We start from the raw sequence: 57,671 nt of genomic DNA on the forward strand, positions 1-57,671 counted from the left end.
GTGTTGGGGGCGGTTTTTATTATATACCGTGGGTCCCCTTTTGGCGGTCAATAACTTTTTTGGGGGTCGTTCCGTTTGGAACGACCGCAACTTTGGGGGCATCGCGTCGAACGCCGGGCTAGAGCACCGCCTGGGTCTGGGTCACCTTGGCGACGAGAGCGCCCGCGTCATCACGGATCTCGGTCTCCACGACGATGAAGCTCCGACCGGTGTGCAGCGGCGTCGCGGTGGCGGTCGCGTGACCCGACCGCAGGGCACGCACGAAGTTCGTCTTCGACTCCACGGTGGTCGTACCCTGCTTGCCCGCCGGGAGATTCAGGTACGCGCACACCGCGGCGGTGGCGTCGGCCAGCGCCATCAGCGCGCCGCCGTGCAGGGAACCGCCCAGCGTGCACAGGTTCTCGCGCCAAGGCAGCCGGCTGCGCACGAGTTCCGGGCCGCAGTCGAGAACCTGCACGCCGAGACCCTCGGTGAACGGCATGGTGGCGAACAACTGGGGGCCGATCGGGTCGGCGGAGATGTCGGTCATGGAATCGACTGTGCCCGGCGCGGCGGCCGGAGTCGATTACCTCCGGGGTAAACGGCGGTGCCCCGCCGCGATCGGACACGGGTGCCCGGCCGGTGCGTCTGGAAGACTCGCCGGGTGCAGGTGAGTGTGCTCGGACCGGTTCGGGTCCATGCGGAGGACGGGACCCGGGTCGAGATCCCCGGCGTCCGGGTGCGAATGCTGGCGGCGCGATTGGCGCTGGAGTCGGGGCGCGACGTATCGGTCTCCGCGCTCGTCGACGGACTCTGGGGTGAGGAGCCGCCCGCCGAGGCGTCGGGCGCGCTGCAGGCGCTGGTGTCGCGGCTGCGCAAGGCCCTGCGTGATGTGGGCACCGTCGAATTCGGGCCCGGCGGCTACCGGCTGCCCGGGGTGAGCGTGGACGCCGATCAGTTCGAGGATCTGGTGCGGCGCGGACGGCAGGAACTGGCCGCGGGCCGCGGCGAACCGGCGGCCCGCCTGCTGGGCGAGGCGCTCGAGCTGTGGCGGGGGCCCGCCCTCGGTGACGTTCTGGACGCCCGCTTCGCGCAGGCCGCCGCGACCCGGCTCGACGATCTGCGAGCCGCCGCCCTCGAGGACCGCTTCGAGGCGGACCTGCGGGTGGGCCGCCATGCCGAGGTGCTCACCGACCTCGAGGTCGCGGCCTCCGACAATCCGCTCGGGGAACGGCTCGCCGCCCTGCGCATGCGGGCCCTGGCCGCGGCCGGACGGCAGTCCGACGCGCTGGCGGCCTACGAGGAGACCCGGGCCCGGCTCGACGAGGAACTGGGCATCGACCCGTCGGCGATCCTGCGCGAAACCCACCTGGCCCTGCTGCGCGGTGAACTCGAAAGCCTCTCCCCGCGAAGGGAAGCCGCGACCCGGAACCTCCCGGTCCGCCTCACCGGATTCGTCGGCCGCGAACCGGAGATCGCGGAAGTGGCCGGGCTGCTGGCGGATTCACGGCTGGTCACCATCGTGGGACCCGGCGGCGCGGGCAAGACCCGCCTCGCGCTCGAGGCCATGGACCGCCACGACACCGGCGCGGTGTTCTTCGTCCCGCTGGCCGAACTGGGCGCACCCGACCAGCTCGCCGACGCCGTCGCGGGCGCACTCGACAGTGCTGCCGCCGAACGCCCCGACAAGGCCGGCCGACTGGCCGAACTCCTCGACATCGGGCCCGCGGTACTGGTGCTCGACAACTGCGAGCACGTCATCGCGGCCGCCGCCGGGCTCGCCGAGACACTGCTGGACCGGCTGCCGCAACTGCGGGTGCTCGCCACCAGCCGCGAACCCCTCGCCATCACCGGCGAGACGCTGTGCCACCTGGGTCCGCTCGACGTGCCCGCCGAGACCGCGGATTCCGCTGCGGCCCAACACTCCTCGTCGGTGCGGCTCTTCGTCGAACGCGCCGCCGCCATCCGTCCCGGCTTCGCGCTCGACGACGACACCGTCGCACCGGTGGTGGAGATCTGCCGCCGGCTCGACGGCCTCCCGCTGGCCCTGGAACTGGCCGCCGCGAAACTGCGCGCCATGAGCGTCGACCAGGTGGCCCGGCGGCTCGGCGACCGCTTCCGGCTGCTCACCTCCGGCAGCCGGACCGCCCTGCCCCGCCAGCGCACCCTGCTCGCCCTGGTCGAATGGAGCTGGGATCTTCTCGAAGAACCCGAAAGGATCCTGGCCCGAAGGCTTTCCGCGTTCCCCGGCGGCGCGACCGCGGAAGCCGTCGAGATCATCTGCGGCGACGAGGACCTCCCGGCCGCCGACCTGCTCTACCTCCTGGACGCGCTCGTCGAGAAGTCCCTCGTCACCGTCAGCTCCGACGATCCGCCGCGCTACCGCATGCTGGAGACCATCCGCGCCTACGCCGCCGACCGGCTCGCGTCCTCACCCGACCACCTCACCGAGCCGTTCACCGACTACTACCTGACCCTCGCCGAACAGGCCGAACCCCACCTGCGCGGCACCGAACAGCTCGCCGCCATCGCCCTTTTCGACGCCGAACACGCCAACCTGGCCGCCGCGTTGCGCACCGCGCTGGGCGAACCGGCGTCGCCGGAGATCGCGTCGCGACTGGTGCGCGCCCTGTTCTGGTACTGGGGGATCCGGGGGATGAGCACCCAGTTCGAGAGCTCGCTGACCGGAATCCTGGGCCTCGCGGACCAGTTGCCGGAATCGGCGCGCGCCGCGTTCCGGGTCATCGCCCTGATGGCGGGAGCCCCGCCCGCCGGAAGCTCGCTGTCGACGCTGATCGAGGAGTGCGTGGCAGCCGGTGGGCTGGAATTCCATCCCGCCGTTCCACTGTGGACCGCGTTGCTGGCCGCCCGCGCCGAGGACGAGAAACTCGCCGAACGTCAGCTGAAGCAGGCCATGACCTGGCCGGATCCGTGGGTGCGGGCCAGCGCCCAGTTCGCCCGCGACATCGCCCTGACCGGGAAGGGGCGGCTCTCGGAAGGAGTCGAGGCCCGGCGAGAAGCATTGCGGGGCTTCGAGATCGTCGGTGATCGCTGGGGCCTGGGCATGGCCCTGCTCGCGGACGGACGCGCCCACGCGGTGGCGGGCGAGCACGATCGGGCCCTCGCCGACTACGCCCGCGCGGTCACCCTGGCGTCCGAACTCGGGACCGAGGACGATATCGCCGCCGCCCGCACCGCCCTTGCCGAAGAGCGGATGCGCGGCGGCGAGCTCGCCGAGGCCGCCCGCGATATCGAGGCCGCGCAACGACTCGCCGCCGATCGGGGCCTGGCTCGGCTGAGCGCCGTGATGCTCTTCGCCAGTGCCGAATTGCACCGGCGCACAGGCGATCTCAACCTGTCCGGCCGCGATCTGGAGCGGGTCGAACAGCGGATTCGTCACCTGCCGTACCCGGAATCCATGGCGGCCAACCAGATAGCGGTCGCGCGGCTGCGGAATCACGTCTCGGGAGCGGACGTCGGGTCCGCCCGTGCGCTGCTCCCTCGGGTGATCGACGGCTCGTTCGTTCACGGCGACTCCGCCCTCACCGCGCACGCGCAGGCCCAGGCCGCAGAGCTTCTCGCGAAACTCCTTCTCCTGGAGAATGATCCCGCGGCGGCCGCCACGGCCCTCGGCCTCAGCGAGGTCATCCGCGGCGTCTTCGACCACGGAGAACCCGAGCTGACCACGCTCGTCGCCGCTCTCACCGAGCGTCTCGGTGCGGACGCGTACGACCGCGCGTATCGCCTCGGGGCCGATCTCTCCAGGCCGGAAGCCTTGGGCCGCTTGACGCGGGCGGCGGGCTGACCCGACGACAGCGCCGACCCGGAAAGGGCCGGCGCTGCCGATGCGTGCCGCTCAGGACAGTCTGCCGAACAGTCGCCCGGCCAGATCCACACCGATGATCTCCCCGTCGGCGTCCCGGCTGAAGAACCCGCGTTGACCCTCGAAGGACCCCGCGGTGATCACATAGTCGTCCCCGTCGCCCGGCAGGATGCCGAACGGGAACGGCGGGTGATCCTGCGGGATCTCCGCGCCCCCGGCGGCCCGGATCTCCGGCTTGACCTTGCAGTCCAGGTACAGCTGATCGCCTTCGGCGTAGCAGGTCATGGTCATGGCGTCGATGTCGTACACGCCGGACAGCTCCGGGACGCGGGTGGCGTCGAACGGCACCGGCTCCGGGTCCTGGTCGATCACGCCCAGGTAGTGCTCCAACGCCCAGCGGACGATGGCCTGGTTGGCGGGAATGCCGTCCGGGCTGGCATTGGAGAGCACCACGATCGCGAAATCGCGCTCCGGCACCAGCTGGAAGTCCGCGAACTGGCCGAAGCCGGAACCGCCGTGCCCGGCCATCCGCACCCCGTCCACATCGCGCAGCATCCAGCACAGGCCGAACGCGTCGGCCAGGGTGCTGTTGCGCAGCGTGACGGTCGGCTCCCGCATGGCGCGCAGCAGATCGGTGGGCAGCACGGTCTCGCCGTCCGCGCCGCGGCCGTCGCCGAGGTGGAATCGGCCCCAGCGCAACAGATCCGACACCGTGGTGCCGATGCCGCCGCCGGGATTGTTGGCGCGGGTGCCCTTCCAGACCCGCGCCACCTCGAGTGCCCCGTCCTCCTGGCGTTCGTGTCCGGCCGCGAAACGGCGGGTCATGATGTCGCCCGGGAAGTAGTGGCTCTCGGTCAGCCCGACCGGCGCGAAAACGGTGTCGGCGACGACCTTTTCGAACGGCTCCCCGGTCACGTTCTCGATGACGCGGCCCAGCAGATTGAAACCGGCCTGACTGTAGGACGCGCGCTCACCGGGCGCGCCGAGCAGCGGCAGCTCGGCCAGTGACGCCACGAACGCGGCCAGCCCGTCCACGCCCTCGCCGGTGTCGTTGATCAGGTTCCACTCGAACCCGGCGGTGTGGTTGAGCAGCTGCGCGACGGTGACGGTGGCGGCGGTGTGCTCGTCGAGCAGTTCGAGCTCGGGAACGTAGGTGCGGACCGGGGCGTCCAGGTCGACCCGTCCGTCGGCGACCAGGCGCAGCAGCGCGGTGGCGGTGAAGGTCTTGGACGTCGATCCGATCGCGAACACAGTGTGCTCGGTCACCGGAACCGGGTTCTCGGTGCTGGTCACGCCGACCGTGGCATGGATCTCACGGCCGCCTGTCCAGATACCGACGGCGATGCCCGGCAGGTCGTACCGCGCGGCCGTGGCCTCGACGAAGGCGGTCAGGGCGGCGTCGGAAGTAGTGGTCTGTGTCATGTCCATGACGATGCCGACCGGCGCTGACAGCGCACCGACAGTGCGCTGACAGCCGCTGACCGGGGTTCTCAGCCGCCACTCAGTTTCGAGCCAGCAATTACTTAGAGGGGATCGGCAATGTGATGCGCTGAGTAGTAACAAGCTGGAAAACACTGCCGAAGGAGAAAGCGTGCGTTCAACGAAGATCTGGGGCAGTGGAGTGCTCGCCTTGACCGCAACCGTCTTGCTACCAATGGCCGCGGGTACCGCGTGGGCCGACCCGGTCGCCTCGGTGGACTACGCCGGGGCCTCCGCCGACGGCTCCCGCATCGTCTCCAGCAAGCCCGTCGATGCGCGGAACCTCACGTTGCAGGTCTATTCGGCCGCCATGGACAAGAACATCCAGGTCGACGTGCAACGGGCCGCCGACACCTCGGGGCCCACCCCGGTGCTGTACCTGCTCAATGGCGCGGGCGGCGGCACCGACTCCGCGACCTGGCGGAAGCGGACCGACGTCCTGAACTTCCTGTCCGACAAAGACGTCAATGTGGTGCAGCCGGTCGGCGGCGCGTTCAGCTACTACACCGACTGGCGCGACCCGGATCCCACACTGGGCGTGAACAAGTGGCAGACGTTCCTCACCGAGGAGCTGCCCCCGCTCATCGACGCGGCCTTGAACGCCAACGGGCGCAATGCCATCGCGGGTCTGTCCATGGCGGGCACCTCGGTGTTGCAGCTGCCCATCGCCGCGCCGGGCCTGTACAGATCGGTGGCCGCCTACAGTGGTTGCGCCCAGATCAGCGACCCGCTCGGCTACAACTTCGTCAATATGGTCGTCGCCGCGGGCGGCGGTGACAGCAAGAACATGTACGGCCCCCAGGGCGATCCGGAATGGGCCGCCAATGATCCCTACCTGCACGCCGATCAGCTGCGCGGCCTGGACCTGTTCATCTCCAGCGGATCCGGCCTGCCGGGCGAATGGGACACCCTCGACGGCCCGCACACCCAGCCCGGCGCGGGCGGCCTGATCAACCAGCTCGCCATCGGCGGCGGGCTCGAGGCCGCCACCAACTACTGCACCCACAACCTGAAGGCCAAGCTCGACGGCCTCGGCATTCCGGCCACCTACGACTTCACGCCCACCGGCACCCACTCCTGGGGGTACTGGGAGGACGCGCTGAAGAAGTCGTGGCCGGTCCTGGCATCCGGTCTGGGCCTGCCCGCCTGATCGGAGACGACGAAACCGGCGCGCCGCTAGGGGAAGCGAGCCGGTTTCGTCGTGTCCGGGGGTGGTCGCGGGACGGCCACAGTGCGGTCACCGGGGGCGGAATCCGGCCCTGACCGGCGGCGCGGAATCGTACCCTCAGGCATAGTTCCATCGCCGAAGGAGACACCGTGCGATCGACAAATGCCCTGGTCAGCGCACTATCCGCCGTGGCCGCAACCCTCCTGCTCACGACCGCCGCGGTCACCGCCGCCGCCGAACCCGACACCGGCGACGGGCGCCTCCAGACGCTGTGGGTCCATTCCGACGCCATGGGCCGCGACATCCAGGTCGAAGTGCAGCGCGCCGCCGACACCTCGCAGCCCGTCCCCGTGCTCTACCTGCTCGGCGGCGCGGGCGGCGGCGTCGGCGCGGTGAACTGGCAGACCGCGACCGACGCGATGGACTTCCTCGCCGGCAAGAACGTCACCGTGGTGGCGCCGATCGGCGGCGACTACACCTACTACACCGACTGGCGCGCGCCCGATCCCGTTCTGGGCGTGAACAAATGGCGGACCTTCCTCACCCAGGAACTGCCGCCGGTCGTGGACCGGGAACTGAACGGCAACGGGCGCAACGCGATCGCGGGCCTGTCCATGGCGGGCACCTCGGTGCTGCAACTGGCCATCGCCGCACCCGGTCTGTATCGATCGGTCGCGTCCTACAGCGGCTGCGCCCAGATCAGTGACCCGCTGGGCCATCATTTCGTGCGCACCGTGGTGGAGAAGGGCGGCGGCGACCCGGCCAATATGTACGGGCCCGCGGGTGATCCCGAGTGGGCGGCCAATGATCCCTTCCTGCACGCCGATCAGCTGCGCGGCCTGAACCTGTTCATCTCCAGTGGATCCGGGGTACCGGGACAGTGGGATCTGCCAGGCGGCCCGCACACCCTGCCCGGCCTCGACGGCTGGTTCAACCAGGTGACCGTAGGCGGCAGCATCGAAGCGGCCACCGACTATTGCAGCCACCATCTCGCGGCGCGGCTCGAATGGCTCGGCATCCCCGCCACCTGCTACTTCACGCTCACCGGCACCCACTCGTGGGGCTACTGGCAGGAAGCGGTGAAGCAGTCGTGGCCGGTACTGGCGGCGGGCTTGGGACTGCCCGCCTGAAACCGCGCCCGATACGACGAAACCGGCTTGCTTCCCAGGGAAGCAAGCCGGTCTCCTCAGCCGATTACGCGGTCAGCTCGAAGTTCGGGTAGCCGTTGTCGCGCTCGTCGTCGCAGTAGCGGCGGTAGTTGCCGAAACCGCCGATGTAGGGCATGAACACGCGCTTCTTGCCCTCCACGTTCGCGCCCATGTACCAGGAGTTGGCCTTCACGAACAGCGTGCCCTCGGCGACCTCCAGCAGGTGATCGGTCCACTTGACCGCCGCCTCCGACCGCGCCGCCGCGGTGCGGATGCCGTTGGCGCGGCAGTGCTGCACCAGCGCCAGCACCCAGTCCAGCTGCTGCTCGGAGTGCAGCACCATGTTCGCCATCACCGACGGGGTGCCGACACTGTTGATGCTGAACATATTCGGGAAGCCGGGGATGCCGAAGCCCAGGTAGGTGACCGGGCCGTCGGCCCACAGGTCGCCCAGGCGGGCGTCGCCCGCGCCGTGCAGGTCGATGCGCAGCAGCGCGCCGGTCATGGCGTCGAAACCGGTGGCGTAGACCAGGGTGTCGAGCTCGATGAACTGGTCCGCGGTGCGGATACCGGTCGGGGTGACCTCCTCGATCGCCTCGCGACGCAGGTTCACCAGCGACACATTGGGCCGGTTGAACATCTCGTAGTAGCCCGAATCGGTGCAGATGCGCTTGGTGCCGATCGGGTGGTCGGAGGGGATCAGGTCGTCGGCGACGGCCTGATCGTCGACCTTGGCGCGGATCTTCGCGACCGCGAACTCGCGGACCAGCTCATTGGCGCGGATATCGCTGTTCTGATCCGGGAAGACCTTGTTGAACAGCACGCCGCCGCCGTTCCAACGGTCCTCCATGGCCGTGGCCCGATCCGCGGCGCTCATGTCCAGGGCCTTGGTCTCCAGCGAGGCGTGCGGGGTGGCCGCGCCCGCGTAGTACGACTTCTCGCGGCGCTGCCGGTAGGTGGCGCGGATATCGGTCTGCTCCTGCTCGGTCCAGGGGCGATTCGGGACCGGGACGCTGAAGTTGGCCGAACGCTGGAACACGGTGAGCGCCTGCGCCTCCCGCGCGATGATCGGCGACACCTGGATGCCCGACGAACCGGTGCCGATCACGCCGACCCGCTTGCCCTCGAAGGACACGCCCTGCTCGGGCCACTGCGCGGTGAACAGCTCCTCGCCGGCGAAGGATTCGATGCCGGGGATGTTCGGCTTGATCGGCGCGGACAGGCAGCCGGTCGCGAAAATCACGAACTGCGAACGGAATTCGTCGCCACGCTCGGTGCGCACCGTCCACACGGCGGCGGCGTCGTCGAAGCTCGCGCCGATCACGCGCTGGCCGAAGCGGTAGTGGCGCTTCAGCTCGAAGCGGTCGGCCACGTGATTGATGTAGTCGAGGATCTCCGGCTGCGCGGCGAACCGCTCGGTCCAGGTCCAGCTCTGCTGCAGGTCCTCGTCGAACGAGTACGAGTAGTCGACGCTCTCCACGTCACAGCGCGCGCCCGGATAGCGGTTCCAGAACCAGGTGCCGCCCACGCCCTCGCCGGCCTCCAGGCCGAGCACGTTCAATCCGGCCTTCGCCGCCTGGTGGACGCCGTACAGTCCGGCGAATCCGGCCCCGATGATGATGACATCGAATGGGCTGCCCTGCTCGGGATGCATGCGCGCGACCTCTCACTATTCGTCCGGCGATATTTCGAATAGGCATATCGTCGCGGCGAATGCGGGTACACGGCGATACCACGTCCCACTGACCAGGAGCGCAGGTCCGGGGGATGGTTACTCGTGGGAGGGTTCGCCGGTCACGACGTGATCGGCGTGATTGAGGCCCTCGCGGACCAGACGGGCCAGGTGGCCGTCGCGAATCCGGTAGATGATGCGTCGGCCCTCGCGGCGGGTGTCGACCATGCCCGTGAAGCGCAGCTTCGCCAGATGCTGGCTGACCGCGGTCCGGGACGCGCCGCAGGCCTCGGTGAGCGCGGAGACATCGGCCTCGGCGGCGGCCAGGATCCACAGGATGTGCAGGCGGGTCGGATCGGAGAGCATGCGGAAGGTCTCGGTGGCCACGTCCAGCCGGGCCTCGTCCGGTGCGACCGGATGGGTGAGGCTGGGAGTGGCGGCGGGCGGCGATTCGGCCTTGGTCACCTGATCACCTTCCTGCCGCGGGCACCGCCTCGATGTCGGCGGGGACGGACGCGGGCCAGACCCGCGCCGCGGTCGTCGCTGCCAGTGTAGCGAGCGCGGCCAGCACGATGGCCGTGGTCGGCAGACCCGCCAGCGCGCCCAGCTTGCCCGCGATCGGATAGGTCACCAGGAAGCAGGCGTGCGACAGCGAGAACTGGGCGGTGAAAACGGCTGTGCGATCGGAGAGTTGGGTCTGGGCGCGCAGCAGGCGGGCCGACGGGGTACTGATCATCGAGGTGCCCGCGCCGAGCAACAGCCAGGTCAGAGCCAGCACGACCGCGCCGGCGGTGCGGGGGAGCAGCGGCGGCAGGGACGCGGCGATCAGGCCCAGCGGCAGTAACGCGCTGCCGGTCAGCATGAATCGGCGGTCGGGGAGGATCGTCAGCAGTCGCGGGGTCGACAGGGCCACCGCCATCGATCCGAACCCGAAGCAGGCCAGCGCGAGTGCCACACCGGTATTGGAGCCGTCGAGCTGGTCGCGCACGTACACCACGGTGTTCACGATGACCAGCGACGAGGCCGCCGCCACCACCATGTTCAGGGCCAGCAGGCCGCGCAGCACCGGGCGGTTCATCATGATGCGCGCGCCCGCGGTGATGCGCTCCAGCAGCGGGGCCGAGTGGTCGGCCGGGTCCAGACGGGGGAGCCGGGTGGTCACCACCAGCAGCGCCGACGCCACGAAGCCGGCGGCGGTGCCGACGAACAGCGAGTGGTAGCTGATCACCGTCAACAGGGCGGCGGCCAGCATCGGGCTGAGCAGCGACTCCAGGTCGTAGGCCAGCCGCGACAGGGACAGGCCGTGCGTGTAGTCCTCCTCGTCGACCAGGATCGACGGGATCAGCGACTGGAAGGCCGGGGTGAAGGTCGCCGAGGCCGACTGCAGCAGCGCGATCAGCACGTAGATCTGCCAGGTGTGGGTGACGAACGGCAGCATGAGCGCGATTGCGGCCCGCACCGCGTCCGCCGACACCAGCACCAGGCGGCGCGGCAGCCGCGCGGTGAGCGCCGAGATCACCGGCGCCACAGCGACATACGCCACCATCTTGATGGCCAGCGCGGTCCCCAGCACCGCCCCCGCCTGGCCGCCCGCCACCTCGTAGGCGAGCAGGCCCAGCGCGACGGTCAGCAGGCCGGTACCGACCAGGGCGACGACCTGGGCGGTGAACAGCTTGCGGAACTGGGGGTGGCGCAGCACGACGAGCATGACGCCACTATAAGCCAATAGGTGCGCAGGTGTGCACATGATGTCGTATGGATGTTTCCGTACCCCGTCGCCGTGCGGGTGAGTGGGCGATTCGTCGCTATCCTCACTGTCATGGGGAGGAATCTCGCGGCCGGCGCCCTGGTCGCCGCCGCGACACTGGCACTGGCCGCCTGTGCCCGCCCCGACGCGCCCATGGCGGGCAACCTCGACCCGCAACCCAGTGCTCCCCGCGACATCGCGGCCACCGACCCGCCCGCCCCCGTCTCCGGGCTACAGCCGTGCGGCGATATCGGTTCCGCCGCAACGCCTCCCGACTGCTACCTGCAGTCACACGACAGCGCCGGACTCACCTTCGAGGTCCGCCACCACGGCCACGGGCAGCAGAGCGCGGTCACCGTCACGACGCTGGACCCCGAGGGCGTCACCCTCCAGACCCTGACCGAACCGGCCGTCGGCACTACCGAACCGCGCCTGCGCGACGTCGACAACGACGGGCGTGACGAGCTGATCATCCCGGTCATGGCCGCCACCGCCAATATCCGGTACGTCATCTACCACGCGGCGCCCGACGGCAAGCTTCAGCGCTCCGGCGAACTCGCCGGAATCGGCATCGACACCTCCGCCGCGGGCTACACCGTCATCACCGCGCGCGACTCCTACGAACTGTGGAACATCCAGTTCTGGACCTTCGACGCCGCCGTCCTGCACCCGCTCGTCACCGTCGAGGTCCACTTCCTCGACGACGGCACCGGTCACGTCGGCGGCAGCGAATGCACGGTCGTCGACACCGGCGGGTTGGCCCGCACGGGTCTCAGCCCCGACCAGGCCACGGCCCAATTCTGCGCGGAACCAACGGTTCTGCGGGTCAAGCGCTGACCGGCTTCGCGTACCGGCGGCGCAGCCACTCGGCATAGTCGAAAGACACTGCCTCGCCATCGGGGTCGAGGCACAGCGCGGCGTCGCGCACCCGCCGGATCGCCCGGCCGAGGGGCGGCACCGGGAAGGGCAGTAGGGCCTGGCCGAGGGTTCGGCGGCGGAGTTCGGCGAGCTCGGCCAGGGTCTGCACGACCGGGCCGCCGACATCGCGGACCCGGCCCGACGGCCTGGCCTCCACCGCGTCGGCGAGCCGGCCCGCCACCGCGGTCACGTCGACCGGCTGGAAACGCATGGCGCTGTGCGGCGCGATCCGGAACTTGGCGCCGCCGCCCAGCAGTTCGTCGATGAGCTCGTGGAACTGGGTGGCGCGCAACAGGCTCCACGGGATCGGGCCCTGCGTGACGGCCCGCTCCTGGGCGACCTTCGTCCGGTAGTAGGCGAACGGGACCCGCTCGCAGCCGACGATGGAGATCTCCACGTGATGGCCGACCTTCGCGCGCTGCTCGGCGGCCAGCAGGGCGCGCACGCCCTCGACCATGGTGCGGGCGCTGCGCGGGCCACGATGATTACCGGCGTCGACCACCGCGTAGACGCCCTCGAGCGCCGCGTCCAGGCCCGCTCCGGTCACCAGGTCGACCGCGTGATGCTCGGTCCCCGGCACCGGGTCGGCCGGTGCGGACCGGCTCAGCACCCGCACGGTGTGGCCCCGGGCCGCCAGCTCACGGACCACCGGCGCGCCGAGGGTTCCGGTACCGCCCACCACTGCTACCTGCATGTCGACTCCCCTTTCTCGATCTGCTCGTCTCGGACGCTAGAACCACAAGGGATGGTGCTCAACACGATTACCCACATTCGGTGCGCTGTCGCGGGGTGGTGCGCTTGGGTGCCGGGCTCAGATGTGCGCGCCCTTGGTGCGATTGCAGGCGCGGCACAGGATCTGCAGGTTGGCGGGGCTGGTCGCACCACCGCGGCTGATCGGGATGATGTGGTCGAATTCCAGGTAATGGGTGTCGCCGCACTCGACGCACTTGCCGCCGTCGCGCTGCCACACCACGGCCTTGACATCCGGTGGAACCGAACGGGTGTCGCGGCGACCGGGGGTGAGGGCCAGGCGTTTGGCCACTCGGAGCGCGCCCTCCATGGCGGCGGCCGCGTAGTCCGGATCGGCGAGCTCGAGAATCGCGCCGCCGCGCGCCGAGGTGGCCGAGATCTCGATCCGCCCGGCGGCGGGGGTCACCGAAACCACTCGGGCCCAGGGCATCTCGATGCCGGTGTCGGGGCCGGTGAAACGGAGTTTGCGGTTGCTGACGATCAGGCGGCCCTCGGTGCGTTTGGGGCCGCGGGCCAGCTGGCGGACGTGGACGGCGGGCAGGTTCAGGTGGACGCGCTCGTCGGGGTCCAGGTGCAGGCCGGTGGCGGGCTGGTGCGGGAGTTCCCCGGAGCGCAGCCGGGTGAGCAGGCGGGCGCGGTGCAGGCGGCGGCGCAGATCCTCCACCAGCGGGCCGGACAGGGACAGTTCGGCGGCGGTGTCGTCGAAGTCGTCGAGGGTGGACTGCTCGACCACGCCGTCGGCGAGGGCGAAGGCGACCACGCGTTCCAGATGCTCGGAGGCGGCCGGGCGCAACAGGTCCAGGGCCGCGGCCCGGTCGATGCGCTGGAACCGCAGATCCGACCACATCGACTCCCAGTCGCCGCCGGCGCGCAGGACCCGTTCGGCCCGGGGCCGCCAGTCGCGCAGGTATTCGGCTGTCTCCGTGCCGCATTCACGGCACAGCGGGGTCGCTCCGAACAGTCCCGCGGCCGCGCTCAGCAGGCCCCGGCGGGGTGCGCCGCAGCGTGGGCAGTGGCGGGCGTCCCGCACCGGGACCGGGCGGGTCGAGGCGGTCCAGGTGCCGCCGTCCCACCAGCGCAGGCGGGCCGGATCGCGCGGGTCCGGATGCCAGTCCGCCCGTTCGGGATCCGAGGGCGGCGGGGTGCGCCGCGGTGCGGCCTCGACGCCACGCGCGGGATCGATCCGGATGCCGAACTCGCGCACCAGCCCGGCCAGGCTGACTCCGGGGTCGGCCAGCGCGTGGAACTCCCACGTGCCGTCGGCGCGCGTGAACTCGCCCAGCACCAAAGCCGCCGCCGGCTGCGGCGCGTCCACCTCGTAGGAGACCGCCGGACTGTCGTGGTCGAACACGGTGAGCCGCAGCCCTTCGACCCCGGCGAAACCCCGGCCGGCATCCTCGGCGTCCGCGACCGCGCCGATGATCACGATCCCGGCCACCTCCGGCCCGGTTCGCGGGAGCGACACCGACAGCCGGGCGGTCCCCGCCGCGGGCTCGCGATCCAGTGTCACCGCCTGCGAGACGTGGCGGGGCGCGTCGAACCAGACGAAATCGCGGTCGGACCGGGCCCGGCCGTGCTCCGCCACCAGGACGGCCTGCGCCCGCACCGCATGCGACGACCGCCACGAAAGCACAACCGTCAGAAGCGATGTCGGAACCGTCGTTCGCTCACCCTTGGTCAGTTTCATCGTGGTGGCACTATGCCATGAGTCACCGACAAAAACGGCCACCGGCCACCGGGGAAACCGCACGCCCGCCCTTACGGCCGATCCGGAAATCGTGCGGCACAGTAGAGGGATGACCAACCCCAAGGGGAGCGACCAGCAGAACCCCGCCCCGCGCGGCAAGGGCGCCGGCTCGCGGGTGCCGACGGCCGGCGACATCCTGGCCGCCGCGCAGGCCGCCGTCGAGGCCGCCCAGAACGCCGCCGGGCTGGCCCTGGACTCGGCGCAGGTCACCGCCTCGACCGCGTTCGACACCGCGGTCCGGCTGCCGCCCGCCTCCATCCAGCTCGCGGCGCAGCTGCCCGACCTCATCCAGAGCCTCACCACCGCGGTCGAACGCCTCAACTCGACCATCGACCGGCTCGACCGCACCCTCGCCCTGGCCGAACCGGCCTTCATCGCCTACGACCGCGTCCTGACCCGGCTGGAGTCGGTCACGGCGCTCGGCGAGGACATCATCGAGCGACTCGACAAGCTGCCCGGCGTCTCCCTGTTGGGTCGCCTCACCGGCGGCCGCGACAATCCGGAACCCGAACCGCCGCAGGACAAGTCCCGCCGCCGCAAGTGAGGTGACCGCGGCGGTCAGGACAGGGGGAGCGGAGCGCGCGGCGGGACGCCCAGGCCGGGCAGGGCGCGCAGCGCGGCCGCGGCCTTCCACACCATCTCGTGGTACTCGCCCTCGGGATCGGAATCCAGCACCACCGCGCCGCCCGCGCCGATCCGCCACCGGCCGTCGTAGCGGACCGCGCTGCGGATGACGATGTTCAGATCGGCCGTGCCGCCCAGGCCCAGGAAGCCGATCGTGCCCGAATAGACGCCGCGGGCCTCGGTTTCGAGGGCGTCGATGATCTCCAGGGTGCGCAGCTTCGGCGCGCCGGTCATGGAGCCGCCCGGAAAACAGGCGCGCAGGCAATCGACGACATCCAGCTCGGGGCGCAGCCTGCCGCGGACGGTCGAGACCAGTTGGTGCAGCGTCGTGTACGTCTCGACGGCCATCAGCTCGGGCACGTGCACCGAATCGACTTCGCAGACCCGGCCCAGGTCATTGCGGAGCAGGTCCACGATCATCAGGTTCTCGGCGCGGGTCTTCGGGTCGCGGGCCAGGTCCGCGGCGATCTCCGCGTCCTCGGCGGGTGTGTGGCCGCGCTTCGCGGTGCCCTTGATCGGCTTGCTCTCCACGGTCCGGCACCGGTCCACCTTGAGGAAGCGCTCGGGGGAGGAGCAGGCGACCTCCAGGTCCGCGAAGCGCAGGAAGGCCGCGTACGGGGCCGGATTGCAGCGGCGCAGTGTGCGATACACGGTCAGGCCGTCGGCTTCGCCCGGCGGATACGCGCTGTCGGTGATGCAGATTTCGTACGACTCGCCCGCGTGCAACTGCTCCTGGCAGGCGGCGACATCGGCCAGATAGCGGGCGCGGCCCCGGGTCAGCAGCGGCGCGACCGTCGCCTCCTCGGCGCGCAGCTCCAGCAGCGGCGGATTCTCCCATGTCGGAAGGGTTTCCACGACGGCGCGGGTGGCGGCGAGCCAGTCCCGGGCGGCGGCGGTGTTCTCGGGTTCGGCGAGGGCCAGCAGGTGGGTGCGGCCCGCTTCGTGGTCCACCACGATCAGGCGGTCGGCGAAGATCCACTGGGCGTCGGGGGTGGGGGAGCGGTGCGGCGCGGCGGCCCCACAGTCGGCCTTCATCTCGTACCCGAGGTAGCCGACGTAGCCGCCCGCGAAATCGAAAGGCACGTCCGGGAAGTCGATCCGGCGGCGGCGCAGCTCGGTCGACAGGTAGTCGAGCACGCTGCCCGGGACCGTGCGTCTCCCGGCCGCGGACTCGACGTCCACGTGGCCGCTGCCCACCCGGTAGCCGACCACCTCGGCCAGCGGGCCCGACGCGTCACCCAGGAACGAGAAGCGGTCCAGGCCCGGCTCCACGTGTTCGCTGTCGAGCCAGAAGGCATGGCGGGAATCGGCGTAGAGGGCGTCGAAGACGGCCTCGGCGTCGACCGCGCGCTCCACGACGGTCCGCTCGACGAGGTAGTGAACGGATGCGTCGACCGGGCGCGCGGGCTCGGCCTCGATCGCACTGTGCGCCAGGGGCGTTCGCTCGGACGGCAGGGAGACGCCCTGTCCCCGATGGTATTCGGCGGTCAGCGTGGCGAAATTGCGCAGCAGCTGTTCACCCCGCTCGCTGGAGACGGACTCCGGATGGAACTGCACGCCCCACTGCGGGCGGGTGCGGTGGCGCACGCCCATGATGACGCCATCGGGGGCGGTGGCCGTGACCTCCAGGGCCGCCGGGACCGGCTGCGCGGCACACAACGAGTGATAGCGCACTGCCGAGAACCCCTGCGGCACATCGGCGAACAGCCCGCGCCGGTCATGGCTGATCAGATCCGGATACCCGTGCCGTGCCTGCGGCGCGGTGACCACCTCACCGCCCGCCGCGATCACGATGCCCTGATGGCCCAGGCATACGCCCAGCAAAGGGAGCTCGGACTCGGCGATGAGTGCCGCCGAGATGCCGAAATCGCGGGGGACATCCGGCCTGCCCGGACCGGGGGAGATGACGATGTTGTCGAATCGTTCGAGCCCGAGCTCGTCGATCGACCGCACCTCGTCATTGCGCACGACCACGGGTTCGCCCCCGTTCACCCGGCTGATCAGCTGATACAGGTTGTAGGTGAACGAGTCGTAGTTATCGATCAACAGCGTGCGCATTTGACCCAGCACATTACGCCTGCCGTGTCGAAACACCGTGCTCCGACCTGCGTGAACGAGTCGACCGCCACTACTGCTGGCACACGCCTTCAGTTTGTCCGGGCGACTACGGCACAATGGTCGGCATGTCTGTTGCGCAGCCGTCCGAAGTGGATCGTGACGTCGTCGATTTCGCCATCGTCGGAAAGTGGATGGAGGAGCAGGGCTTGCCCGGCGGCGAGTTCGAGGAGGTGAAGCCGCTCGGCGGCGGCACCCAGAACATCATGCTGCGCTTCCGGCGCGGGGGCCGCGACTACGTGCTGCGGCGTGGGCCCAAGCATCTGCGCACCGCCAGCAACACCGTCATCCAGCGCGAATCCCGCATCCTCGGCGCCCTCGGGGACACCGAGATCCGCGCCCCCAAGGTGATCGCCGCCTGCCCCGACGAATCCGTGCTCGGCGCGTCGTTCTACCTGATGGAACCCATCACCGGCTTCAACCCGCAGAACGAACTGCCCGAACTGCACGCCGGCGATCCCGAGGTGCGGCGGCGGATGGGTCTGTCCGCGGTCGAGGCCATCGCCCGGCTCGGCTCCCTCGACCACGAAGCGCTCGGCCTGGCCGATTACGGCAAGCCCGAGGGCTTCCTGGAACGCCAGGTGCCGCGCTGGCTCAAGGAACTCGACTCCTACAGCGTCAACGAGGGCTACCCCGGCCCCGAGATTCCCGGCGTCGAGCAGGTCGGCGACTGGCTCGACCGCAACCGGCCGGTCCAGCCCAAGGCGGGCATCCTGCACGGCGACTGTCACCTCGCCAACATGATGTTCTCCTTCGACGGCCCCGACGTGGTGGCCATGGTCGACTGGGAGATGTCGACCATCGGCGATCCGCTGCTCGACCTCGGCTGGCAGATCGCCACCCGCCCCGAGCCCGGCACCACCGGCGCGGCCCTGATCGGCACCCTGGGCGCGGTCGGCGGCCTGCCCACCGCCGGGGAGATGATCGCCCACTACGGGCGGTTCTCCGATCGCGATCTGAGCCACGTCACCTGGTACACCGTGCTGGCCTGCTTCAAGCTCGGCATCGTCCTCGAGGGCACCCACGCGCGCGCCTTCGCGGGCAAGGCGCCCAAGCAGGTCGGCGACTTCCTGCACGCCATCACCCTCGAACTGTTCGACAAGGCGCACCAGCTGATGGAGTGACGGCACACCTGTCGCCATCTCGACGACGGCTGGCTGAATATTGGTGGCCGACAAACAAATGCCACCGTAAGTTGGGGGTCATGCCGATCGTTCCCGACGCCAAAGACTGGACCTGGGTGCTCGAACGCACCTGCGCCGACTGCGGGTTCGACCCCGACGCCATCGCCTTCGCGGCGGTGCCGGGGTCGGCCCGCGACAGTGTCACCCGGTTGCTGACCGCGCTGGAACGGCCCGACGCGCGGGTGCGGCCCGACGACTCCACCTGGTCCGCACTCGAATACGCGGCCCACGTGCGCGACGTGTGCCGCATCTTCGCCCATCGGCTCGACATCGCGCGCACCGGCGGGCCCCGGCCCGGGCCGGTGATCGCCGCCTACGACACCGCGGTCACCGTGGGGGACAACGGGATTCCCATGTTCGCCAACTGGGATCAGGACGCCACCGCGCTCGCCGAGAACTACGGCGCGGCCGAGACCAACACCGTGGCAGCCGAACTCGCGACCGCGGTCGACGTGGTCGCCAACGCCTTCGCGGGCGTGCCGGACGAGGAACGTGACCTGGCCGCATTGCGCAGCAACGGTTCGGCGTTCACCATCGACTCCATGGCGCGGTACTTCCTGCACGACCTCGTGCATCACGCGCACGACGTCGAACGCGGCTGAGGATCAGCGGCAGCGCAGCAGGGCGTCGCGCAGATTGCGGGAACGGACGTCGTCGAGCACCGCCATGCCCAGCCGGTTCATCACGTAACCGAAGCCGAGACCCGTTGCCGGATCGGCGAAACCGAACGAGCCGCCGTAGCCGGTGGTGCCGTACGCGCGTTTGTCGGAGCCGAACCGGAAACCGCCGCGAGACTTGCGGAAACCCAGGTGATAGCGGCTCGGGGTGAGCAGCACCAGGTCCTCGGCCGGGACGTCGTCGGCGGTGTCGGCGGTGGCCAGGCGGTCCAGCAGGGCCCGGTCGATGGGCAGTTCACCGGTCTGCCCGGCCGCCGCGCCGTAGACCCGGGCCAGGGCGCGCGCCGTGCCGACGCCACCGGCCGCCGGGCTCTCCACCGACAGGAACTCGCGTCGCGCGGCTCGGGCGGGCGCGCCGACCTGCGGGCTGTTCAAGGCGCGGAAGGACAGGCCGCGCTTGCTGTAGAGCTGGATTCCGATGCGCACCGGGAGATCCCGCTCGTAGCGCAGGATGTCCAGGCCCTCGGTCGCCGACAGGGTCGCCACCCGATCGAGCGAGATCTCCTCCGGCAGGCCGATATAGAACTCCGCGCCCACCGGGGCGGCGATGTCCTCGGCGAAGATGCGGCCCAGCGTCCGGTGCGCGGGATCCACCCGTCGCAGCAGCTCACCCTGGTACAGGCCGGCGGTGATCGGGTGATAGCCGTGCCGGGTTCCCGGCCGCCACAACGGTTTCTGCTCGGCCAGCACCACCGCCATGCCGTCCAGATCCGCCATGTCCGTGAGCCGGAACGGGCGATCCAGCGCCGCCAGGCCACCCTGATGGTCGAGCAGCTGGCGCACGGTGATCGATTCCTTGCCGTGCGTGGCGAACTCGGGCCAGTGCAGCGCCACCGGATCCTCGTAGTCGAGCAAGCCCTTCGAGACCGCCGACGCGATCGCGAACGCGGTCATGCCCTTGGTCGAGGACCACACCGGGGCCATGGTGTCGCGCTCCCACGCCATCGTGCGCTTGCGATCGCGATAGCCCGCCCACAGATCCACTACCGGCCGATCCCCGTCGAAGACGGCGACCGCCGCACCGATCTCGCCGTGCCGGGAGAAATTGCGGCGGAACGCGTCGGCGACCGGACCGAAACCCGCGTCCACCTCGCCGTGGACCGTGACCTGCTCACTCATGATGGGGTCGATCGTAACCGGGTTCGGCGACAGCGCCAGGGTGAGCGCTCGAGCGGGCGACGCGCGGCGCTCGGTCCGGCGATGCGCCGGTTGCCAGCCGGGCGACGCAGCGCACACTCCGCGACGCCAGCGCATAGCTGGGCGTGGCCGAAGACCTTGCTGGACACGGTGACCGCGCGATATTTCTGCCGATACGTGCCGGTATCGTGGCCGGACATGCCCGGAATCCCGCGGATTACCGCATCATTGCTGCGCACCAAGCCGGTGGAACAACTCACCTCCGACGGCGAGCACACCGCACTGCGGCGCAGCATGGGCCTGACCGCGCTGATCGCCCTGTCGGTCGGCGCGACGCTGGGCACCGGCATCTTCGTCATCCTCGGCGAGGCCGCGCCGCTGGCCGGGCCCGCCGTCGTCGTCTCGTTCGTCATCGCCGCGCTGGCCGCCCTGTTCTCGGCGCTGTCCTATGCCGAACTCGCCGGCGCCGTGCCGGTATCCGGGTCGGCCTACTCGTATACCTATGCGACGCTGGGCGAGATCGTGGCCTGGGTGTGCGGGTGGTGCCTGCTGCTCGAGTACGGCGTCTCGGTGGCGGCCGTCGCGGTCGGGTGGGGCGCGTACCTCAACGAATTCCTCGGCTCCACCATCGGCTGGCGCATCCCCGATCTGCTCGCGCAGCCGCCGGGCGAGGGCGGGGTGATCAACCTGCCCGCCGCCGTCGTCGTACTGCTGGCCACCGTGGTGCTGCTGGGCGGCATCCGCGAGAGCGCGCGGGTCACCACCGTCACCACCGTCATCAAGATCGCGGTGCTGGTGTTCTTCGTGGCCGTCGCGGTCACCGCGTTCAACTCCTCGAACCTGCACCCCTTCGCGCCGGAGGGCATCTCCGGGATCGGGGCGGCCGCGTCGATGGTGTTCTTCTCCTTCATCGGCTTCGACGCCGCCTCGACCGCGGGCGAGGAGGCAAAGAACCCGCAGCGGGATCTGCCGCGCGCCATCATCATCTCGCTCGGCATCGTGACGCTGATGTACGTGCTGGTGGCGCTGACCGCCGTCGGCGCGGTCGGGGTGGACGACGTGAGCAGCTCCGGCGCCTCCCTGGCCACCGTGCTCGACCAGGTCACCGGGCGCGGCTGGCCCGCCACCATCCTCGCGGCCGGCGCGGTCATCGCCATCGCCTCGGTGGTGCTGACCGTGCTCTACGGGCAGACCCGCATCCTGGTCGCCATGTCCCGCGACGGGCTCATGCCGAGCGTGCTGTCGCGGGTTGGGCAGAAGCGGGTGCCGACGATCAACACGCTCATCGTGGGCGGCGTGGTGGCGGTGCTGTCGGCGCTGGTGCCGCTGGGAGAACTGGTGAACGCCACCAATATCGGCACGCTGGTGTCCTTCGGGCTGGTGAACATCGGCGTGCTGGTGCTGCGACGCACCAAGCCCGACCTGCCGCGCTCCTTCCGGACGCTGGTGCCGGTGGTGCCGGTGATCGGCGTGGTCATGTGCGTCTGGCTGCTCGTCCATCTGCCCGGGGTGACCTGGCTGGCGTTCACCGTGTGGTCGGGGGTCGGGCTGCTGGTGTACTTCGGGTACGGCAGGCGGCGATCGGCGCTGAACCGGGCCGCCTAGGCTCGACGTATGCGATCGCTCGAGCAGATTCGACAGTGGCCGGTCCGGAACGCGGCGGCGGGTGTCGTCGTCCGGGGCAAGGGTGTGGTCGACACCGAGGGGGATACCGCGCGGGTGTTTCCGCTCGCCTCGGTGACCAAACCGCTTGTGGCGTACGCGGTCCTGGTGGCGGTGGAGGAGGGGGCGATCGAGCTCGACCAGCCCGCCGGGCCGCCCGGATCCACCGTGCGGCACCTGCTCGCCCACACCTCCGGGCTGGCCTTCGACACCGACGCGGTGCTGGCCGCGCCGGGCGCGAAGCGGATCTACTCCAGTGCCGGATTCGAGGTGCTCGCGGATTTCGTTGCGGCGCAGACCGGTATCGCGTTCGACCGATATCTGCACGAGGCGGTGTTCGAACCGCTCGGTATGACGTCCTCGGTATTGACCGGTCCCGCCGGGCATGCCGGCCGCTCGTCGGTCGCAGATCTGCTGCGCTTCGCTGAAGAATTGCTGGCACCGGAAATTCTGAGTGCCGAATTGGTTTCCGAGGCAAGCGAAGTGCAATTCCCGGGACGCAATGGCGTCCTGCCCGGCTATGGCTCGCAACGGCCCAACGACTGGGGGCTGGGATTCGAGATCCGCGATCACAAGGCTCCGCACTGGACCGGGGGCGCGAACTCGCCGCGCACTTTCGGGCACTTCGGGCAATCCGGAACGTTCCTCTGGGTGGATCCGAACGTCGGCATGGCGTGTCTCGCGCTCGCGGACGAGAATTTCGGGGACTGGGCCCGGGCCGTGTGGCCGACCCTCAGTGATGCCGTGATCGCGGAGTTTGCGTAGACGGCGACACGGTCGCGGAGTAACACACGCAACATCGGGCACTCCAGTAAACTCGGGCCACGCCGAGCTCGGACCAGGGGCGTTGGGGAAGACGTACCTCGTCGAGCCGGAGGTGTCAGTGGTGCGTGCGTCTAGTCAGTTCGCGGAGGCGACGTCTGGGGTTGTCTATGTCCATTCGTCGCCGGCCGCGCTGTGCCCGCATATCGAATGGGCACTCACCTCGACCCTCAAGGCCCCCGCCAAACTCCGCTGGACCGTCCAGCCCGCCGATCCCGGGCAGCTGCGCGCCACCACCGATTGGTACGGGCCAGTCGGTACCGGGGGGAGATTAGCCAGAGCATTGCGAGATTGGCCCGTGCTGCATTTCGAAGTCACCGAGGAACCCAGTGAGGGCGTCGACGGCGAACGCTTCAGCTTCGTCCCCGGCCTCGGCATGTGGAGCGGCGCCACCGGCGCCAGCGGCGACGTCATGGTCGGCGAGATGCGGCTACGCGCCATCGTCGCCGAGGCCCGCGCCCACGGCCGTGGCACCGCCGCCGAGATCGCCGCCGAAATTGATCGCGCCCTCGGCACCGCCTGGGACGACATCCTCGAGCCCTACCGCCTCGGCGGCGATGGCGCGGACGTCACCTGGCTGCGCCGCGACGTCGGCTAGACCCACACCACCGGACACACCGCGCGGACCGCCGAACCATGCGAGCCTGCCGTCGCAAACGCCCCGAAACGGGCAGAATGCCCAGGGGAGGGGCAGCCGACGAGGAGGATTCGTGCGGACCACAGCGCAGATCGCGGGCACGGCACTGGCCGTCATCACCACGGCCCTCACCCTGACCGCCTGCAACGACGCCACCAGCAACAGTTCTTCGGACGCCACCGGCAGCCCCGCCAAACCCGCCCCCTCCGCCGCCGCCTTCCCGGCCGCCGGCCACGACGCCGTCCACTGCGGCACCGGCCCCTGGGGACTCGCCGTCGTCGCCTCCACCGCCAAGGGCAACGACTTCTGCGCCACCGCCCTCTCCGTGGCGGGCGCCTACGCCGACCAACGCGCCAAACAATCCACCGGCGACATCGCCGTCACCGTCGCCACCATCCGCTGGGTCTGCGGCGAACGCGCCGGCACCCCCAACCCGTACCAGGAATGCGCCAGCCAGAACGAATCCGCCGACAAGGTCCGCCTCCAGTCCTGAACCCGGCCAACGGATTCGCGCACAGTTACGCGGGTGCGCTGCTTCCGGGCGGCCGGATCAAGCGGATCGCCGGTCGGTGCGGGTGTGGACCAACTCGGCGACAGCAACCACGAACAGGGCGAGCAGCGTCACCGAGAACAACACGGGCAGGGCGAGAATCCAGTGTTCGGCAGCGCTGTCGCCGATCGATACCGACTGAGTGATGAGCAGAATGCTGATCGCCGATTCGCCTGCCACGCAACCGATGGTGAGCGGGATGGCGAGGCGACGCGGATGCAGAGCCGACAGTGCGGCCGGGGCCAGAGCGAGGACCGCCGCCGAGCCGAGCTGCCAGAGGTAATCCGTGCGCGGGATCGGCGGGATGATGGCGGACAACACGAGGGCGGCACTCAGCAGCACGCAGCCCGACACCGACAGAGCCGCCGAAGTGATCGCGAATCGGCCACTCGGCCACCGGAATTCGAATCGAGACGCGCCCAGTACCGCGGTGGTGGCACCGGCGAGCATGCCGCTCCGGTTTTCGGCAGGCGATGTGCCTTGTTCGGTGCGGCCGGCCGGCCCGGAACTATCGGCGGCAGCAAGGTCCGGGGCGTTGCGTGCTCGGGGGCCTGGTAGGCGCGGACTGTCCATCGTCGAGGCTCCGCCCAGGACCTCGCGGGCGTAGGAGGCGACAGCGGGGTTGTCGTGGAGTGCTATGTGGTGCAGGGCTTTTCGGGCTGATTCGGCTTGAGGTTGGTCGGTGGAGGTGAGGCGGGAGCTCAGCGCGTGCACCGCTCCGCGGCGGATCTCAGGGTGGGGGCTGTCGAGGGCGGCGCGGATCGATTCGGGGATGCCGGTGAGGGCATCGGGATCGGCGGAACCTGTTGGGGTGCTGGTGGGGGTCGAGGTGGCGGGGAGCGTGTGGATGAGTTCGGGATGGGGTGGGGCGGCGAGAGTTGGTGCGGTACGGGGGTTTCCGCTGCCGGTGTGGGGGCGGCGGGCCCGGTCCAGGACGTGGGTCGCGGCTTCGGCCAGGGCGGCGCAGGTGGGGTAGCGGTCGGTGGGGTGCTTGGCGAGGGCGATGGCTATGACGTCGTTGATGCCGGGAGGGAGTTCGGGGCGGATGTCGGTGGGGCGGGGCGGGGGTGCGTTGAGGTGGGCGGCGATGACGGCCGCCTGGTCGGTGCGGGGGAAGGGCCGGCGGGCGGTGAGGAGTTCGTAGAAGGTGCAGCCGAGGGAGTAGATGTCGGCGCGGTGGTCGGCGGTGGCGCCGTGGAAGCGTTCGGGGGCGGCGTAGGCGAAGGTCGCGGCGGTGCCGGTCAGGGTGAGGGTGTCGTCGAGGGCGCGGGCGATGCCGAAATCGGTGAGGACGGCGCGATGTCGGTCAGTGCCGGGGTGGGCTGGGTCGTGGTCGAGGAGGATATTGCCGGGCTTCACGTCGCGGTGCAGGATGCCGTGGCGGTGGGCGTAATCCAGGGCGCGGGCGGCGTCGGTGAGGATGTGGACCGCGTGGTCGTCGGAGAGGGGGCCGCCACGCTCGGTCATCCGTTGCGCCACATCGCCGCCGCCGACGTATTTCATGCTGATCCACGGCAGGTCGGCGTCGGAGGCCGCGCGGTCGTAGATGGCCACGATGTTCGGGTGGTCCAGGCGGGCCGCGAGCGCCGCCTCCCGTTCGAAACGGGCCCGCCCACGGGTGTCCGAGGCGATCAGTTCACTGAGCACCTTCAGCGCGACCAGCTGGTTCAGCCGGGGATTGCGGGCCAGGTACACGACCCCCATGCCGCCCGTACCGAGCGTCCGCTCGATCGTGAACCCCGAGAATTCCGCCCCCGGATCGAGCCGCATACCGCCGCCTCCGCCAGTCACCCCAATGCCAGCCAGGCCACCATACGCCCGGCCACCGGCCCCCGCCCCGTGATTGGCCACCCGGCCTTCGCATAGCCCGCCGGCCCATGGCGTCGCGTGTCCGGCACCGCGGCGTCCACGACACCCCACCGCCGCGGAACACGCCCTCCGCGCGACTCGCCGACATTTTGGCGCGCCCCGGCCCATGAACCGCCCCCGCGTCCGCTGCGTACTTCCGGAACACCCGAGCGGCGGCGTTCAATAGGGCGAATGACCGATGTGCTGTGACCCCACTACAGCGCAGCCTGAATTTCGCCACGGAGGCAGACGTACACCTTTGAGGAGCGGACATGACCACTGCGGAAATCGATATCGAGGGACTGCGCTCGGCCGTCGACGGGGCGGTGATCACGCCCGCCGACCCCGACTACGACACGGCCCGTCAAGTCTGGAACGGCGGCATCGACCGCCGCCCCGCCGTCATCGTCCGACCCGCCTCCGCGGCGGGTGTCGCGGCCGCCGTGCTGGCCGCCCGCCGGTACGACCTCGAGATCACCGTGCGCGGCGGCGGCCACAACTACGCGGGCCACGCGGTCGCCGACAACGCCATGATGATCGACCTCCGGACCCTCGATTCGGTCACCGTCGACACCGACGCCAGACTCGCGCACATCGGCGGCGGCGCCACCTGGGCGCAGGCCGACGCGGCGACCTCCGCGCACGGACTGGGTGTCACCGGCGGGTTCATCTCCAGCACCGGCGTCGGCGGCCTGACCCTGGGCGGCGGCATGGGCTGGCTCACCATGCGCTGCGGCCTGACCTGCGACAACCTGGTCGCCGCGGAGGTCGTCACCGCCGACGGTCGCGTCGTGGTGGCCTCGCCGCGCGAGAACGCCGAACTGCTGTGGGGATTGCGTGGCGGCGGCGGCAATTTCGGCATCGTCACCACCCTCACCTTCGCCCTGCACGACGTGCCGTCGCTGGCTCAGCTCACCCTGCTGTGCTGGACCCCCGAACACGCCGCCGAGGGCCTGGCCGCCGGGCGCGAACTGATCACCGGCCTGCCCAAGGGCTACGGCGGCGTGATCATGGCGGTCAGCGCGCCGCCCGCCCCGTTCGTGCCCGAGCACTATCAGGGTCAGCCGGGATTCGTGGTGGGCGTAGCGGGTTTCGGTGACCCGGACGAACTCGAGGCCGTCGTCAAGCCGCTGCGCGACGCCGCACCGCCCCCGGCCTGGGAACTGGTCACCCCGCTCCCGTACACCGCGCTGCAGCAGATGTTCGACGCGTCCGCCCCGCCCGGACTGCACGCGTACGAGAAGTCCCTCTACGTCGACGATCTGTCCGACGCCTGCCTGGCCACATTGATCAGCACCTTCCCGCAGCGCCGCTCTCCGCTGACCCTGGTCCCGATCTTCGCACTGCGCGGCCGCTACAGCGAAATCCACGAGGACACAACGGCATTCAGTGGTTCCCGCAACCCGTGCTGGGCCGTCAACATCAGCGCCATCACCCCGGACCCGGCCGATTTCGCGTCGGAACGGCAGTGGACCCGCGACTTCTGGGATGCCCTGCGCCCGTACGCCAATTCCTCGGCGAGCTACGTCAACTTCCTCGTGGACGACGACCCGGCCCGGCTCCAGGAATCCTACGGCGAGAAGTACTCCCGCCTCACCGCCCTCAAGGCCGAGTGGGATCCGGACAACGTCTTCCATCACAACGCGAACATCCCTCCGGCCTGACCCGGAATCTATTCCCTCGCAACGCACAGCGGGCGGTCTCCGTGGAGACCGCCCGCTATGACGTTGCCGCGTAACGAATTACAGCGGAATGTTCTTGTTGTGCTGCGGCCGCGACGGCGCGGCGGCCAGCGCGGCGGCGATGGTGGAGCGGGTCTTGGCCGGGTCGACGACCTCGTCCACAACCCCGATCGCCATGGCGCGCTCGACGCCGCCCGCGATCCGCTCGTGCTCCTCGGTGAGTCGCTCCAGCATGGCCTCGCGCTCCTCCTCCGGGGCGGCCGCGAGAGCCTTCTTGTGCAGGATGCCGACGGCGGCCTTGGCGCCCATGACCGCGACCTCGGAACCCGGCCACGCGTACACGGCCGTCGCGCCCAGCGAGCGGGCGTTCATGGCGATGTAGGCGCCACCGTAGATCTTGCGGGTCACCAGGGTGACGCGCGGGACGCGGGCCTCGGCGAACGCGTGCAGCAGCTTGGCGCCGCGGCGCACCACGCCCTCGAACTCCTGCGAGACGCCCGGCAGGTAGCCCGGCACGTCGGTGACGACGATCAGCGGGATGCCGAACGCGTTGCACAGGCGCACGAAACGCGAAGCCTTCTCGGCGCTCTCGGAGTTGAGGCAGCCACCCAGGCGGATCGGGTTGTTGGCCAGCACGCCGACCGTACGGCCACCGAGGCGGCCCAGACCGACCACCATGGACCGGGCGTACCCGCCCTGCAGTTCCTCGAAAGTGCTTTCGCCGTCGACATTGTCGAGCAGCTCGTTGATGATCGGCTTGACGTCGTAGGCGCGCTTGGCCGACTCCGGCATCATGGCCTTGAGGTCGACATCGCCGTGCGCGGCGGCGGCCAGGTCGAATTCGCCCTGCTCGGCGAACATCGAGACCAGGCGGCGCGCACGATGCATCGCGTCCTGCTCGTCATCGGCGACGATGTGGCAGACGCCGGACTTCTTGCCGTGGGTGACCGGGCCGCCCAGGGTCGCCATGTCGACGCTCTCACCGGTCACCGTCTTCACGATGTCCGGGCCGGTCACGAAGACCCGGCCTTCCGGAGCCATGATGACGATGTCGGTCAGCGCCGGGCCGTACGCGGCGCCACCGGCGGCGAAGCCGAGCACCACGGAGATCTGCGGGACCTGGCCGGACGCGCGGACCATGGCCTCGAAGACCAGGCCGACGGCGTGCAGGGCCTCGACGCCCTCCGCCAGTCGCGCCCCGCCCGAATGCCACAGGCCCACAACGGGAATCTTGGAGTCGATGGCGGTATCGATCGCATCGACGATGTGCTTGCATCCCTCGACGCCCATGGCGCCGCCCATCACGGTCGCATCGGAGCAGTAGGCGACGGTGCGGACACCGTCGATCTCACCGATGGCGGCGAGCACGCCGGACTTGTCGCGGGGGTGGAGCGGGAGAACGGTTCCGGGATCGAAGAAGCGCTGCAACCGACCCAGCGGGTCACGGGGATCGGTCGTGGTGTCCGCGTGTGCGGGGGCCATGATGGTCATCGCAAACTCTCCTCATGAGGAAAATGCGGTCGCTGAGAGCGGCTGCGAAATGTCGAAGTCCCGGCAGGGGATTCAGGGTCCGGGATCTCGATCCGAAATCCCCTGCCGGGACCGCTTGTCTTACTGACCGGTTCTAGAAGTGCGCGGTTCTTCTAAAAAGTGCGCGTCAGTACCGGCCGAAGGCGAGCGCGACATTGTGCCCACCGAAACCGAAGGAGTTGTTGATCGCGTACTGGATGTCCTGATGACGCGCAGCGCCGTGCACGACGTCCAGATCGATCGCCGGATCCTGGTTCTCGAGGTTCAGCGTCGGAGGAACGACGCCGTCCCGGATGCTGAGCACCGTGAGAATCGACTCGAGTGCGCCGACGGCGCCGATCGAGTGGCCCAGGGCCGACTTGGGTGCGTAGACCGAGGCGTGCTTGACGCCGGCCTTGTGAATCGCGTTGGCCTCCGCGGTGTCACCCACGGGGGTGGCGGTCGCGTGAGCGTTCACGTGGGTGATGTCCGAAGCGGACAGACCCGCGGTCTGCATCGCGCGCTGCATGGCGCGAGCCGCACCGCTGCCCTCCGGATCGGGAGCCACGAGGTGGAACCCGTCGGAGGTGATACCCGCGCCCATGAGGCGGGCGTGGATGGTGGCGCCACGAGCCTTGGCGTGCTCCTCGGTCTCGAGGACCATGAGCGCGCCCGCTTCGCCGAAGACGAAGCCGTCGCGATCCTTGTCGAAGGGACGCGAGGCGCCCTTCGGATCGTCGTTGCGAGTCGACATGGCCCGCATCATGGAGAACGCGGCGATCGGAATCGAGTCGATGAAGCCCTCGACACCGCCGGTGACGACCATGTCGGCGTCACCCATGACGATCATCCGCCAGGCGTTGGCGATGGCCTCCGAACCCGACGAGCAGGCCGAGACCGGAGTGACCACTCCCGCGCGGGCCTTGAGCTCGAGGCCGACCACGGCGGACGGACCGTTCGGCATGACCATCTGAACGGCCAGCGGCGAAACCTTGCGGTAGCCACCGTTCTTCAGCTTGTCGACCGAATCGATCAGCGCGTCGCCGCCGCCGAGACCGGTACCGATGGCCACACCCAGCCGCAGCGGGTCGACCTCGGGGGTGCCGGCGTTCTTCCAGACCTCACGACCGAGCACGGTGGCCAGTCGCTCGACATACGCCATGCGGCGGATCTCGACCCGCTCGAGGAGCGTGTCCGGCGACACCTTCAGGTGGCCGCCGATACGAACCGGAAGGTCGTACTCCGCAATGAAGTCGTCCTCGAGAGTGTCGATGCCGCTCTCGCCATTGAGGAGGCCCTTCCACGTCGCATCGACGTCACCGGCGATCGACGTGGTCGCCGCCATGCTCGTTACGACGACGTTGGGAAAGTTCCCGTTCAAGGTGGAAGGAGTGGTCACGGTGTCGGTCCTACTCGCCCTGGTGCTTGGCCTTGAGGGCCTCGGCCGCCTCGGAGTTCTCGGCCTCGAGCTTCTGGATGTACGCCACCGCGTCGCCGACGGTCTTCAGGCTCGCCAGGTCCTCGTCCGGGATCTTGACGCCGTACTTGTCCTCGGTCTGGACGGCGATCTCGACCATCGACAGCGAGTCGATGTCCAGGTCGTCGACGAAGGACTTCTCGATGGTGACCTCGGAGGGCTCGATACCGGTCACCTCTTCGATGATCTTACCGAGCTCTTCGACGATCTGTTCCTGGGTCAGAGCGGCCACTGTGGTGGCTCCTTATCTTCTGTAGAGGGGTGGGGATTCATTGTTTGCGACCCGATTGCTCCATCGCCGTTGATGGGAGCGGGCCGCCAGCCAAGCTAGCTTGCTGAAGTCAGCTCGGCGAGCGCGGGGAGATCCGCGGGGGTCTTCAGCGCCAGGTTCGGGGTGCCCTTGAGCTCCCGCTTGGCGATGCCGACCAGGGTGCCCGCCGGCGGCAACTCTGCCACCGCGGAAACCCCTGCCGCACGGATCGTTTCGGTGCACAGGTCCCAGCGCACGGGGCGCGTGACCTGAGCAGCGAGCTTGTCGATCGCATCCTTGCCCGAGCTGACCGGCTGCCCGTCGAAGTTCGACAGCAGGGTCCGGACCGGCTCGTTCGGGACGATCTGGGCGATGGCCTCCGCCACCGCGTCCTGGGCGGGTGCCATGAACACGGTATGGAAGGCGCCGGCGACCGGCAGAGCGCGGACGCGGGCCTTTTCGGGCGGGTTCGCGGCCAGGGCTTCGAGCGCCTCGAGCTTACCCGCGGCCACGATCTGACCCACCGCATTGCGGTTGGCCGGGACCAGGCCGAGTTCCTCGAGACGAGCGAGAACCTCCGCTTCGTCACCGCCGAGCACCGCGGACATTCCGGTCGGCTCGAGCGCGCACGCCTTGGCCATCTCCGCACCGCGGATGGCGGCCAAGGTGACCGCGTCGTCAGCGGAGATGACTCCGGCGACGGCAGCGGCGGCGAACTCACCGACCGAGTGTCCGGCGACGACTGTATCGGCGGGCAGTGAATCCTGCGGGATTTCGGCGAAAGCCAGCAGGGCGGCCGCGACGACGAGCGGCTGGGTCACAGCCGTGTCGACGATTTCCTCGGCGGTCGCAGTCGTGCCCAACCGCAGCAGGTCCAGCCCCGCGGCCTTGCCCCACAGCGCGACGCGGTCCGCGGCGCCGGGAAGCTCGAGCCATGAGGTGAGCATGCCGGGTGTCTGTGAGCCCTGTCCGGGCGTGAGCAATGCGATCACGGGTTTAAGAAAACACTGTGAGGCGGCTCTCACGAGATGTCGGCGCGAATGAAGCTTCGTTGGCAGTTTTGTGAGGAGTCCACAAAAGACCACGTGGGTTGTCCGGATCGCCCGATCATCGAATCTCGTTACACCCCATCCTTGGGCTCTGTGACGGGAGTCACATCAGTGGCAGGAGTGGGTGATTCGTTACGGGTTCGTGTCAGCCGGCCTACTGTGGCCGCGATCCGTAACACATAGGCATCGCGCGGATTCATTGGATCCCGACCTGTGATGTCGCCGATCCGCTTGAGGCGATAGCGCACCGTATTTGGATGAACGAACAGCTGGCGGGCGCAGGTTTCGACGGCTCCACCGCAATCCAGATACGCGTCCAGCGTGTCCGACAAATCGGCGCTGGCGGCGGCCAACGGTAGCACGAGCAGCTCGTTCAGGGCCTCGATGGCGGCGCGGTCTCCGAGCAGGGCACGTTCGGGCAACAATTCGGACGCGTGCACTGGTCGGGGGGCTCCCCGCCAGCCCACCACGGCCTCCATCCCGGCCATCGCCTCCACCGAACTCACATGCGCGGCGGACAGCGCGCGCATGGTCGGGCCGATCACCACCGGGCCCTCACTGAAGGCATCTGCCAGCAGATCCGCGAGGAACTGCGACGGATACATCGGGTCCCCGAGATGTCCGCTGACTACCATTACCAGCCGCGAACCCTGCACCACCGCGAGCGCGTTGCGGCCGTGCCGGGCGGCCACCGCATGTACGGAACTGACAACGGCCACCTGATCCTTGGGCGGAGTACCGACCAGAACGGTCGCCGGTGCTGTCGCATCCCAATTGAGGGTGGACGCGCGCGAGAGCATCTCCGGGCCGTTGTCGCCGCGCACCACGGCGTCGACGACCAAGGCCTCCAATCGGGTGTCCCACGCGCCGCGCGACTCCGCGGCCGAGGCGTACACCGAGGCGGCGGCGAACCCGAGCTCACGCCCGTACCGCAGCACCGCCTCGGTCAACGCCACCAGCTGCCGGTCGTTGCGGGCCAGCGCCGGCAGCCACTGCTCGAAGAACTCCATGGCCACCCGGACCATGTCGACGGTCTGGCGCAGCGTCAGCCGCCGCGCCAGATCGTCCGGAATCACCTGGAAGGCATCGAGGCTGAACCGGATGTCGGACTCCGGGTCCTGCAGCCATTCCAGGAAGTTCACCACCGCCGTCTGCACCAGCATCTGCACCCCGGCCCGCTGGGCGGCATCCAGATTGGCGAAGAACGGCAACCGATCCTGCATCGAGGCCACGGCCTCGGTCGACAGGCGACCGGAGAACTGCTTGACCCGTTTCAGGAGAGTGTCCGGAAGCGGGTCGCGCGTCTGCCGATTCGGGGAGAGCGCGCCGGTCGGAAGATAGACCTCGTGGGAGGAGGTGCCCTCTTCGTTTATCCGGCGCGGCCTCGGCGGTTTACGTTCCACAGTTCTTATGTTCGGCTATGCGTCGCCACCTTCGGTACCGGGTGCCGCCTTCGGCGCGGCGTTCACGTCGTCGACGCCGTACCGGCGGGCCGCTTCGGCCACCGTCGCCTGCGCGATCCGGCCCTGATTGGCCAGTCCCTGCAGCGCGGCCACCACGATCGACGCGGCATCCACATTGAAGACGCGGCGCGCGGCCGGGCGGGTGTCGGAGAAGCCGAAACCGTCCGTGCCCAGGGTGATGTATTCGCCCGGCACCCACTGGCGGATCTGATCGGGCACCGCCCGCATCCAGTCCGAGGCCGCCACGAACGGGCCCTGCGCCTTGGACAGCACCTCGGTGATGTACGGCAGGCCCTGATCCTGGTCGGGGTGGCGCAGCTTCGCGATCTCCTTGGACAGCGCCTCCTTGCGGAGCTCGCCCCACGAGGTCACCGAGTAGACGTCGGCCTGCACGTTCCAGTCCTGGGCCAGCATCTCCTGGGCACGCAAGCCGTCGGGCATGGTGACGCCCGCGACCAGGATGTTCGCCCGCAGGATTCCCGCCGAACCGGGCTGATAGAGATAGATGCCCTTCAGCAGGCCCTCGACGTCGAGGCCCTCCGGCTCGGCCGGCTGTACATACGGCTCGTTGTAGAGGGTGATGTAGTAGAAGATGTCCTCGCCGCCGAACTCGTGATGCACCGAATGCGATTCGGGATCGGTGCCCGGCAGCGCCTCCTGATACCCGGTGGCCACGCCGCCGCCGTACATGCGGCGCATGCCGTCGCGCACGATGTGGGCGATCTCGAAGGAGAAGGCCGGGTCGTAGGCGACGCAGGCGGGGTTGGTGGACGCCAGCAGCAGCGAATGACCGTCGTTGTGCTGCAGGCCCTCACCGGTCAGCGTGGTTCGCCCGGCGGTTGCTCCGAGCACGAACCCGCGGGCCATCTGATCCGCGGCCGCCCACAGTCCGTCACCGGTGCGCTGGAAGCCGAACATCGAATAGAAGATGTAGAGCGGGATCATCGGCTCGCCGTGCGTCGAGTACGAGGTGCCGACCGCGGTGAAGCTGGCGGTCGAACCGGCCTCGTTGATGCCCTCGTGCAGGATCTGGCCGATGCTCGACTCTTTGTAGGCAAGCATCAATTCCGCGTCGACCGATGTGTACAACTGGCCGTTGCGGTTGTAGATCTTCAACGAAGGGAACCACGAGTCCATACCGAAGGTGCGGGCCTCGTCGGGGATGATCGGGACGATGCGCTTGCCGATCTCCTTGTCGCGCAACAGTTCCTTCATCAAGCGCACGAAGGCCATGGTGGTGGCCACGCTCTGCTTGCCCGAACCCTTGCGGACCGAACGATAGGCCTCGTCGCCGGGAAGTTGCAGGGGCTTCGACATGGTGCGGCGCTCGGGGACGAAACCGCCGAGCTGGCCGCGGCGGGCCATCATGTACTGGATCTCGGGGGCGTCCATGCCGGGGTGGTAGTACGGCGGCAGGTACGGATTCGCCTCGAGCTCGGCGTCGGTGATCGGAATGCGCTGCACGTCGCGGAACGCCTTCAGATCGTCGAGGGTCATCTTCTTCATCTGGTGGGTGGCGTTGCGGGCCTCGAAGTGCTTGCCCAGGCCGTAGCCCTTGATGGTCTTGGCGAGGATGACCGTCGGCTGGCCCTTGTGCGCCATGGCCGCGGCGTAGGCGGCGTAGATCTTGCGGTAGTCGTGGCCGCCGCGCTTGAGGTTCCAGACCTCGGAGTCCGACAGGCCCTTCACCAGTTCCTTGGTGCGCGGGTCGCGGCCGAAGAAGTGCTCGCGCACGTAGGCGCCGTCATTGGCCTTGTAGGTCTGGTAGTCGCCGTCGGGGGTGGTGTTCATCAGGTTGACCAGCGCGCCGTCGCGGTCGGCCTGCAGCAGCGAGTCCCACTCGCGGCCCCACACCACCTTGATGACGTTCCAGCCGGCGCCGCGGAAGAACGACTCCAGCTCCTGAATGATCTTGCCGTTGCCGCGGACCGGGCCGTCGAGGCGCTGCAGGTTGCAGTTGATGACGAAGGTCAGGTTGTCCAGGCCCTCGTTGGCGGCCACCTGGATCAGGCCGCGCGACTCCGGCTCGTCCATCTCGCCGTCGCCGAGGAACGCCCACACGTGCTGATCGGAGGTGTCCTTGAGGCCGCGGTCGTGCAGGTAGTGGTTGAAGCGGGCCTGATAGATGGCGTTCATCGGGCCCAGACCCATGGAGACCGTGGGGAATTCCCAGAAGTCCGGCATCAGCCGCGGGTGCGGGTAGGACGAGAGGCCCGCGCCGGGACCGCCGTGGCTGTACTCCTGGCGGAAGCCGTCCATCTGATCCTCGGACAACCGGCCCTCGAGGAACGCGCGGGCGTAGATGCCGGGGGAGGCGTGGCCCTGGATGAACACCTGGTCGCCGCCGCCGGCGTGGTCCTTGCCGCGGAAGAAGTGGTTGAAACCGACCTCGTAGAGCGCCGCCGAGGACGCGTAGGTCGAAATGTGGCCGCCCACACCGATTCCCGGGCGCTGGGCGCGGTGCACCATGACGGCGGCGTTCCAGCGGATGTAGGCGCGGAAGCGGCGTTCCACCTCTTCGTCGCCGGGGAACCACGGCTCGTTCTCGGTGGGGATGGTGTTGACGTAGTCGGTGGAGGTCAGCGCGGGGATCGCGACGTGGCGTTCACCGGCGCGCTCGAGCAGGCGCAGCATGAGGTAGCGGGCGCGGCCGGGGCCCTCGCGGGTCAGCATTTCGTCGAAGGAGTCGAGCCATTCGCTGGTCTCCTCCGGATCGATGTCCGGCAGGTATGACGCCACCCCCTCGCGAATCACTCGAACCCGGCCCCCCGCCGGGCTTTTGCGTGCCGATCCGCCCTGGGGTTCCGGTGACCCGTTGGTGGAGTTCGACGACGTAGGGTGCATCAAGTCGGTCAAGACGATTGCTCCTCGTACACATGGGGTGGGACATCTGGTGTGGCGTCAATACCCCGGGTAGCCGTTGGTGCGCGGCGTACCCGTTAACGATTGGTTGGGGCGCATCTCACATCCTTGCCGATGATGCGGCCCAGGTCATCATGTCAGCCGGAAATCCAGTACCGTGGCGCAGGGAACCGCGCCGCTCGCGACGGGTTCCATCACTTCCGGGCTGGATCGGGGAGGAACCGAGTGAAGCTGCTGAACCCGAGTGGGTTCGGATTGCTGTGCGCGTCCGCGGCGGTGGCGGCCGGACTGGTGCTGGCCGGGTGCGCGAACACGGTCGAGGGTACCCCGACGGCGAATCAGGTTCAGGTGTCGTCGTACAAGGCCGACGCGGCCACCTCGGCGGCGGCGGCCAGCTCCTCGAAGGCGGCCGCGGCGAAGGCGAAGGCGACCGCGGACAACTGCGGCCCGTTCCGCAAGACCACCGGCACCCAGGTCGACCGCTACAACGAGTTCGTGGACGCCCACGACGCGAACGACGTGAGCGCGGCCGACAAGAACGCCAAGCGCGACACCGCGGCCCAGGCGCTCGAGGACGCGGCCAAGACGGTCGAGGCTCAGGTGACCGCGTCGGGTCCGGACCTGGCGCCGGAGGTGGCGCAGAAGTTCACCGACTACGTGTCCGCGGCCCGGGATCTGGCGGCGTCGGTGCGGAAGCTGACCACCAACTCCTCCGTCGCGCCGTTGAACGACGCGAGCAAGAAGGTCAACGACACGTTGACCGCGGTTCGCAACGCCTGTCCGGTCTGAGCGTCGCTCCCGCGCGAGCCCGATCGATCGACCTGGTCGGAGGGGGTGTGAGCGGGCTGTCCGCTGAGCCCCGGCGGTCTCACATACGACATTTAGGGTGCGATTTCGGCCGATCGGCTTGCGCTGGGGGCTTTTACCATGTTCGCTTGCAACTACCTATTGTCGGGAATTGAGGAGGACACCACCGTGGTCGCCGCGGCGGACGCGCAGAACTACGCTCAGAAGCTTGGCATTTCACACGACATGGTGGTTCAGGAACTGGGCTGGGACGAAGACGCCGACGACGCGCTTCGCTCCGACATCGAAGAGGCCACCGGATCCGAGCTGCTCGACGAAGACACCGACGAGGTGGTCGACGTCGTGCTGCTGTGGTGGCGGGACGGTGACGGCGACCTGGTCGATGAACTGCTCAATGTGATCACCCCGCTCGCCGATGACGGCGTCGTCTGGGTGCTCACTCCCAAGACCGGTCAATCCGGCCATGTCGATCCGAGTGAGATCGCCGAGTCGGCCACCCCCGCCGGCCTCACCTCGACCACTCCGGTCTCCCTGGGCACCTGGACGGGCACCAAGCTCACCCAGCCCAAGACACCCTCCAAGCAGCGCTGAGGCCTTCCACTAAGGTTTTCGGTGAACCGGGTGCACCCGGTGGATCGGCTCGTCCGATCCACCGGGTCGCACGCGGCGCTGCGTCGTACGCCGCGCCGCCACATCAGGATGGAGGGGAACGCATGCCGCTCGAGATCGGTACGCACGCACCGGACTTCACGTTGAAGGACCAGAACAACCAGGAAGTCACCCTGTCGAGCTTCCGCGGTGAGAAGAACGTCCTCATCGTCTTCTATCCCCTCGCCTTCACCGGCATCTGTCAGGGCGAACTCTGCAAGGTCCGCGACGAACTCCCCAAGTTCCAGAACGACAACGCGGAAATCCTCGCCATCTCCGTCGGCCCCCCGCCCACCCACAAGATCTGGGCCGCCGAACAGGGCTACACCTTCCCCCTGCTCTCCGACTTCTGGCCCCACGGCGAAGTAGCCCAGGCCTACGGCGTCTTCAACGCCAAATCCGGCTACCCCAACCGCGGCACCTTCGTCGTCGACAAGGACGGCATCATCCGCTTCGCCGAAATGAACGGCCCCGGCGAGCCCCGTGACCAGGCAGCTTGGGAAAAAGCCCTCGCCACACTAGATTCATAACCCGTCGCCTGGGACGCCCCGGGCGGTCACGGGCGTATAGCTCAGCGGTAGAGCTCTGGTTTTACACACCAGCGGTCGTAGGTTCGATCCCTACTGCGCCCACCGAAAGCAGCCGGGTATTGGCTGTGCCGAGTCGACATGCTGGCGTCTTACTTTCCCGCTCATATTCGGCGTGTCCGGCTGAGAACTTCGACAGTATGTTCGACTGTGGCCATTGTGATCCAGGCGTATCGGTTTGCGCTCGAGCCCACGCGTGCGCAGGAGCTGTCGCTTCGATCGCACTGTGGGGCGCAGAGGTTCGCCTTCAACTGGGGGTTGGCGCTGGTTCGGGCGAATCTTGGTCAGCGAGAAGCGGAGCGGTCCTACGGGATTGGGGACAAAGACCTGACTCCGCCGATTGGGTGGTCGGCGTTTGCGTTGCGGAGGTTGTGGAATCAAGCCAAGCGGGATGCTGCTCCGTGGTGGGCGGAGAACTCGAAGGAGGCGTATTCGTCTGGATTGGCAAACCTCGCCGCAGCCTTGGCGAACTGGTCGGATTCCCGCGATGGGGAACGCGCTGGTGCGCGGGTGAGGTTTCCGCGGTTCAAGGGCAAGCGTGCCGGGCTGTCGTGTCGGTTCACGACGGGCAGTATCGGGCTGGCCCGGGCTGACTGCCGGCATGTTCAATTGCCGAGGATAGGCCTGGTTAGAACGGGTGAGTCGACGCGAAAGCTTGCCAGGCGCATCGCCTCTGGGGCCGCTCGAATTCGGTCGGCGACTGTGTCGCTGCGGTCCGGAAGATGGTTTGTCTCGTTGTCGGTCGAGGTCGATCGGGTCGAGCGAGGTTCTGATGGTCCGAATTCGGCGATTGGGGTCGACCTCGGTGTGAAGTCACTGGCGGTCCTGTCGAGCGGTGAAGTGGTCAGTAACCCGAAGCATCTCGATCGTGCTCAGAAGGAACTGCGGCGGCTGCAACGTCAGCTTGCGCGCAGGCGCGGGCGCGACCGCCGCCGTGGCAGCGTGCCGTCGAACCGGTGGTTGGCGGTGCAGGCCCGCATCGCGATACTGCATGCGCGCGTGGCCGATTCGCGGCGCGATGGCATTCACAAGCTCACCACTCGTCTGGTCCGCGAACATCGCACTGTGGTCGTCGAGGATCTGAACGTGGCCGGGATGTTGGCCAATCGGAGATTGGCTCGGCGAATCGCGGACGCCGGATTCGGTGAACTGCGTCGGCAACTGGATTACAAACTTAGGTGGTCGGGCGGAACGCTGCTTGTGGCCGACCGCTGGTACCCGAGCTCCAAGAGCTGTTCGGCCTGTGGCGTGGTGAAAGCCAAACTGCGTCTCGCTGAACGTACGTTTGCCTGCGACAGCTGTGGACTCGTACTCGATCGAGACCTCAACGCAGCTCGAAACCTCGTAGGTTTGGTGGCAACGTCCTCGGCGAGTTGCGTCGGGACGAAAAACTTGCCCGCTGGAAACCCACGTAAGTCCTGTGCAATGCAGGCAATGGGTATCGCCACGGGAAGACCCGATCCCTGGGGACCGGGCCAACGTAGGCGGAGCAATTCGCTTGCTCAGGACAGAAGGATCATCACGTCCTGAACGGTTCGATACCCTCTGCGCCCCGTGTGGTGGTTGCTTGGAGAGAAGCACTGTGGTGCAAGACATTTAGGTTGACTTAGGCAATCAAGCTGTCTGCCATGACCGACATCTTCAGTGATCGCGGGAGACCGTCGGAACCGTTCGGTGAGGATGCCAGTTGTGGTCTGGCGATCTCGATCTCGAGCAGATCCCGATCGTTGGTGTTGTCCATGGCGTCGGAACCCGAGGTACCACTACAGCAGTGGTGGCGGCCGAATTCGTCACTGCCGCATCATTGTTCTCCAATCGGCGCTCAGGTCGCGTTGCCACAGCGTCGGTGGTGACCGGCCCGGCTGCGTCTGCTCCTCTGACCGCGGCCAGGCTGCCTGCCGACGTAAGTAGGGCCCGGCTGTCGCCAGTATCGGCCTGGAACCGCTGCTCGATCTTGCGGGCGATCTCGGCGCGGACTGCGCCGGTGGCGGTCGTTAGCCGTTCGAGCCGCCCGCGCTCCCGGACTGGCCACTGCCGGTCTGCGCGAAGTAGATGAGAGCGGCCAGGATGCCGCACCCGTGGTGTTTCGGCTGCGGCATGGGGGTACTGCCCGCCGCCGCGGGGAGCACCGTGACGGTCGTCGACTTCGACTGCGTGCCATCGGATGCGGTGATCGTGTGTGTTTCGGCGGTGGTCGGAACCCAGTCGACGGACCACAGGTCCATAAGGACCCCGTGAACAGGGCCCGCACCGCTGATGGGGGCACCACCGATGCACTGGCCGTTGTCGTAGAAGTCCATCCAGCCGAGCAAGCCGTTGGGCATACCCCCGGTGGCGGCGAAATACTGCTGACCGACATAGAACGTCGCGCCTCCGCCGACTCCGGGAACCTCGAAGTCGGCGGAGGCGGGAGCCGCGGTGGCGAGAGTGACGCCTGCGGCTGCCGCACCGGTGACGGCCCACATGGTTCGTTTCTTGAAGCCGGTTTCGGCGGCCATGAATTCTCCTGTTCAGCAGATTCCGAGGTCGGGATCGGCCAGAACATAGCGCCACACAAGTGTGAAGCGTAGAAGTTTCGGAGACCGAAGATTTTGTGGCTTGCGGTGCTACGCACGTCGAACAGGCAACGCAGCTCCGTCTCGGCCGGTGTCACCGCGGCGTGACTCCACCGGGCGCGCTCCAGAAATTTGGGGCGTCTTCGACGACGGGAATCGGTCCCGTTCGGTCTTCGATGCCGTTACCGTTCGCTGCGCTCGGCCGATCTTCCGGCCATTTGGCGAGAGCGAAACGAAGGAACGGGGAACCAAGGTGACATCACGCGGAATCGGCACTCGAATCGGCTGGAGCGCAATCGGGTTGGCGGTCGCGGGCGCTGCGGTGATCATGACCGCCGGTCCTGCGGCGGCGGCCCCGGGCCTGACGATCGACGGTCCGCTCCCAGTGCAAGTCGGGAAGACCTATTGGATAACGAGTGACCTGCTCGACAACTCCGGGGTGACGATGGTGCCCAGCTTGACGGGCTCGTCCGGGAACTGGGTGTACCTCTACGACAATGGTCGGTGTGCCACCAGGGATCTGATCGCTATGAACGGCACTGGCCTGAAGGCTATGACCTGGACGCCGCTGACTCCCGGCACGCACACCCTGCAGTTCAGAGACGGCTGGAATGCGAAGACCTTGACGGTCACCGTCGAACCGGCCCCGCCGGGCACGCCGACCCCGGCCCCCTCGAGCGACAGTCGCTCCACCGGCAGCATCGGCTGAGCCATGTCACGGGCGAATCATGCGGCGCGGAAGAACCAGTGCCACTGAGCATCAGGTCGCCCCACCCCGACAGCGGGGTGGAGCTTCGCGGAGGTGACTTCAGCTGACGCTGTCGGCAGACGACTACTTCGCCGGTGCCGCGGGCTGGGCCGGGTCCTTGCAGTAGGGGAGTTCGGGTGGGCAGGGGGTGAGGATGGTGGAGAAGTATTGGATGGCGGAGAAGAGGGTGACGGGGCCGCCTGCGAGGACGATGCCGGCCATGGAGCCGACTGCGCCGAGGGTTGCCATGCCGAGCACACAGCCGGCGATGGTGGCGCCGACGAATGGCACCAGGAGGGCGATGACGGGGCTGGAGATGACGGCGCCGGCGGCGCCGCCGACCAGGCAGCCGACACCGGCGCCGAGGACGGCGCCGAGCACTGCGCTGACTGCGGCACCGATCGCGACGCGTTGCGCGAATGCGCCCAGGGCCATGGAATCGCGGGGTGTAAAGGATTCGGCCACTTGGGTTGCCGCCTGGTCGACGGTGACGATGTCGCGAGCTTCTACCCGAGTGATCTGCTGTGGGTTGGCCTTCGACGGTGTGAGGGTCGCGGTCGAGCCGTCGAGTCGGGCGGTGACCGGGTAGGCGGTGTCGTCGACGCGGTAGGTCAATGGGAGAGCGGCGACGGGTCGGTCGTGGCGGTCGAAGAGCACCAATTGTTCGTCGGAACGGCGCAGTGTGCCGTCGCTGACTGTGATCACGGCGGAATCGCCCTGCCGGGTGACTTCGTATGCCACCGGCGCGGATTCGTCGCCTGTGGTCGGTTCCGCGTAGGCCGTTGCGGCGGGAATGACCACCGCGGTCGCAACCAGCGCCGCGACCATCGCGGATTTCCTCATGTTCATAAGTACCTCATCGTCTTTGATGGAGCCGGGCACGGTCCTGCGGTCCTTGCCCGAGATGAGCGGGCGCATCGAGCCCCCGCATCCGGCGGTCAGACGCCGGAAGTCGTTCAGTTGGCGAGAACCGTTGTCGCCGTGGAGGTGTGGGCCGCGACGAGTTCCCGCTTGAGGATCTTGCCGCTGGCGGTCATCGGCAGGGTGTCGGTGAACTCGACGATCCGGGGATACTTGTAGGCGGCCAATTGCTCACGGGACCAGTCGACGAGCTCGGTTTCGGTTGTCGTCGTACCGGTTCGCCGGACGATGCAGGCTTTGATCTCCTCGCCATAGTGCTCGTCGGGGACACCGACGACCGCGACCAGCGAGACCGCCGGATGGGTGAGCAGCACCTCTTCGATTTCGCGTGGGTAGACGTTGAACCCGCCTCGCACGATCATGTCCTTGGCCCGGTCGACGATGTAGTAGAAGCCGTCCGAGTCTCGCCGGGCCAGGTCGCCGGTGCGGAACCAGCCGTCGCGCCTGACTTCCGCGGTCGCCTCGGCCCGTTTGTGGTAGCCCTTCATCACATTGTGGCCGCGCAGCGCGATTTCCCCGATTTCCCCGATGCCGGTGACCTCGTTCCAATCGGCGTCGATGAGGCGGGCTTCGATGCCCCACACGGGAACTCCGATCGATCCGGGACGCGGATCGCGGTCCGGATCGGCGAACAGCGCCAGCGGGGAGGTCTCCGACAGCCCGTAGCCTTCGAGGATCCGCACACCGAAACGCTGGGTGAAACGCGAGAGCATGTCGACCGGAAGGGCCGCGCCACCGGAGACCGCCTTGCGCAGCGTGCGCGCGATACCGTCGGTGTCGATGCCCTCGTCGAGGGCGTTGAGCAGCCCCCAGTACATCGTCGGCACGCCGGCGAAGAAGGTGATCCGCTCCTTCTCCATCAGCTGTAGCGCCGTCGCCGCATCGAACCGCGGCATGAGCACGAGCGTCGCACCGACCGACAGCGGTGCGTTCATGCTGAGGGTCTGGCCGAAGGAATGGAACAGCGGCAGCGCCACCAGATGTGTGTCGTGACGCGCGGAGGTGTTGTCGAACAACCGGTTCGCGGTCAGGGCATTGAGCAGCATGTTCGAATGAGTGAGCTCGGCTCCCTTGGGACGGCCGGTCGTTCCGCTGGTGTAGAGGATCACCGCGGTGTCGTCGGGGTGCCTGGCCGTGGTGGCGAATCGCTCCGGGCGCTGTGCGAGCGCCTGGGTCAGGGTCTCGATCTCCGGATCCGGCGATGATCCGGCCGGGTCGGCGGTGATCATGACCAGGTGGCGGCAGCGGGCCGCGAGCCGGAACCCTTCGCGCCCGTACTCACCCATCGGCAGCTCGCTCGTACCTTCGAAGCAGAAGTACAGGTCGGCCTCTGAATCATCGAGGTGATAGGCGATTTCGCGGGGGCGCAACAGGATATTGAGCGGTACGACAACCGCGCCGGCCTTCAGGATCCCGTAGTAGATGACGGGGAATTCCGGCAGATTGGGGCAGGAGAGGGCGACCTTGTCCCCGGGCCCGATGCCGCGGGCGGTGAGCAGATCCGCGACCTGATTCGCGCGGGCGTCGAGTTCGGCATAGGTGAGGCGTTCATCGCCGAGAACGATGGCGTGTTCTTCGGGACGACGCCGGGCGGTGTCCTCGAGCAAAACGGCGAGATTGAGCATGAATTTCTTTCGGGGGTCGGATGGTCAGGAGGCGACGGCGAGCGGGGCCGCGGTGGCGGCCCGCACCTGCGCCGCGGTGACGCCCGGGGCGCACTCGCGCAGCAGCAGCCCGGCCGGGGTGACGTCGATGACGGCGAGGTTGGTGATGATGCGATGCACGACGCGTTCGCCGGTCAGTGGAAGCGTGCAGCGGGGCACGATCTTCGATGCTCCGGTCTTGTCGGCGTGTTCCATGAGCACCAGGACACGACGGGCGCCGTGCACCAGATCCATGGCCCCGCCCATACCTTTGACCATGTGGCCGGGGACCATCCAGTTCGCCAGATCGCCGGCGGCCGAGACCTGCATCCCGCCGAGGACGGCGGTGTCGATATGCCCGCCGCGGATCATGCCGAAGCTGGTGGCCGAGTCGAAGAACGACGCTCCTGCCAGCGTGGTGACGGTCTCCTTGCCCGCATTGATCAGGTCGGCGTCGACCTCCGCCTCGGGGGGATAGGGTCCGGTGCCGAGGATTCCGTTTTCGGAGTGCAGGGTGACGCGGACATCGGCGGGCAGGTGGTTCGGGATCAGGGTCGGCAGTCCGATGCCGAGATTGACGTACTCGCCCGGGCGGAGTTCGCGTGCGGCGCGGGCCGCCATGTCGGTACGGGACCAGCCGAGATTCGTGGTGGCTGTGGTCATGTCGATGGCTCCTCGGCGACGGTTCGTTTCTCGATGTGTTTGCGCTGCGCTCCGGTGTGCACCACGCGGTCGACGAACACGCCGGGCAGGTGGATGCGCGCCGGATCGAGATCGCCGGCGGGAACCAGATGCTCGACCTGCGCGATGCAGACACGTCCGGCCATGGCGGCCAGCGGGTTGAAGTTGCGGGCCGACTTCTCGAACACGAGATTTCCCTCGGTGTCGCCGATGCGGGCGTGCACCAGCGCGAAGTCGGCGGTGAGCGATTCTTCGAGCACATAGCGCCGCTCGCCCCAGGCGCCGCCGAAGGTGCGCACCTCTTTGGCGGGCGAGGCGACCGCGACCGATCCGTCTGCGGCATACCGCCAGGGCAGCCCGCCATCGGCGACGGGGCTGCCGACTCCCGCCGGTGTGAAGAACGCCGGAATGCCCGCGCCGCCGGCCCGCAGCTTCTCCGCGAGGGTGCCTTGGGGAGTCAGCTCGACCTCCAGTTCGCCGGCCAGATATTGGCGGGCGAACTCGCTGTTCTCGCCCACGTAGGAGGCGGTGATGCGGCGGATGCGCTTGTCCGCCAGCAGAATTCCGAGGCCGTGCGCATCGGTTCCGCAGTTGTTGGAGATCACCTCGAGATCGGTGATCGCGCGGGCGGCGAGTGCGTCGATGAGGGCGTCGGGGATGCCGCACAGCCCGAATCCGCCCACCGCCAGCGAGGAACCCGAGGTGATGTCGGCGACGGCGGCCGCGGCCGAGGCGGCGACCTTCGTCATCGGGTTGCCTCCGCGTCGAGAGCGGCGACGTGGTCGCGCAGCCCGGGCACGATCACAAGGGTCGGTGTGTTGGTCTCAGTCATGAGGTGCGGCAAGTCCTTTCGAAGGTTGATGCGAGGAGCCGGGGTCGAGTGCGGCCGGCCTCCGCGGCCCTGCTGTCGATGCGGCGACAGCGGTTTCGGGGATCGCTGGGTCACGCCGACGCGGTGCTCTGTGCGGCGAGCTTGCGCAGCCCGGCCGGGTACACGCGTTTGCCGACGAGCAGTGCGACGATGGCGACGATGTAGGACAGCGGCGCGAGCCGGAGGGACTCGAGCAGTCCCAGCCGATCGGCGAGGATGCCGATGACGAAGGGGCCCAACGCCAATCCGAGAAGATTGTTGGCCATGGTGAGTGTGCCCAGCGCCGACGAGCGGACGGATTCGTGGGTGAGGCTCGCGACCATGGCGGCGATCGGGCCCGAGCAGCCCGCCGAGAAGAAGGCGCCGATTCCGAGCAGAATCAATTGGGGCGCACCGGTGCCCAGGCGGAATCCGATGCCGAGTGCGATGAGGGATATGACGCAGAACATGACGCCGGTCATCCACTTGTGTGCCGGGTCGGCGCGGCTCACCCGGTCGGTGATCATGCCGCACACCACCATTCCGGTGGCGACCAACAGGACGAACATCGCCGCGACCCCGGCCGCCTTGTCGAGTGTCATGCCGTAGCACCGATTGAAGAAGCTGGGCGTCCACGACAGCAGGACGGCCGTGGTGAACATCTGGAATCCGCCGGCGAGGTAGGCGCACCATACCGCCGTGTTCGTGAACAGGGTCGACACGCTGACCCGGATCACCGGGGCGGACGGGGCGACGGGTTCGTCGTGGATGGTGTAGCGCGCGAGCCGGGACTCGGTGACCACGGCGCGGAACAGTGCGGCGAGGATGAGTCCGAGCACGGCCATCGCGGTGAACGACCACCGCCAGCCGAGATTCGCGGCGATCACACCACCGAGCGCGACGCCGACCACGGAACCGAAGGATCCGCCGGCCATGAAGGCGCCGCTCAACGACGAGTGCAGACGTGGGGAGAACACGCTCAGTACGACCGCGATACCCACACTGCCGTATGCGGCCTCGCCGACTCCCACGAAGAACCGGGCGGCGAGCATCTGCTCGTAGTTGGACGCGATCGCGCAACCCAAGGTCGCGATGCTCCACGCCACGGCCATGATGACCAGGCTTCGGACTCGGCCCCACCGGTCGGCGAGAACCGAGAGCGGGAAGGTCAATAGGCCCACCATCAGGGCGACAACGCTTGTGAGGGAGGCGAGTTGAGAATCCGACAGCGCCCAATCGGCCTTCAACATGGGGAACACGGCGCTGAGGACCTGCCGGGACATGTAGTCCGACAGCAGCAGTGCGAAGGCGAGCGCGGCCACCAGCCACGGGTAGATCCGGCGCCGATCGGGATTGCCGGTCGCGGCGACGGTCTGTTCGGTGCGGTCGGGTTCGATGTTGTCGACCGGCGGTTCGGTCTGTGTGGGGAACAGTCCCATAGTGGCTCCTGAAGGCGGATGGGATGGCGCGCCCATTGCCATGTACTGTTCGGCCCATAACCGGATACCAGCGAGAAATGTTGTCCCACAGGTGGTTCCGGTTGCCGTCCCGCTACTGGCGGTCGATGGTGGCAATGGGTGTCGGCCGGGAGCTCATGGTCATGGCCGCGCTCATGTCACCGGAGGTCGGGATGCGGAATTGGTGCGTGCAACCGCACGGCTTGAACGTGGCGCACATCACGCTATACGCACGCCGCTCGGAATAATTACCCCTGCGGGACGTGATTCTGTACATCTCGGGACGCAGTGGTGTCGGGCTCGATTCCTGTCGCGGCGGTCCGCTTCCGCCACTGTCGTGGGCTGACGCCGAACCGCCGGTTGAACCAGCGGGTGAAGCTGGCCGGTGTCGAGAACGCGAGCATCTCGGAGATCTCGATGAACGAGTACCGGCTTCCGCTGACCATGCGGTTGGCGAGCTCGGCGCGGGTGGAATCGAGGACAGAGGTGAATGTTTGACCGGATTTCGTCAGGTGGCGATGCAGCGTACGCCGGTCGACGCCGAGGCTGCGCGCCACCTGATCGATCGAGCAGCGGCCGGTCGGCAGGAGTAATTCGATGAGTTCGCGGACGCGTCCCTCGAGCGTCGGCTGCTCGGGTGCCGAGATCGTGTCGAGAAACTGCTTCGCGTACGAGCGCAACCCTGGATCGGACAGGCGATTCGGCTCGTCCAGGTCCCGCGTGTAGGTGACGATCCCGCTGAAATCGTGGTCGAAGCTCAGGGCCGCGCCGAACATCCGCCGATGCGTGGCGTCGTCGGCGGGCCGGCGGTGCTCGAAGCACACCGATACCGGATTCCATCGGTCGCCGAGCAGGCTGCGCAGCAGTTGATGGACGACGGTGACGGCGAGTTCGATCGACTGGCGGATGGGAATGGGTTCTCCCGGGTCGATGCTGATCTGGATCGCGGACAATCCGTCGCGCTCGGTCATGCGGATGTACAGGGCCTCGTTGTACATGTGCTGGTACCGGATCAGCATTCCGAGGGCGCTTCTGGCGTCGGGTTCCTCGCGGATGCTGACGCTGAGCGGTCCGAGCGTGGACAGGCGACGGTGTTCGGCGAGCCTGAGTGCGAAGTCCTCCTGGCCCGATGCCGCGGCCGACATCTCGAGGATGCGCGCGATTGCCGTTGCCGGCACCCATTGGTCCTGCAGTGCGAGTCCAGCGGGATCCAGCCCCACGGTCCGCAGGAGTTCGGCCGGGTCGATGTGCAGCATCCTGCCCAGTTCGATGTATCCGGTGAGCGCGGCGTATCGCGCGAGGGGCTTGGCCATGCCGGTGATCCTGTCCCGAAATAGAAAGAAAAGTGTCCCGCAGGGAAAAGTATGGTCTGCGTCACGACGATACAGTCATGTCAGCTGGAACACAGTGGAGCGCGGAACCGGTAGCTGCGACCGCAGTTGATTCCAGGCCCCGTGCAGCCCCAGTTGGTCGCGACGATTTGCGCAGATGAATCGATTCGCCCGTCCCCGGCTGATCAATGATCAAGGAGAAAGTAATGGCAAAAGCGATTCGCTTCTACGAGACCGGTGGCCCGGAGGTCCTGCGGTGGGAGTCCGTCGAGGTCGCTGAGCCCGGCCCGGGCGAGGTGCGGATCCGACACGAGGCCGTCGGGCTGAATTTCGCGGATACCTACTTTCGGACGGGCCTGTACCCGGCCCCACTGCCCGCGGGAATGGGTGTCGAGGCGGCCGGGGTCATCGAGGCGGTCGGCGCCGGGGTGGAGGGCTTCGCGGAGGGTGACCGGGTGACGTACACCGGCAGCCCGCTGGGTGCGTACAGCACCGAGCGCGTGATGCCCGCGGAACACCTCATCGCGCTTCCCGACGGCATCGAGTTCGAGACCGCCGCCGCGATGACGATGCGCGGACTCACCTCGGCCTACCTGCTGCGCCGGATCCATCCCTCGCTGCGGGCGGGCGACACCGTGCTACTGCACGCCGCCGCCGGCGGTGTCGGCTTGATCTTCTGCCAGTGGGCAAAGCTGTTGGGGGTCAATGTCATCGGCACGGTGTCGAGTGACAAGAAGGCCGAGGTCGCTCGTGCTCACGGTTGTGGCGAGGTCATCGTCTACACGCGTGAGAACGTCGCGGAGCGCGTCCGCGAGCTCACCGGCGGAGCCGGGGTGCCGGTCGTCTACGACAGCATCGGTGCGTCGACCTTCCAGTCGTCGATCGACTCGTTGGCGCGCCGCGGCCTGTTGGTGGCGTTCGGGACGGCGTCCGGGCCGATCCCGCCGATCAACGCCATGGAGCTCGCGGTCAAGGGCTCGCTGTTCGTGACCCGCCCGGCGCTCGCCGACTACATCGCCGATCCGGCCGAGAAGGCCGAGCTGGCCGATGAGCTGTTCGGGCACGTCGCCGCCGGCCGCATCAAGATCGAGATCAACCAGCACTATGCGCTCGGGGAGGCCCAGCAGGCCCACCGCGACCTGGAGTCGGGCCTCAGCATCGGCTCGTCGGTGTTCTCGTTCTGATCTGAATCTTCCATCCACGCAACATCATTCGGTGTGCCGTCGTAACGCGGACGACGCCGCGGCTCACCATGTCCATCTCGTAAGGAGAGTGTCTTGACCACTGTCGATCTTGCACACGACCGCCGGCAGGCCGTCTCGCCCATGGATGCCCGTCCGCTGACCTGCAGCATCGGCGCCGAACTCCACGGTGTCGATCTTGCCGAGGTGTCTCGTGACGACGACCTCTTCGCCGAACTGAAGTCGCTGCTGCTGGAACACAAGGTGCTGTTCTTCCGCGACCAGAACATGAGCCGCGCCGAACATGTCGCTCTGGCAGAGCGTTTCGGGCCGCTCGAGGACCATCCGGTCGTCGGCAGCGACCCCGAGCACCCCGGTCTCGTCCAGATCTACAAGGACCTCGACAGCCCGCGCGAGGCATTCGAGAACGCCTACCACTGCGACGCGACGTGGCGCGTGAACCCTCCGATGGGGTCCGTGCTCCGGTGCGTCGAGGGTCCCGCCGTCGGCGGCGACACGATGTGGGTGAACATGGCTCTGGCGTACGAGCGGTTGCCCGAGCGCGTCAAGGAACAGATCGAGGGGCTGCGTGCGCGGCACAGCATCGAGGCGTCCTTCGGGGCGCGGCTGCCGATCGAGCGGCGCCTCGCACTCCAGGAGCGCTACCCGGACGCCGAACACCCGGTCGTGCGTACGCATCCCGAGACGGGCGAGAAGGTCCTGTTCGTCAACAGTTTCACGACGCACCTGACCAACTTTCACACCGATGAGAACGTCCGGTGCGGCATCGACTACGCCCCGGGCGCCGGTGAGCTGCTGCGATACCTGCAGAGCCAGGCCACGATCCCGGAATACCAGGTGCGCTGGCGGTGGACGAAGAACAGCGTCGCGATCTGGGACAACCGGTCGACCCAGCACTACGCGGTCCAGGACTACTGGCCCGCGGTCCGAAAGATGGAGCGCGCCGGGATCATCGGCGACCGCCCCTACTGAGATCACCTCCCTGATTCCCTCATCTCTATCCAGAAACGGAGCCACACAATGCATTTCCATGACGACGCGTTCTTCCCCGAGAACCAGGACAAGCTGGTCATCACCGTCGCGCCGTACGGCCCGGAGTGGGCGGTGGAGGACTTCCCCGAGGACCTGCCGCTGACGATGGACGAACACGTCCAGCAGGCCGTCGACTGCTACGAGGCCGGCGCGTCCGTGCTGCACATTCATGTCCGGGAGGAAGACGGCAAGGGCTCCAAGCGGCTCTCGAAGTTCAACGAGCTCCTCGGCCGCCTCCGGGAGGCGGTGCCGGACATGATCCTTCAGGTCGGCGGGTCGATCTCGTTCGCGCCGGAAGGTGAAGGCGCGGACGCGAAGTGGCTCTCCGATGATGTCCGTCATATGCTCGCCGAGCTCGATCCGAAGCCGGACCAGGTCACGATCGCCATCAACACCAGCCAGATGAACATCATGGAGCTGATGACGCCCGGCGACACCAAGGGCACCTCCCTGGAGAACGCCGAGCTCGCCGCGACCTACCGTGAGATGACCGTCCCGGCCGGCCCCGAATGGGTCGCCGAGCACCTGCGCCGGCTGCAGGCCGCCGGCATCCAGCCGCACTTCCAGCTCTCGTCGATCCCGCAGCTCGAGACGGTGGAGCGGTTGATTCGCAGCGGCGTCTACACCGGTCCGCTGAACCTGACCTGGGTGGGGATCGGTGGCGGCTTCGACGGCCCGAACCCGTACAACATCATGAACTTCGTCCAGCGCGTCCCGGACGGTGCCTGCCTGACGTTGGAGACGTTGATGCGCAGCGTGCTCCCCGTCAACACGATGGCGATCGCGATGGGTCTGCACCCGCGCTGCGGCAACGAGGACAACCTGTGGGCCCCGAACGGCGAGGTCAAGATCAGCTCGGCCGAGCAGGTTCGCCAGTTGGTGCGCGTCGCCGAGGAGCTCGGCCGCGAGGTGGCCGACGGCAAGGAGGCGCGCGACATCTACAAGATCGGCACCACCTACTCCAGCGTCGACGAGACCCTCGCCGAGCTCGGCTACGCCCCGAACCGTCGTCCCGGCCAGGTCGGCTTCACCCAGCACGCCTGATCCGCTGCCACCCGCTGCGAGGCCATCTCACCAGGGAGTGGGAACACCGACACCCCCGGTGTTCCCACTCCAACTGCCTGTATCGAGATTCTTGGAGGAAATGCCTTGAGTAGCAACGCTTCCCCGACCGTCGTGATCGTTCCCGGACTGCGGGACCACGTCGAGGACCACTGGCAGACCCTGTTGGCCGCCGGCCTGGACAAGGTCCGCATCGTCCCCCCGCTCGAGCACGACAAGCTCAGCCTCGACGCCCGGATGGCAGCGCTCGACGCCGTACTCGCCGATATCGACGGGCCCGTGGTCCTGGTCGCGCACAGCGCCGGTGTCCTGATCACCGTGCACTGGACCGCCCGTCACGACCGCCCGATCGCGGGCGCGATCCTGGCCACCCCGGCGGACCTCTCGACCCCGCTGCCCGCCGGTTACCCGGCGCTGGAGGACCTCGAGGCGAACGGCTGGAGCCCGGTTCCGCGCGGCCCGCTCCCGTTCCCGAGTCTCGTCGCCGCCAGCACCAACGACCCGCTGGCCGATTTCGCCGTCGTCGTCGAGCTCGCCCGCGACTGGGGCAGCCGCCTGGTCGACCTCGGTGAGGTCGGACACCTCAACCCCGCCTCCGGCTACGGCGAATGGCCCCGCGCCACCGAGCTTCTCGACGAATTGCTCACGACGATCAGCGCCACGACCGCACCGAGCCACTGACCTTCACGCTCGCTGGCCCGAGAGCGAACGGAGCTTGTCGGCGTTCCGATGCGGTTCAGTTGGCGGTGGGTATCTTGTCCAGGACGCTGGCGAATACTCCTGCAAGCACTATCAGGCCGAAGGCGAGCACCAGTGCGGCAACGCTGGTGCGCAGTTTGCTCAATGCCTCGGCGAGCTTGGCGAGAGCTTCGATGGGTTTTTCGACGAGGGCTTCGGCTCCCTGCTGTTCGAAGGTGCCGCCGGCGCCTTGCGTAGGCGCTGGCTGGTGGGGCCAATGTTGTTTGGCGATCGCATCCACTGTCTGCAAGGCCTGCTTTTGCGCGTCGTACTCCGAATGCATGGCGTATGCGGAGTACACGAGGAGCAGCGCGGCGCCGATGAGGCAGGACCAAATGACGGCGTTGAGCATGAGTGTCCTCTCGCTAGAGCTTGCAGTTCGTTGCTCGCAGCTGTGTATCGAGGTCCTGGATGAAGCTCATCATGGGCGGCGACGCGCCGACGACGTGCCCCACGACGGTGTTGGTGCCGGGTTCGAATACGGGTGCGCCGGAGTCGCCCTTCCGGCTGCATTGTGTGCCGGTGAAGTACGTCTGCGCCCACATCCCTGTCGCAGAGGGCACATACAGGGCGGGTGTGAATCCCATCGTGTAGCTCGTCCCGACCTTGGTGACCGCGCCATGGACTTCAACTTGCTGTGACGGCGCAGATCGTCCCAGCTTGACCGCGCTCGTCCCGGTAATGCCGGCTTGCTGGGGGTCGATCAAGGCGAAATCGACACAGGGTATCGGCGCGGATGCGCATGCCGGGTCCTGGGACCACACGACGTTCCCCTGGTTCTGCTGGAGGTCTCGAACTACTGCCTGGCCGCTGGAAGGGGCGATATGTCCGGCCGTTGTGATGAGGTCCTGCGCCCAAGTTCCTTGTGTCTGTGGGTGCACAACGACACCGAAGGTCCCCGTCCGTGAGGGGCCGGTCGCCGTCTCGACCGTGGCGAACTGCGGCTGCGGCTCGGTGATGAGTATTGCCCAGACGTCGGGAGTTCCGTCGAGAAGGTTCGCGACGAGATTCCCGATCTCCGAACGGTAATTCAGGCGCGATGGCGAGCCGGGGACGGCGTCACGGTCCGTGACGGGTGTATCGAGATGCGCGGCATGTATGTCGAGGAGCACGACTGCCTGGGTACGGTCCTCAACCCATACGAGTCCCGCACCGTAGACCGCGTCGAGTCCTCGCAACGGTCGGCGAGCTTCTTCGATTGGTCGCTCGCCGATCTCCTCGACGTTTTGGTCGACCGCTTCTGTGATTCGCCGAATCGCGGTATCTGCCCGGTATCGGAACAGTGCCCGGCTGAGATCCGCAGCCACTCTGACCGCGTAATCGTTGTCCCCGAACTCTGCGAGGCGCATGCATAGAAGGTTAGCCGCCTCGGCCAGAAAACTATGGCGTTGTGGCCCAGGGCTATGTGGTGCGTCGTCGTCGGCGCGTGTCCCCCTAATTTGGTCGCCCGTCCCAAATATTCGCATTCCGAATCTGGATCAGTAGTCGCGCCTCAGCTCGACGGTCGGCAGCGGCAGTGCGCGACGTTCAGTGCTCATGCGAGGTCGTCGGTGGGATGTGTAACAGCCCGGCTACTGTGGCCGAATTCACCTGCGGCGCCGTCGATGTGGGGCGCTGAACATACGGGGGTGGCGTCTGTTTCGGCTGCACCCGGTTTGCCGTGATTGTGTGTGTCGATGGTGGAAGGGCGAGGGTTTGACGTCTCCGATCTTGTCCAAGGGGCAGAACATACCGCTACCTGACGATGTCGAGCGGATCGATGTGGTGATCGGGTGGACGGAGCCGGAGGTGGAGGTCGACGCGTCCGCCTTGCTGCTCGGAGAAGACCGAAAGGTCGCTTCGGACAATGACTTCGTCTTCTACAACCAGCCGGAGTCGGCGGATGGTTCGGTGGGATTCCTCGGGACCGGAGTGACCGAGGAAGGCGCCCAGACGAAGATCTCGATCGACCTGTCCGCCGTGCCGGAAGCCGTTCATACGGTGGCGTTGGCGGGCAGCGTCGGTACGGGCACCTTCGGGGCGGTCGGCAAGATCGCATTCTGTGTCGTGGACGGTGCAGGGCAGACGCTGGCCGAATACACGACCGCGGACGCGACTTCGGAGTCGGCGTACCTGTTCGGTGAGATCTATCGCCGCGGTGGCGTGTGGAAGGTCCGGGCGGTCGGACAGGGCTGGGATTCCGGATTGGCCGGTCTGGCAACGGACTTCGGAGTCTGTATCGACGATGCCCCGGACGAGACGACGTCCGGCGAACAGCTCGAGGTGGTGTCGCCCAGAGATGCGGAACCGGCTGTCGCAGCGGATTCGGCGGTCGTCTCGCCCGCCGACCAGGAAGCCGGGCCCGGCGATGCGCCGAAGACGCGCGCCGTGAATCGTGGTCGGGGCGTCCGAACAGCCAAGGCGGTGGCCAGGAAGGCCAAGCCCGTCGAATTCAAGCTCGCCGAGGACGAATCGTGGCAACCGGCCCGGCTGTTCTCGGTGGTCGGGGTCGGTGCGGGTGAGGAGCAGGAGGGGCGCGCGACGTCGGCGCTCATCGCGACCATGCAGGCGGTGCGCCCCTTCGCACGGGCGATGTGCGCTCGGATGGGTGCTCCGGCAGGCGCTTTCGAAGGCTACGTCGAAGTTCAGTACGAGCGGGGAGACTCGAAGGTCATCCCCGACGCGGTGCTCAAGGTGGTTCGGGGCAACCGGGTGTGGACCGCGCTGCTCGAGGTGAAGACCGGCAACGGCAAGCTCAAGCGGGACCAACTCGAAAGCTATCTCGATGTCGCCCGCAAGAAGAAGTACGACGTCGTGGTCAGCCTGTCGAACGACATCCCGGCCGGTCCGGGAGAACTGCCGGTCGAGGTCGATCGGCGCAAGCTCGCCAAGGTTGCGCTGCGCCATCTGTCCTGGGCGGAGGTCATCCACGAGGCCCGGATGCTGCTCTCACACGGCAGTCTCGACGACGACCTGCAGGTGTGGATACTGAGCGAACTGCTGCGCTATCTCGTTCACCCGCGGTCCGGTGCAACGGAATTCGTCGACATGGGCAGGCATTGGGTCGCGGTCCGCGATGCGGCCGTTGCCGGCACCTCGCGGGCGAGTGATCAGAAGGCACTGCAGGTCGCGGACACCTGGTCCTCACTGTGCCGCCACCTTGCCTTGCGACTGACCGCCGAGCTCGGGGTGACGGTCAAACACGTTCTGCCGCGACGCCATCGGAGCGATCCGGCCGCGCGCAATACCGCGGTCGCGGAACGGCTGGCGAATGACGGGACGCTGGAGGCCGTCCTGCAGATCCCCGACACCGCCGGTGATCTGGTCGTGGTTGCCGAACTCCGCACCAATCGAGTGCGCTGCCGCACCACCCTCGACGCGCCGAACGAGGGCACCGCCGGGCGGCGACTGACATGGCTGCTCAAACAACTGCAGGATGCCCCGGGAGACGTGCAGGTCGAGGCCGTCTTCTCCGAGCCTGGCAACGAGGCGTGCGAGCATCTGGCCACCGTGCGCGAGAATCCGAAGATCCTGACGCAGGGGCGGTCCGGAGAGATCGTCTCCTTCGCCCTGGTACAGACGTTCCCGCTGGGCAACCGGCGCTCCGGCACCGCCGCGAGCTTCATCGCAAGTGTCACCTCGGCGACCGATACCTTCTACGGATCGGTTGTCCAGCCGTTGCGCGGCTGGGTGCCCGCCGCCCCGAAACAACCGGAACCGCCGCAATCCGACGCGGGGACGGGCGCCGAGGAGTAGTTCCTGGCCGCAGAGGGTGGGGCGGCAACGAGACCCGTGCGGAAGGGAGCGCGCGGGTCCTGTGCCTTCAAGCAGGTCAGCCCTGGGGCTGGGAGAAGCGGAGGTGGTTGCCCCAGGGGTCGGCGAAGCCGCAGTCGCGCATGCCGTAGGGCTGGTCGATGAGGGGCTGTTCGACCGGGACGCCGGCGGCTTCGAGGCGTGCGAAGGTGGCGTCCACGTCTTCGGTGACGAAGATGAGGGTGCCCATGGCTCGGCTTTCCAGGCGGGCCTGGTTGGCTTGGACGGCGGCCTCGTTGGGGTTCATAGTGGGGGTTTCGAGGAGGAATTCGATGCCGGGTTGGGTGGCGGGGCCGAGGGTGAGCCAGCGGACGTCGCCGAAGAACGGCATGTCCTGGCGGACCTCGAGGCCGATCACGTCGCTGTAGAACTCCAGGGCTTGCTGCTGGTCGCCGACCAGGACGGCGACGTGGGTGAGTACGAGATCTTTTCCGGTGGTCATGGCTTTCCTTCTTCCTTGCGGTAACCGGTTCGTGGGTGCAGACGGGGTCGCACGGAGAAAGTAATCGGTGCGGCCGACACGGTTTCCGGCCCGAGGCGTGGCTAATGCCGGCGGAAGGGGCCGTCGAGGGCGGCCCACTGCAGGAGCATGATCGTTTTGGCGTCGGCGATCTCGCCGGTGCGGATCATGGCGAGCGCACGGGGGAATGGGATTTCCACGGTGGTGATGTCCTCGCCTTCGTCGGCGACGCCGTGGCTGTCCGCGAGCTGGTCGGCTCGGTCGTAGGGGGCGGCGAAGAAGTGGAGGCGCTCGGTGACGGAGCCGGGGCTCATGTAGACCTCGAAGACGGGTTCGACGGCGCCGATGCGGTGTCCGGTTTCCTCCTGAGGCCTCGCGGCGGATCGCCGCCTCGGGAGTGTCGCCGTCGAGGAGGCCGGCGGCCGACATCGCGGATCCGGACCCGCGGGTTTCCGGTCAGGTCGCGGCCGTGCCGGTCCAGGCCGGTGCGCCCGCGAGGGTCGGGGGTGTCGACGCCGGCCGTCATCGGAGGGCCTCGGTCGTGGTGTGCCCGAACGCATTCAGGTTCTCGGTCAGGATGGACTCCAAGGTGCGCGGCGGATATCCGAGGGTAGCTGTCGATGCTCGACTGCGGTCCGTGAGATCTACCCGGCCGTGCCGACCGCGGTATGCGGGGAGTGAGCGGCGGTAGGATGTTGCTGGGTCCAGGTCGGAAGCGCACCTGGGTCTTCGTGTCTCAGCTCTGATCTCCATTACGCCTGATGTGGTGCGGCCCGGTTCTACCTTGGTTTGCCATCCGTCGAGGAAGGGAGCCGTCATGAGCAGTGCCGCCGAGCGGGCAGCCCAGCTGGATTTGGTCGCTCGCCTCAAATCTTCGTATCCCGAAATTCCGGATGCGCCGACTCCTGATCTGCTGGATCACGAGCACTTCGCGGCCTACATGAAGACGGTTCATGACGTGGGCGGTGAGCCGGATGCGCCGATGAAGTACGAGAACAAGCAGTACGAGGTGTGGGAGCACAACACGTATGTGATCTGTGAGGTGCTGGCCTGGCGCGGGATCTGGTTGTCGGAGGAGCGGCGCCGGATGGGGAATGTCGACGTGGGTCGCGCGATCTATCTGGGGATTCCGTACTACGCTCGGTGGCTGCTCGCTGTGGCGCGCGTCCTGGTCGAGA

Annotated in this window: 50 protein-coding genes and 1 tRNA gene (1 of these 51 running past the window's edge); 24 read left to right on the forward strand and 27 right to left on the reverse strand. The window is 68.1% G+C overall.

The genetic code is table 11. The features are described 5' to 3' along the window. Positions 1–118: 118 nt before the first annotated feature. Complete coding sequence (locus tag ABZ382_RS34850; protein ID WP_357098040.1) at positions 119–529, reverse strand: PaaI family thioesterase; 411 nt, start codon at positions 527–529, stop codon at positions 119–121. A 114-nt stretch (positions 530–643) separates the two neighbouring features. On the opposite strand from ABZ382_RS34850, the gene ABZ382_RS34855 reads away from it, so the two are divergent. Beyond that, a complete protein-coding gene (locus ABZ382_RS34855; protein WP_357098043.1) occupies positions 644–3,784 on the forward strand; it encodes a BTAD domain-containing putative transcriptional regulator in 3,141 nt (1,046 codons plus the stop codon). Between the two features lie 51 nt (positions 3,785–3,835). Here the strand turns inward: ABZ382_RS34855 and ABZ382_RS34860 are convergent, their stop codons facing one another. Then, positions 3,836–5,224: a serine hydrolase domain-containing protein gene (locus ABZ382_RS34860; protein WP_357098046.1), complete on the reverse strand. Its 1,389-nt coding sequence runs from the start codon at positions 5,222–5,224 to the stop codon at positions 3,836–3,838. A 232-nt stretch (positions 5,225–5,456) separates the two neighbouring features. Here ABZ382_RS34860 and ABZ382_RS34865 point away from each other — a divergent pair, with 232 nt between their 5' ends. Both ABZ382_RS34865 and ABZ382_RS34870 read left to right on the forward strand, forming a co-directional pair. Next, positions 5,457–6,431: an alpha/beta hydrolase family protein gene (locus ABZ382_RS34865; protein ID WP_357098197.1), complete on the forward strand. Its 975-nt coding sequence runs from the start codon at positions 5,457–5,459 to the stop codon at positions 6,429–6,431. A gap of 167 nt (positions 6,432–6,598) precedes the next feature. Further along, entirely contained in the window at positions 6,599–7,579 is a 981-nt protein-coding gene (locus ABZ382_RS34870) for an alpha/beta hydrolase family protein (protein WP_357098049.1), read from the forward strand. Positions 7,580–7,643: 64 nt separating this feature from the next. On the opposite strand, the gene ABZ382_RS34875 is transcribed toward ABZ382_RS34870, so the two are convergent. The 3 genes from ABZ382_RS34875 to ABZ382_RS34885 all read right to left on the reverse strand — a co-directional run bounded on the left by ABZ382_RS34875 (position 7,644) and on the right by ABZ382_RS34885 (position 10,977). Further along, entirely contained in the window at positions 7,644–9,251 is a 1,608-nt protein-coding gene (locus tag ABZ382_RS34875; RefSeq protein ID WP_357098052.1) for an NAD(P)/FAD-dependent oxidoreductase, read from the reverse strand. Positions 9,252–9,368: 117 nt separating this feature from the next. Next, positions 9,369–9,734: a metalloregulator ArsR/SmtB family transcription factor gene (locus ABZ382_RS34880; protein WP_357098055.1), complete on the reverse strand. Its 366-nt coding sequence runs from the start codon at positions 9,732–9,734 to the stop codon at positions 9,369–9,371. 4 nt (positions 9,735–9,738) lie between these two features. Beyond that, positions 9,739–10,977 carry an MFS transporter gene (locus tag ABZ382_RS34885; RefSeq protein ID WP_357098058.1) on the reverse strand — a complete coding sequence of 413 codons (1,239 nt, stop codon included), beginning with the start codon at positions 10,975–10,977 and terminating at the stop codon, positions 9,739–9,741. A 111-nt stretch (positions 10,978–11,088) separates the two neighbouring features. On the opposite strand from ABZ382_RS34885, the gene ABZ382_RS34890 reads away from it, so the two are divergent. Then, positions 11,089–11,853: a hypothetical protein gene (locus ABZ382_RS34890; RefSeq protein ID WP_357098061.1), complete on the forward strand. Its 765-nt coding sequence runs from the start codon at positions 11,089–11,091 to the stop codon at positions 11,851–11,853. Here the strand turns inward: ABZ382_RS34890 and ABZ382_RS34895 are convergent. Further along, entirely contained in the window at positions 11,843–12,628 is a 786-nt protein-coding gene (locus tag ABZ382_RS34895; RefSeq protein ID WP_357098064.1) for an NAD(P)H-binding protein, read from the reverse strand. The two genes, ABZ382_RS34890 and ABZ382_RS34895, sit on opposite strands and share 11 nt — an antisense overlap. Positions 12,629–12,745: 117 nt before the next feature. Further along, positions 12,746–14,371, reverse strand: a complete 1,626-nt coding sequence (locus ABZ382_RS34900; protein WP_357098067.1) for a TerD family protein — start codon at positions 14,369–14,371, stop codon at positions 12,746–12,748. A gap of 109 nt (positions 14,372–14,480) precedes the next feature. Here ABZ382_RS34900 and ABZ382_RS34905 point away from each other — a divergent pair, with 109 nt between their 5' ends. Continuing rightward, positions 14,481–14,975 (forward strand): hypothetical protein, encoded by a 495-nt coding sequence (locus ABZ382_RS34905; RefSeq protein ID WP_357098070.1) that lies wholly within the window; start codon positions 14,481–14,483, stop codon positions 14,973–14,975. A 14-nt stretch (positions 14,976–14,989) separates the two neighbouring features. On the opposite strand, the gene pabB is transcribed toward ABZ382_RS34905, so the two are convergent. After that, entirely contained in the window at positions 14,990–17,113 is a 2,124-nt protein-coding gene (gene pabB / locus ABZ382_RS34910; RefSeq protein WP_357098073.1) for an aminodeoxychorismate synthase, read from the reverse strand. Between the two features lie 116 nt (positions 17,114–17,229). Between pabB and ABZ382_RS34915 the strand changes: the two genes are divergently transcribed. Together ABZ382_RS34915 and ABZ382_RS34920 are read left to right on the forward strand one after the other, a co-directional pair. Next, complete coding sequence (locus tag ABZ382_RS34915; RefSeq protein WP_357098076.1) at positions 17,230–18,294, forward strand: phosphotransferase family protein; 1,065 nt, start codon at positions 17,230–17,232, stop codon at positions 18,292–18,294. Between the two features lie 80 nt (positions 18,295–18,374). After that, the gene (locus ABZ382_RS34920) at positions 18,375–18,956 is read left to right on the forward strand and encodes a DinB family protein (RefSeq protein WP_357098079.1); all 582 of its coding nucleotides are present in this window, start codon (positions 18,375–18,377) and stop codon (positions 18,954–18,956) included. Positions 18,957–18,959: 3 nt separating this feature from the next. Here the strand turns inward: ABZ382_RS34920 and ABZ382_RS34925 are convergent, their stop codons facing one another. Then, entirely contained in the window at positions 18,960–20,150 is a 1,191-nt protein-coding gene (locus ABZ382_RS34925) for a serine hydrolase domain-containing protein (RefSeq protein WP_357098082.1), read from the reverse strand. 216 nt (positions 20,151–20,366) lie between these two features. Here ABZ382_RS34925 and ABZ382_RS34930 point away from each other — a divergent pair, with 216 nt between their 5' ends. The 4 genes from ABZ382_RS34930 to ABZ382_RS34945 all read left to right on the forward strand — a co-directional run bounded on the left by ABZ382_RS34930 (position 20,367) and on the right by ABZ382_RS34945 (position 23,782). Beyond that, complete coding sequence (locus ABZ382_RS34930) at positions 20,367–21,773, forward strand: amino acid permease (protein WP_357098085.1); 1,407 nt, start codon at positions 20,367–20,369, stop codon at positions 21,771–21,773. A 9-nt stretch (positions 21,774–21,782) separates the two neighbouring features. Next, positions 21,783–22,595, forward strand: coding sequence for a serine hydrolase domain-containing protein (locus ABZ382_RS34935; protein WP_357098088.1), 813 nt, complete (start codon positions 21,783–21,785; stop codon positions 22,593–22,595). A 121-nt stretch (positions 22,596–22,716) separates the two neighbouring features. Beyond that, complete coding sequence (locus tag ABZ382_RS34940; protein ID WP_357098091.1) at positions 22,717–23,250, forward strand: DUF3145 domain-containing protein; 534 nt, start codon at positions 22,717–22,719, stop codon at positions 23,248–23,250. Positions 23,251–23,362: 112 nt separating this feature from the next. Further along, positions 23,363–23,782: a hypothetical protein gene (locus tag ABZ382_RS34945; RefSeq protein WP_357098093.1), complete on the forward strand. Its 420-nt coding sequence runs from the start codon at positions 23,363–23,365 to the stop codon at positions 23,780–23,782. A 57-nt stretch (positions 23,783–23,839) separates the two neighbouring features. On the opposite strand, the gene ABZ382_RS34950 is transcribed toward ABZ382_RS34945, so the two are convergent. Continuing rightward, a complete protein-coding gene (locus ABZ382_RS34950; protein ID WP_357098096.1) occupies positions 23,840–25,609 on the reverse strand; it encodes a serine/threonine-protein kinase in 1,770 nt (589 codons plus the stop codon). A gap of 350 nt (positions 25,610–25,959) precedes the next feature. On the opposite strand from ABZ382_RS34950, the gene ABZ382_RS34955 reads away from it, so the two are divergent. Then, positions 25,960–27,351 carry an FAD-binding oxidoreductase gene (locus ABZ382_RS34955; protein WP_357098099.1) on the forward strand — a complete coding sequence of 464 codons (1,392 nt, stop codon included), beginning with the start codon at positions 25,960–25,962 and terminating at the stop codon, positions 27,349–27,351. 78 nt (positions 27,352–27,429) lie between these two features. On the opposite strand, the gene ABZ382_RS34960 is transcribed toward ABZ382_RS34955, so the two are convergent. The 6 genes from ABZ382_RS34960 to aceE all read right to left on the reverse strand — a co-directional run bounded on the left by ABZ382_RS34960 (position 27,430) and on the right by aceE (position 35,973). Continuing rightward, positions 27,430–28,860: a carboxyl transferase domain-containing protein gene (locus ABZ382_RS34960; protein WP_357098102.1), complete on the reverse strand. Its 1,431-nt coding sequence runs from the start codon at positions 28,858–28,860 to the stop codon at positions 27,430–27,432. Between the two features lie 166 nt (positions 28,861–29,026). Further along, a complete protein-coding gene (locus ABZ382_RS34965) occupies positions 29,027–30,277 on the reverse strand; it encodes a KasA/KasB family beta-ketoacyl-ACP synthase (protein ID WP_213560178.1) in 1,251 nt (416 codons plus the stop codon). A gap of 10 nt (positions 30,278–30,287) precedes the next feature. Further along, positions 30,288–30,587 carry a meromycolate extension acyl carrier protein AcpM gene (gene acpM, locus ABZ382_RS34970; RefSeq protein WP_357098105.1) on the reverse strand — a complete coding sequence of 100 codons (300 nt, stop codon included), beginning with the start codon at positions 30,585–30,587 and terminating at the stop codon, positions 30,288–30,290. A 95-nt stretch (positions 30,588–30,682) separates the two neighbouring features. Then, entirely contained in the window at positions 30,683–31,597 is a 915-nt protein-coding gene (locus tag ABZ382_RS34975; protein ID WP_357098108.1) for an ACP S-malonyltransferase, read from the reverse strand. A gap of 128 nt (positions 31,598–31,725) precedes the next feature. Beyond that, positions 31,726–33,057 (reverse strand): helix-turn-helix domain-containing protein, encoded by a 1,332-nt coding sequence (locus ABZ382_RS34980; RefSeq protein ID WP_357098111.1) that lies wholly within the window; start codon positions 33,055–33,057, stop codon positions 31,726–31,728. A gap of 15 nt (positions 33,058–33,072) precedes the next feature. Next, positions 33,073–35,973 (reverse strand): pyruvate dehydrogenase (acetyl-transferring), homodimeric type, encoded by a 2,901-nt coding sequence (aceE, locus tag ABZ382_RS34985; protein WP_357098114.1) that lies wholly within the window; start codon positions 35,971–35,973, stop codon positions 33,073–33,075. Between the two features lie 231 nt (positions 35,974–36,204). Between aceE and ABZ382_RS34990 the strand changes: the two genes are divergently transcribed. The 5 genes from ABZ382_RS34990 (at position 36,205) to tnpB (ending at position 39,551) form a co-directional block, all read left to right on the forward strand. Further along, positions 36,205–36,768, forward strand: coding sequence for a hypothetical protein (locus ABZ382_RS34990; RefSeq protein ID WP_357098117.1), 564 nt, complete (start codon positions 36,205–36,207; stop codon positions 36,766–36,768). A 186-nt stretch (positions 36,769–36,954) separates the two neighbouring features. Next, positions 36,955–37,377 (forward strand): DUF3052 domain-containing protein, encoded by a 423-nt coding sequence (locus ABZ382_RS34995; RefSeq protein WP_357098200.1) that lies wholly within the window; start codon positions 36,955–36,957, stop codon positions 37,375–37,377. A gap of 122 nt (positions 37,378–37,499) precedes the next feature. Further along, positions 37,500–37,964, forward strand: a complete 465-nt coding sequence (locus ABZ382_RS35000) for a peroxiredoxin (protein WP_357098120.1) — start codon at positions 37,500–37,502, stop codon at positions 37,962–37,964. Between the two features lie 30 nt (positions 37,965–37,994). After that, positions 37,995–38,066 (forward strand) — tRNA-Val (locus ABZ382_RS35005). A 36-nt stretch (positions 38,067–38,102) separates the two neighbouring features. Next, positions 38,103–39,551 (forward strand): IS607 family element RNA-guided endonuclease TnpB, encoded by a 1,449-nt coding sequence (tnpB, locus tag ABZ382_RS35010; RefSeq protein ID WP_357098123.1) that lies wholly within the window; start codon positions 38,103–38,105, stop codon positions 39,549–39,551. A gap of 464 nt (positions 39,552–40,015) precedes the next feature. Here the strand turns inward: tnpB and ABZ382_RS35015 are convergent, their stop codons facing one another. Beyond that, the gene (locus ABZ382_RS35015) at positions 40,016–40,519 is read right to left on the reverse strand and encodes a hypothetical protein (protein WP_357098126.1); all 504 of its coding nucleotides are present in this window, start codon (positions 40,517–40,519) and stop codon (positions 40,016–40,018) included. 310 nt (positions 40,520–40,829) lie between these two features. On the opposite strand from ABZ382_RS35015, the gene ABZ382_RS35020 reads away from it, so the two are divergent. Further along, positions 40,830–41,285 (forward strand): hypothetical protein, encoded by a 456-nt coding sequence (locus ABZ382_RS35020; protein ID WP_357098129.1) that lies wholly within the window; start codon positions 40,830–40,832, stop codon positions 41,283–41,285. 123 nt (positions 41,286–41,408) lie between these two features. Here ABZ382_RS35020 and ABZ382_RS35025 read toward each other — a convergent pair whose 3' ends face one another. The 6 genes from ABZ382_RS35025 to ABZ382_RS35050 form a co-directional block, all read right to left on the reverse strand. Further along, a complete protein-coding gene (locus tag ABZ382_RS35025; protein ID WP_357098132.1) occupies positions 41,409–42,242 on the reverse strand; it encodes a hypothetical protein in 834 nt (277 codons plus the stop codon). A gap of 38 nt (positions 42,243–42,280) precedes the next feature. Next, positions 42,281–43,870 carry a long-chain fatty acid--CoA ligase gene (locus ABZ382_RS35030; RefSeq protein ID WP_357098135.1) on the reverse strand — a complete coding sequence of 530 codons (1,590 nt, stop codon included), beginning with the start codon at positions 43,868–43,870 and terminating at the stop codon, positions 42,281–42,283. A 24-nt stretch (positions 43,871–43,894) separates the two neighbouring features. Continuing rightward, positions 43,895–44,551 carry a CoA transferase subunit B gene (locus ABZ382_RS35035; RefSeq protein ID WP_357098138.1) on the reverse strand — a complete coding sequence of 219 codons (657 nt, stop codon included), beginning with the start codon at positions 44,549–44,551 and terminating at the stop codon, positions 43,895–43,897. After that, complete coding sequence (locus tag ABZ382_RS35040; protein WP_357098141.1) at positions 44,548–45,318, reverse strand: CoA transferase subunit A; 771 nt, start codon at positions 45,316–45,318, stop codon at positions 44,548–44,550. The genes ABZ382_RS35035 and ABZ382_RS35040 overlap by 4 nt, the downstream gene beginning before the upstream one ends. 193 nt (positions 45,319–45,511) lie before the next feature. Continuing rightward, positions 45,512–46,858, reverse strand: a complete 1,347-nt coding sequence (locus tag ABZ382_RS35045; protein ID WP_357098144.1) for an MFS transporter — start codon at positions 46,856–46,858, stop codon at positions 45,512–45,514. A 266-nt stretch (positions 46,859–47,124) separates the two neighbouring features. After that, a complete protein-coding gene (locus ABZ382_RS35050) occupies positions 47,125–48,189 on the reverse strand; it encodes an AraC family transcriptional regulator (protein WP_357098146.1) in 1,065 nt (354 codons plus the stop codon). Between the two features lie 224 nt (positions 48,190–48,413). Here ABZ382_RS35050 and ABZ382_RS35055 point away from each other — a divergent pair, with 224 nt between their 5' ends. The 4 genes from ABZ382_RS35055 to ABZ382_RS35070 all read left to right on the forward strand — a co-directional run bounded on the left by ABZ382_RS35055 (position 48,414) and on the right by ABZ382_RS35070 (position 52,184). Beyond that, positions 48,414–49,391 (forward strand): quinone oxidoreductase, encoded by a 978-nt coding sequence (locus ABZ382_RS35055; protein ID WP_357098149.1) that lies wholly within the window; start codon positions 48,414–48,416, stop codon positions 49,389–49,391. Positions 49,392–49,532: 141 nt separating this feature from the next. Further along, positions 49,533–50,381: a TauD/TfdA family dioxygenase gene (locus ABZ382_RS35060; protein ID WP_357098202.1), complete on the forward strand. Its 849-nt coding sequence runs from the start codon at positions 49,533–49,535 to the stop codon at positions 50,379–50,381. A 48-nt stretch (positions 50,382–50,429) separates the two neighbouring features. Beyond that, the gene (locus tag ABZ382_RS35065) at positions 50,430–51,485 is read left to right on the forward strand and encodes a 3-keto-5-aminohexanoate cleavage protein (RefSeq protein ID WP_357098152.1); all 1,056 of its coding nucleotides are present in this window, start codon (positions 50,430–50,432) and stop codon (positions 51,483–51,485) included. Positions 51,486–51,590: 105 nt separating this feature from the next. After that, positions 51,591–52,184 carry an alpha/beta fold hydrolase gene (locus ABZ382_RS35070; protein WP_357098155.1) on the forward strand — a complete coding sequence of 198 codons (594 nt, stop codon included), beginning with the start codon at positions 51,591–51,593 and terminating at the stop codon, positions 52,182–52,184. Between the two features lie 55 nt (positions 52,185–52,239). Here the strand turns inward: ABZ382_RS35070 and ABZ382_RS35075 are convergent, their stop codons facing one another. Both ABZ382_RS35075 and ABZ382_RS35080 read right to left on the reverse strand, forming a co-directional pair. After that, complete coding sequence (locus ABZ382_RS35075; protein ID WP_357098158.1) at positions 52,240–52,593, reverse strand: hypothetical protein; 354 nt, start codon at positions 52,591–52,593, stop codon at positions 52,240–52,242. Positions 52,594–52,606: 13 nt separating this feature from the next. After that, a complete protein-coding gene (locus tag ABZ382_RS35080) occupies positions 52,607–53,590 on the reverse strand; it encodes a hypothetical protein (protein WP_357098161.1) in 984 nt (327 codons plus the stop codon). Positions 53,591–53,936: 346 nt separating this feature from the next. On the opposite strand from ABZ382_RS35080, the gene ABZ382_RS35085 reads away from it, so the two are divergent. Further along, entirely contained in the window at positions 53,937–55,976 is a 2,040-nt protein-coding gene (locus ABZ382_RS35085; RefSeq protein WP_357098164.1) for a TerD family protein, read from the forward strand. A 76-nt stretch (positions 55,977–56,052) separates the two neighbouring features. Here ABZ382_RS35085 and ABZ382_RS35090 read toward each other — a convergent pair whose 3' ends face one another. Further along, positions 56,053–56,475 (reverse strand): VOC family protein, encoded by a 423-nt coding sequence (locus ABZ382_RS35090; RefSeq protein WP_357098167.1) that lies wholly within the window; start codon positions 56,473–56,475, stop codon positions 56,053–56,055. A gap of 101 nt (positions 56,476–56,576) precedes the next feature. Continuing rightward, the gene (locus ABZ382_RS35095; protein WP_357098170.1) at positions 56,577–56,807 is read right to left on the reverse strand and encodes a hypothetical protein; all 231 of its coding nucleotides are present in this window, start codon (positions 56,805–56,807) and stop codon (positions 56,577–56,579) included. A 503-nt stretch (positions 56,808–57,310) separates the two neighbouring features. Here ABZ382_RS35095 and ABZ382_RS35100 point away from each other — a divergent pair. Then, positions 57,311–57,671 carry the beginning of an SH3-like domain-containing protein gene (locus ABZ382_RS35100; RefSeq protein ID WP_357098173.1) on the forward strand. 479 nt of this gene lie beyond the right edge of the window, so 361 of the gene's 840 nt are visible here — the first part of the coding sequence; the start codon lies at positions 57,311–57,313; its stop codon lies off the right edge, out of view.

Origin of the sequence: Nocardia sp. NPDC005825 (assembly GCF_040630175.1) — a bacterium.
Classification (GTDB): Bacteria; Actinomycetota; Actinomycetes; order Mycobacteriales; family Mycobacteriaceae; genus Nocardia.

Coding starts and splice junctions, on each gene's coding strand:
- ABZ382_RS35055 (WP_357098149.1), top strand. CDS start 48,414: ATGGCAAAAGCGATTCGCTTCTACGAGACCGGTGGCCCGGAGGTCCTG.
- ABZ382_RS34865 (WP_357098197.1), top strand. CDS start 5,457: ATGGCCGCGGGTACCGCGTGGGCCGACCCGGTCGCCTCGGTGGACTAC.
- ABZ382_RS35075 (WP_357098158.1), bottom strand. CDS start 52,593: ATGCTCAACGCCGTCATTTGGTCCTGCCTCATCGGCGCCGCGCTGCTC.
- ABZ382_RS34950 (WP_357098096.1), bottom strand. CDS start 25,609: ATGCGGCTCGATCCGGGGGCGGAATTCTCGGGGTTCACGATCGAGCGG.
- ABZ382_RS35040 (WP_357098141.1), bottom strand. CDS start 45,318: ATGACGAAGGTCGCCGCCTCGGCCGCGGCCGCCGTCGCCGACATCACC.
- ABZ382_RS35065 (WP_357098152.1), top strand. CDS start 50,430: ATGCATTTCCATGACGACGCGTTCTTCCCCGAGAACCAGGACAAGCTG.
- ABZ382_RS35090 (WP_357098167.1), bottom strand. CDS start 56,475: ATGACCACCGGAAAAGATCTCGTACTCACCCACGTCGCCGTCCTGGTC.
- ABZ382_RS34895 (WP_357098064.1), bottom strand. CDS start 12,628: ATGCAGGTAGCAGTGGTGGGCGGTACCGGAACCCTCGGCGCGCCGGTG.
- ABZ382_RS35030 (WP_357098135.1), bottom strand. CDS start 43,870: ATGCTCAATCTCGCCGTTTTGCTCGAGGACACCGCCCGGCGTCGTCCC.
- ABZ382_RS35000 (WP_357098120.1), top strand. CDS start 37,500: ATGCCGCTCGAGATCGGTACGCACGCACCGGACTTCACGTTGAAGGAC.
- tnpB (WP_357098123.1), top strand. CDS start 38,103: ATGCTGGCGTCTTACTTTCCCGCTCATATTCGGCGTGTCCGGCTGAGA.
- ABZ382_RS34955 (WP_357098099.1), top strand. CDS start 25,960: ATGACCACTGCGGAAATCGATATCGAGGGACTGCGCTCGGCCGTCGAC.
- ABZ382_RS34885 (WP_357098058.1), bottom strand. CDS start 10,977: ATGCTCGTCGTGCTGCGCCACCCCCAGTTCCGCAAGCTGTTCACCGCC.
- ABZ382_RS34860 (WP_357098046.1), bottom strand. CDS start 5,224: ATGACACAGACCACTACTTCCGACGCCGCCCTGACCGCCTTCGTCGAG.
- ABZ382_RS34920 (WP_357098079.1), top strand. CDS start 18,375: ATGCCGATCGTTCCCGACGCCAAAGACTGGACCTGGGTGCTCGAACGC.
- pabB (WP_357098073.1), bottom strand. CDS start 17,113: ATGCGCACGCTGTTGATCGATAACTACGACTCGTTCACCTACAACCTG.
- ABZ382_RS35035 (WP_357098138.1), bottom strand. CDS start 44,551: ATGACCACAGCCACCACGAATCTCGGCTGGTCCCGTACCGACATGGCG.
- ABZ382_RS35025 (WP_357098132.1), bottom strand. CDS start 42,242: ATGCGCCCGCTCATCTCGGGCAAGGACCGCAGGACCGTGCCCGGCTCC.
- ABZ382_RS34850 (WP_357098040.1), bottom strand. CDS start 529: ATGACCGACATCTCCGCCGACCCGATCGGCCCCCAGTTGTTCGCCACC.
- ABZ382_RS35095 (WP_357098170.1), bottom strand. CDS start 56,807: ATGAGCCCCGGCTCCGTCACCGAGCGCCTCCACTTCTTCGCCGCCCCC.
- ABZ382_RS34905 (WP_357098070.1), top strand. CDS start 14,481: ATGACCAACCCCAAGGGGAGCGACCAGCAGAACCCCGCCCCGCGCGGC.
- ABZ382_RS34925 (WP_357098082.1), bottom strand. CDS start 20,150: ATGAGTGAGCAGGTCACGGTCCACGGCGAGGTGGACGCGGGTTTCGGT.
- ABZ382_RS34890 (WP_357098061.1), top strand. CDS start 11,089: ATGGGGAGGAATCTCGCGGCCGGCGCCCTGGTCGCCGCCGCGACACTG.
- ABZ382_RS34900 (WP_357098067.1), bottom strand. CDS start 14,371: ATGAAACTGACCAAGGGTGAGCGAACGACGGTTCCGACATCGCTTCTG.
- ABZ382_RS35080 (WP_357098161.1), bottom strand. CDS start 53,590: ATGCGCCTCGCAGAGTTCGGGGACAACGATTACGCGGTCAGAGTGGCT.
- ABZ382_RS34935 (WP_357098088.1), top strand. CDS start 21,783: ATGCGATCGCTCGAGCAGATTCGACAGTGGCCGGTCCGGAACGCGGCG.
- ABZ382_RS34960 (WP_357098102.1), bottom strand. CDS start 28,860: ATGACCATCATGGCCCCCGCACACGCGGACACCACGACCGATCCCCGT.
- ABZ382_RS35050 (WP_357098146.1), bottom strand. CDS start 48,189: ATGGCCAAGCCCCTCGCGCGATACGCCGCGCTCACCGGATACATCGAA.
- ABZ382_RS35060 (WP_357098202.1), top strand. CDS start 49,533: ATGGATGCCCGTCCGCTGACCTGCAGCATCGGCGCCGAACTCCACGGT.
- ABZ382_RS34915 (WP_357098076.1), top strand. CDS start 17,230: ATGGTCGGCATGTCTGTTGCGCAGCCGTCCGAAGTGGATCGTGACGTC.
- ABZ382_RS34930 (WP_357098085.1), top strand. CDS start 20,367: ATGCCCGGAATCCCGCGGATTACCGCATCATTGCTGCGCACCAAGCCG.
- ABZ382_RS35045 (WP_357098144.1), bottom strand. CDS start 46,858: ATGGGACTGTTCCCCACACAGACCGAACCGCCGGTCGACAACATCGAA.
- ABZ382_RS35015 (WP_357098126.1), bottom strand. CDS start 40,519: ATGGCCGCCGAAACCGGCTTCAAGAAACGAACCATGTGGGCCGTCACC.
- ABZ382_RS34875 (WP_357098052.1), bottom strand. CDS start 9,251: ATGCATCCCGAGCAGGGCAGCCCATTCGATGTCATCATCATCGGGGCC.